Annotated in this window: 50 protein-coding genes and 1 tRNA gene (1 of these 51 cut by a window edge); 34 read left to right on the forward strand and 17 right to left on the reverse strand. The window is 70.5% G+C overall.

The features are described 5' to 3' along the window. The 3 genes from MKK70_RS28865 to lptF form a co-directional block, all read right to left on the reverse strand. Positions 1-2255 carry the 5' portion of an LPS-assembly protein LptD gene (locus tag MKK70_RS28865; protein ID WP_243951425.1) on the reverse strand. It extends 346 nt beyond the left edge of the window, so only the first 2255 of its 2601 coding nucleotides appear in the window; it begins with the start codon at positions 2253-2255; its stop codon lies beyond the left edge, outside the window. A gap of 80 nt (positions 2256-2335) precedes the next feature. Next, positions 2336-3424 carry an LPS export ABC transporter permease LptG gene (lptG, locus tag MKK70_RS28870; RefSeq protein WP_147841626.1) on the reverse strand — a complete coding sequence of 363 codons (1089 nt, stop codon included), beginning with the start codon at positions 3422-3424 and terminating at the stop codon, positions 2336-2338. A gap of 6 nt (positions 3425-3430) precedes the next feature. Continuing rightward, positions 3431-4588, reverse strand: coding sequence for an LPS export ABC transporter permease LptF (gene lptF / locus MKK70_RS28875; protein ID WP_147841627.1), 1158 nt, complete (start codon positions 4586-4588; stop codon positions 3431-3433). Between the two features lie 226 nt (positions 4589-4814). Between lptF and MKK70_RS28880 the strand changes: the two genes are divergently transcribed. The 4 genes from MKK70_RS28880 to msrP all read left to right on the forward strand — a co-directional run bounded on the left by MKK70_RS28880 (position 4815) and on the right by msrP (position 9916). Further along, positions 4815-6314 carry a leucyl aminopeptidase gene (locus MKK70_RS28880; protein WP_243951427.1) on the forward strand — a complete coding sequence of 500 codons (1500 nt, stop codon included), beginning with the start codon at positions 4815-4817 and terminating at the stop codon, positions 6312-6314. 30 nt (positions 6315-6344) lie between these two features. After that, positions 6345-7025: a hypothetical protein gene (locus tag MKK70_RS28885; RefSeq protein ID WP_243951428.1), complete on the forward strand. Its 681-nt coding sequence runs from the start codon at positions 6345-6347 to the stop codon at positions 7023-7025. 146 nt (positions 7026-7171) lie between these two features. After that, the gene (locus MKK70_RS28890) at positions 7172-8890 is read left to right on the forward strand and encodes an AMP-binding protein (RefSeq protein ID WP_243951430.1); all 1719 of its coding nucleotides are present in this window, start codon (positions 7172-7174) and stop codon (positions 8888-8890) included. An 87-nt stretch (positions 8891-8977) separates the two neighbouring features. Beyond that, positions 8978-9916, forward strand: coding sequence for a protein-methionine-sulfoxide reductase catalytic subunit MsrP (msrP, locus tag MKK70_RS28895; protein WP_243933921.1), 939 nt, complete (start codon positions 8978-8980; stop codon positions 9914-9916). Positions 9917-10108: 192 nt separating this feature from the next. Here the strand turns inward: msrP and MKK70_RS28900 are convergent, their stop codons facing one another. The 4 genes from MKK70_RS28900 to MKK70_RS28915 form a co-directional block, all read right to left on the reverse strand. Then, positions 10109-11704, reverse strand: coding sequence for an AMP-binding protein (locus MKK70_RS28900; protein WP_243951432.1), 1596 nt, complete (start codon positions 11702-11704; stop codon positions 10109-10111). Between the two features lie 6 nt (positions 11705-11710). After that, the gene (locus tag MKK70_RS28905) at positions 11711-12310 is read right to left on the reverse strand and encodes a nitroreductase family protein (protein ID WP_243933311.1); all 600 of its coding nucleotides are present in this window, start codon (positions 12308-12310) and stop codon (positions 11711-11713) included. 76 nt (positions 12311-12386) lie between these two features. Continuing rightward, complete coding sequence (locus MKK70_RS28910; protein ID WP_147729894.1) at positions 12387-12641, reverse strand: hypothetical protein; 255 nt, start codon at positions 12639-12641, stop codon at positions 12387-12389. A 103-nt stretch (positions 12642-12744) separates the two neighbouring features. Then, the gene (locus MKK70_RS28915) at positions 12745-13014 is read right to left on the reverse strand and encodes a multiprotein-bridging factor 1 family protein (protein WP_147841634.1); all 270 of its coding nucleotides are present in this window, start codon (positions 13012-13014) and stop codon (positions 12745-12747) included. 343 nt (positions 13015-13357) lie between these two features. On the opposite strand from MKK70_RS28915, the gene MKK70_RS28920 reads away from it, so the two are divergent. The 20 genes from MKK70_RS28920 (at position 13358) to MKK70_RS29015 (ending at position 36041) form a co-directional block, all read left to right on the forward strand. Beyond that, positions 13358-13864: an META domain-containing protein gene (locus tag MKK70_RS28920; protein WP_147727014.1), complete on the forward strand. Its 507-nt coding sequence runs from the start codon at positions 13358-13360 to the stop codon at positions 13862-13864. A 98-nt stretch (positions 13865-13962) separates the two neighbouring features. Continuing rightward, the gene (locus MKK70_RS28925; protein WP_243951434.1) at positions 13963-14118 is read left to right on the forward strand and encodes a hypothetical protein; all 156 of its coding nucleotides are present in this window, start codon (positions 13963-13965) and stop codon (positions 14116-14118) included. A gap of 243 nt (positions 14119-14361) precedes the next feature. Next, positions 14362-15336 (forward strand): cysteine synthase A, encoded by a 975-nt coding sequence (gene cysK, locus MKK70_RS28930; protein ID WP_147727013.1) that lies wholly within the window; start codon positions 14362-14364, stop codon positions 15334-15336. 150 nt (positions 15337-15486) lie between these two features. Then, positions 15487-15864 (forward strand): hypothetical protein, encoded by a 378-nt coding sequence (locus MKK70_RS28935; protein ID WP_147727012.1) that lies wholly within the window; start codon positions 15487-15489, stop codon positions 15862-15864. A gap of 300 nt (positions 15865-16164) precedes the next feature. Beyond that, a complete protein-coding gene (gene carB / locus MKK70_RS28940; RefSeq protein ID WP_243951436.1) occupies positions 16165-19638 on the forward strand; it encodes a carbamoyl-phosphate synthase large subunit in 3474 nt (1157 codons plus the stop codon). A 131-nt stretch (positions 19639-19769) separates the two neighbouring features. After that, complete coding sequence (gene greA / locus MKK70_RS28945) at positions 19770-20246, forward strand: transcription elongation factor GreA (protein WP_187274882.1); 477 nt, start codon at positions 19770-19772, stop codon at positions 20244-20246. Positions 20247-20255: 9 nt separating this feature from the next. Further along, on the forward strand, positions 20256-20807 hold the full coding sequence (locus tag MKK70_RS28950) for a hypothetical protein (protein ID WP_243951438.1): 552 nt from the start codon (positions 20256-20258) through the stop codon (positions 20805-20807). A 1-nt stretch (position 20808) separates the two neighbouring features. Next, positions 20809-21846 (forward strand): mitochondrial fission ELM1 family protein, encoded by a 1038-nt coding sequence (locus MKK70_RS28955; protein WP_243951440.1) that lies wholly within the window; start codon positions 20809-20811, stop codon positions 21844-21846. 21 nt (positions 21847-21867) lie between these two features. Continuing rightward, positions 21868-22845 (forward strand): thioredoxin-disulfide reductase, encoded by a 978-nt coding sequence (gene trxB, locus MKK70_RS28960; protein ID WP_147727818.1) that lies wholly within the window; start codon positions 21868-21870, stop codon positions 22843-22845. Between the two features lie 288 nt (positions 22846-23133). After that, positions 23134-24024, forward strand: coding sequence for a LysR family transcriptional regulator (locus MKK70_RS28965; protein WP_147727817.1), 891 nt, complete (start codon positions 23134-23136; stop codon positions 24022-24024). Between the two features lie 290 nt (positions 24025-24314). Continuing rightward, the gene (locus MKK70_RS28970; RefSeq protein WP_243951441.1) at positions 24315-25739 is read left to right on the forward strand and encodes a cytochrome ubiquinol oxidase subunit I; all 1425 of its coding nucleotides are present in this window, start codon (positions 24315-24317) and stop codon (positions 25737-25739) included. 5 nt (positions 25740-25744) lie between these two features. Further along, the gene (gene cydB / locus MKK70_RS28975) at positions 25745-26752 is read left to right on the forward strand and encodes a cytochrome d ubiquinol oxidase subunit II (RefSeq protein WP_243951444.1); all 1008 of its coding nucleotides are present in this window, start codon (positions 25745-25747) and stop codon (positions 26750-26752) included. 8 nt (positions 26753-26760) lie between these two features. After that, positions 26761-26868, forward strand: coding sequence for a DUF2474 domain-containing protein (locus MKK70_RS28980; RefSeq protein WP_147727815.1), 108 nt, complete (start codon positions 26761-26763; stop codon positions 26866-26868). Between the two features lie 6 nt (positions 26869-26874). Beyond that, the gene (locus tag MKK70_RS28985; protein ID WP_243951446.1) at positions 26875-27447 is read left to right on the forward strand and encodes a GbsR/MarR family transcriptional regulator; all 573 of its coding nucleotides are present in this window, start codon (positions 26875-26877) and stop codon (positions 27445-27447) included. Positions 27448-27705: 258 nt separating this feature from the next. Continuing rightward, positions 27706-28983, forward strand: coding sequence for a glycosyltransferase family 4 protein (locus tag MKK70_RS28990; RefSeq protein WP_243951448.1), 1278 nt, complete (start codon positions 27706-27708; stop codon positions 28981-28983). A gap of 100 nt (positions 28984-29083) precedes the next feature. Then, positions 29084-29404: a rhodanese-like domain-containing protein gene (locus tag MKK70_RS28995; RefSeq protein WP_147841424.1), complete on the forward strand. Its 321-nt coding sequence runs from the start codon at positions 29084-29086 to the stop codon at positions 29402-29404. A gap of 118 nt (positions 29405-29522) precedes the next feature. Continuing rightward, positions 29523-30656, forward strand: coding sequence for an efflux RND transporter periplasmic adaptor subunit (locus tag MKK70_RS29000; RefSeq protein WP_147728428.1), 1134 nt, complete (start codon positions 29523-29525; stop codon positions 30654-30656). Between the two features lie 110 nt (positions 30657-30766). Next, positions 30767-33976 (forward strand): efflux RND transporter permease subunit, encoded by a 3210-nt coding sequence (locus MKK70_RS29005; protein ID WP_243951450.1) that lies wholly within the window; start codon positions 30767-30769, stop codon positions 33974-33976. A 120-nt stretch (positions 33977-34096) separates the two neighbouring features. Beyond that, positions 34097-35107, forward strand: coding sequence for an SDR family oxidoreductase (locus MKK70_RS29010; RefSeq protein WP_243951452.1), 1011 nt, complete (start codon positions 34097-34099; stop codon positions 35105-35107). A 67-nt stretch (positions 35108-35174) separates the two neighbouring features. Further along, positions 35175-36041 carry an MBL fold metallo-hydrolase gene (locus MKK70_RS29015; RefSeq protein WP_243951454.1) on the forward strand — a complete coding sequence of 289 codons (867 nt, stop codon included), beginning with the start codon at positions 35175-35177 and terminating at the stop codon, positions 36039-36041. A 42-nt stretch (positions 36042-36083) separates the two neighbouring features. Here MKK70_RS29015 and MKK70_RS29020 read toward each other — a convergent pair whose 3' ends face one another. Further along, the gene (locus tag MKK70_RS29020; RefSeq protein ID WP_243951456.1) at positions 36084-36788 is read right to left on the reverse strand and encodes a glutathione S-transferase N-terminal domain-containing protein; all 705 of its coding nucleotides are present in this window, start codon (positions 36786-36788) and stop codon (positions 36084-36086) included. A gap of 260 nt (positions 36789-37048) precedes the next feature. On the opposite strand from MKK70_RS29020, the gene MKK70_RS29025 reads away from it, so the two are divergent. The 3 genes from MKK70_RS29025 to MKK70_RS29035 all read left to right on the forward strand — a co-directional run bounded on the left by MKK70_RS29025 (position 37049) and on the right by MKK70_RS29035 (position 37760). Next, positions 37049-37282, forward strand: a complete 234-nt coding sequence (locus tag MKK70_RS29025) for a hypothetical protein (RefSeq protein WP_243951458.1) — start codon at positions 37049-37051, stop codon at positions 37280-37282. Positions 37283-37343: 61 nt separating this feature from the next. Beyond that, a tRNA-Pro gene (locus MKK70_RS29030) sits at positions 37344-37420 on the forward strand. Positions 37421-37448: 28 nt separating this feature from the next. Beyond that, positions 37449-37760, forward strand: a complete 312-nt coding sequence (locus MKK70_RS29035; RefSeq protein ID WP_147841429.1) for an ETC complex I subunit — start codon at positions 37449-37451, stop codon at positions 37758-37760. A gap of 24 nt (positions 37761-37784) precedes the next feature. Here the strand turns inward: MKK70_RS29035 and MKK70_RS29040 are convergent, their stop codons facing one another. The 3 genes from MKK70_RS29040 to MKK70_RS29050 all read right to left on the reverse strand — a co-directional run bounded on the left by MKK70_RS29040 (position 37785) and on the right by MKK70_RS29050 (position 40187). Continuing rightward, on the reverse strand, positions 37785-38249 hold the full coding sequence (locus MKK70_RS29040) for a nucleoside deaminase (RefSeq protein ID WP_147726082.1): 465 nt from the start codon (positions 38247-38249) through the stop codon (positions 37785-37787). Positions 38250-38314: 65 nt separating this feature from the next. Then, a complete protein-coding gene (locus MKK70_RS29045; protein ID WP_243951460.1) occupies positions 38315-39382 on the reverse strand; it encodes a spore photoproduct lyase family protein in 1068 nt (355 codons plus the stop codon). Between the two features lie 52 nt (positions 39383-39434). Next, complete coding sequence (locus MKK70_RS29050; RefSeq protein WP_243951462.1) at positions 39435-40187, reverse strand: SHOCT domain-containing protein; 753 nt, start codon at positions 40185-40187, stop codon at positions 39435-39437. 307 nt (positions 40188-40494) lie between these two features. On the opposite strand from MKK70_RS29050, the gene glgX reads away from it, so the two are divergent. The 7 genes from glgX (at position 40495) to MKK70_RS29085 (ending at position 50078) form a co-directional block, all read left to right on the forward strand. After that, positions 40495-42765 carry a glycogen debranching protein GlgX gene (gene glgX, locus MKK70_RS29055; RefSeq protein WP_147844239.1) on the forward strand — a complete coding sequence of 757 codons (2271 nt, stop codon included), beginning with the start codon at positions 40495-40497 and terminating at the stop codon, positions 42763-42765. 141 nt (positions 42766-42906) lie between these two features. Continuing rightward, entirely contained in the window at positions 42907-43284 is a 378-nt protein-coding gene (locus MKK70_RS29060) for a response regulator (RefSeq protein WP_147728597.1), read from the forward strand. Positions 43285-43471: 187 nt separating this feature from the next. Continuing rightward, positions 43472-45439: an AI-2E family transporter gene (locus tag MKK70_RS29065; RefSeq protein WP_147860110.1), complete on the forward strand. Its 1968-nt coding sequence runs from the start codon at positions 43472-43474 to the stop codon at positions 45437-45439. A 307-nt stretch (positions 45440-45746) separates the two neighbouring features. Next, positions 45747-47369, forward strand: a complete 1623-nt coding sequence (locus tag MKK70_RS29070; protein ID WP_147729412.1) for a hybrid sensor histidine kinase/response regulator — start codon at positions 45747-45749, stop codon at positions 47367-47369. 50 nt (positions 47370-47419) lie between these two features. Then, the gene (locus tag MKK70_RS29075; protein ID WP_243933891.1) at positions 47420-47740 is read left to right on the forward strand and encodes a plasmid stabilization protein; all 321 of its coding nucleotides are present in this window, start codon (positions 47420-47422) and stop codon (positions 47738-47740) included. Positions 47741-47925: 185 nt separating this feature from the next. Beyond that, a complete protein-coding gene (gene adh / locus MKK70_RS29080) occupies positions 47926-49449 on the forward strand; it encodes an aldehyde dehydrogenase (RefSeq protein WP_243951464.1) in 1524 nt (507 codons plus the stop codon). Positions 49450-49655: 206 nt separating this feature from the next. Beyond that, positions 49656-50078: a DUF779 domain-containing protein gene (locus tag MKK70_RS29085; RefSeq protein ID WP_243933366.1), complete on the forward strand. Its 423-nt coding sequence runs from the start codon at positions 49656-49658 to the stop codon at positions 50076-50078. 24 nt (positions 50079-50102) lie between these two features. On the opposite strand, the gene MKK70_RS29090 is transcribed toward MKK70_RS29085, so the two are convergent. The 6 genes from MKK70_RS29090 to gap all read right to left on the reverse strand — a co-directional run bounded on the left by MKK70_RS29090 (position 50103) and on the right by gap (position 56146). Beyond that, the gene (locus MKK70_RS29090) at positions 50103-51104 is read right to left on the reverse strand and encodes an SEL1-like repeat protein (protein ID WP_243951466.1); all 1002 of its coding nucleotides are present in this window, start codon (positions 51102-51104) and stop codon (positions 50103-50105) included. Positions 51105-51136: 32 nt separating this feature from the next. Then, positions 51137-51787 (reverse strand): thiamine phosphate synthase, encoded by a 651-nt coding sequence (locus MKK70_RS29095; RefSeq protein ID WP_243951468.1) that lies wholly within the window; start codon positions 51785-51787, stop codon positions 51137-51139. 282 nt (positions 51788-52069) lie between these two features. After that, positions 52070-53140, reverse strand: a complete 1071-nt coding sequence (gene fba / locus MKK70_RS29100; RefSeq protein WP_243951469.1) for a class II fructose-bisphosphate aldolase — start codon at positions 53138-53140, stop codon at positions 52070-52072. Positions 53141-53238: 98 nt separating this feature from the next. After that, positions 53239-54441 carry a phosphoglycerate kinase gene (locus MKK70_RS29105; protein ID WP_147843504.1) on the reverse strand — a complete coding sequence of 401 codons (1203 nt, stop codon included), beginning with the start codon at positions 54439-54441 and terminating at the stop codon, positions 53239-53241. Between the two features lie 26 nt (positions 54442-54467). Beyond that, the gene (locus tag MKK70_RS29110; RefSeq protein ID WP_243951470.1) at positions 54468-54995 is read right to left on the reverse strand and encodes a hypothetical protein; all 528 of its coding nucleotides are present in this window, start codon (positions 54993-54995) and stop codon (positions 54468-54470) included. A gap of 143 nt (positions 54996-55138) precedes the next feature. After that, the gene (gene gap, locus MKK70_RS29115; RefSeq protein ID WP_147729605.1) at positions 55139-56146 is read right to left on the reverse strand and encodes a type I glyceraldehyde-3-phosphate dehydrogenase; all 1008 of its coding nucleotides are present in this window, start codon (positions 56144-56146) and stop codon (positions 55139-55141) included. Positions 56147-56509 lie beyond the last annotated feature (363 nt).

Here is a 56509-nt window from a genome sequence, read left to right on the forward strand (position 1 = left end):
AACCAGTTCGGGGTGATGTTGTAGGTCGCCGTCGCGGTGATGCCCTCGCGGCGATGGCTGAAGCCGAGCAGCGGCTGCGCCTCGTAGTATGAGTAGAACGCCGACAGCGACAGCGGCAGGAACGGCGCGAAGCGCGCGGTGACGCCGGTCTCGAAGCGGTTCACCTTGAAGTCCGCGTGGTCGAAGCGGGCGCGGGTGATCAGGCTGATGTTCTGGTTCGGCGAGACCTGGAAGCGGCCCACGAAGTCGGAGGCGGTGCTCTCCAGGCCGGAATCGAGGCCGACATTGGCGATGTCGCCGCGGCGGAACGAGTTGACGCCGGCGAGCTGGATCGACTCGCCGAACATCGCGTTCGCGTACCAGCCCGAGGCGGTGACGACCGAGTACTGCGCGCCGAGGTTGGTGCGCACGCCGCCCTCGACCCGGTCGTAGCCGGAGAACTTGTCCCACTGGAACAGCGAGGTGTCGTCGAAGACGAGGCTCTGCGCGTCCTCGTTCGGCAGGTGGCCGATCCGGGTCTCGGAGGGCCGTGCGATGACCTGGGCGATCGGCTCCAGGGTGTGGACGCCGAGCGGCCCGAAATCGCTGACGAACGGATAGCGGTAGTCGATGCCGACCGCCGGCATCACCCGGCCGGAGAAGCCGTCGTCGACGGAGGCGATCTGCGGCACCAGGGCGTTCTGGTAGCCCGACAGGCTCGGGTTCACGAAGAACGCGTCGGTGCGCAGGTACGCGAACGGGGTGATCGCCTGGCCGAGGTCGTCGATGAAGGTCCGGCGCCAGGAGAGCTGGGCCGAGGCGCGGGTGTCCGTGCCGGCCAGGCCCCGCACCAGGCAGGTGTTGCGGTTGAAGGTCGTGCAGGTCTCGTAGAGCGGGTAGCTGATGCCGTTGACGCTCGGGCTGAACAGGTAGGTGCCGGTGCGCGGCAGGCCCTGGAAGTCCGTCGCCTCGCGGGTCAGGCTGGTGATGTTGGCCTGGAAGCGGACCTCGCCGCCGAGCTCGCCCGGGCCGTTGATGCGCTTGTCGTAGTCGATCACCGGCAGGACCAGTGGCTGCTCCTTCTGCCAATCGAAGCTCGACAGGCCCTTGAAGTAGTAGCCGCGCATCTCGAAGTACGAGCGATCGCCCTGGCCGGTGAGGTACGCGGTCGATACCGCCTCGCGGAAGTAGTCCGTCGTGATCGACTGGTTGCGGATGCGGTAGTTGTCGAGGAACCACTTGTCGGTCACGCCGACGAGGTCCCAGCCGGTGCGCCAGCGGTCGTTGATGTAGAACCGGCCCTTCGATTCGATCGAGCCGCGGAAGTCGCGGTCGCCCGCGCCGATCGGCCCCGGCAGGAAGGCCGAGGGCGTCGTCTGGAAGATGCCCGAGACCCGCAGGTTGTAGCTGCCGTTGTCGAGGCGCTGGCGGAACTCGCCCTGCCCGAGCACGCCCTGGCGGCTCAGGAAGGACGGCGACAGCGTCAGGTCGTAATCCGGCGCGAGGTTGAAGAAGTACGGCACCGTCAGGCCGGTGCCGAGCGCCGTCGTGTTGATGAAGCGCGGGGTCAGGAAGCCGCTCTGGCGCTTCACCGTCGGGTCGGCGGACTCGAAATACGGCAGGTAGGCGACCGGGATCCCGGCGATCTCGACGGTCGAGTCCTCGAAGTAGATCGTGTGGGTCTCGTTGTTGTGGATGATCTTGGCGGCGCGCACCTGCCACAGCGGCGGCTTCTCCGGGTGGTCGCGGCACGGCTCGCAGGCGGTGTAGGTGCCGGAATCGAAGCTGGTCTGCTCGCCTTCCAGCCGCTCGCCGCGCGGCGACGAGAAGCGCGTGCGGATGGTCTCGCCCTTGCGCTCCACGGTCTGCTGGATGCGCAGGCTGTCGATGAAACCGCTCTTGAAGTCGTCGGTGAGCTCCATCTTCTCGCCGGTGACGACGGCGCCGTCCTGATCGGTCAGGCGGACGTTGCCCTCGGCGAAGACGCGGCTCGAGGTCCGGTCGTAGCGGACGCGGTCGGCCTGCAGCGTGCGCGGGCCGTAATGCAGCTCGGCGTTGCCGCGCGCCGTGACGGTGTTCTTGTCGTTGTCGTAGATCAGCTCGTCGGCCTCGACGAGGAGCTTGTCGCCGGGCTTGCCGGCCACGGGCTTGCCGGCGACCGGCTTGCCGCCCGGCAGGCCCTGGGCGCCCGCAGGCACGGCACCGCCGACGGACGTGCCGGCGCAGAGCAGCGCCAGCAGCCCGAGGACCTTCGCGATGTCGGCGACCTTACGCAACGCCTGTCCCAACTCCGCTGACGCCCGCCGCCACGTTTCCGTCCACGTCCGTCTCCCGTGCCCGCTCCGGAGAGCGGGCGTCAGCCGTCTTCCTGGTACAGAAGCGTGAGCGTACCGAGAAGGCTTCCTACCACGGCCGGGAACCACGCCGCCACCGGCGCCGCGACGATCCCGGAGGCTCCGAGGCCTTCCATCACCTGGCGGGCGACGTACAGGGCGAACCCCGCGGCGACCCCTCCGAGCACCAGCTTTCCCACACCACCAAAGCGGAAGAACCGTAAGGAAACGGTTGCCGCCACCAGGACCATGGCCAGGAAGAGGATCGGCCGGGCCCACAGCACATCATACTGGAGACGGTAGCGGGTCGCATCCAACCCGGCCCGCTCGGTGCGTGCGATGGTGTCGGGTAGTTGCCAGAAAGGCACGGATTCCGGGGGGGTGAAGCGCTGGCGCACCTGGCTCGGATCGAGGGTCGAGGCGATGAGGTAGGTGCCGAAGGCCTCCGGCGGGCTGCCCGGCGTCAGCACCCGGGTGTCGGTCAGCTCCCAGTAGCCGTCGTGCAGGCTCGCCCGCGCGGCGACGATCTGCGAGACGAACAGGCCGGCATCGTCGAAGGTGAAGACCTGCACGCCGGCCAGCGTCGTCGTGCCCTCGATCGCGGTCTCGGCGCGGATGATCGCGCCGCCGTCGAGGCTCTTCTGGCGGATCCACAGGTCCTTGCCGGAGGACGCCTTGGTCGACTTGGCGAAGATCTTCGCCTCGATCTCGGTCGAGCGCTGCTTCATCATCGCCGAGACCGGGTTGTAGACCCCGACCGTGAAGGCGCCGAGCGCCAGGGCGACGAAGAAGCCCGGCTGCAGGAACTGCCAGGCCGAGATCCCGGCGGCGCGCGCCACCACCAGCTCGAGCTTGCGCGAGAGCTGGAGCATGGCCGCCATCGAGCCGAACAGCACGGCGAAGGGCAGCACGCCCTCGGCCACCGCGGGCGTGCGGTAGAGCGAGAGCTGGGCCATCAAACCTGTGGACGCGCCCTCCGCGTCGCCGGCGCGGCGCAGCAGTTCCACGAAATCGAGGGTGTAGACCAGCGCGAACACCGTGATGAACACGCCGAGCACGGTGCGCGCGAAGCGGGCCGCGAAGTAGCGCCCGAGGGTGAACCCGATCAGCATGCGGTTTCAGCCGGCGGCGAGGCGGGGCGCGCGGAACCGCCCCCGCACGGCGGCCGCGAGGCGGCCGTTGAGGGCGCGCACCGCCGGGCCCTGGAAGATGATCAGCGACGACAGCGCGATCGCCAGCAGCGGCACCGCGTAGATCGCCGCCACCGCCCCGGCGCTGCGGGTCGCCGCGCTGGTCGCGGTGAAGCCGGCGATGCGCAGGGCGATGACCGCGATGACCGCGCTCGCGACCGCGCCGGCCCGGCCCTGTCGGGTGGTGCGCGGGTCGCCGAGCGCCGCGAACGCGATGAAGACCAGGGCGAGCGGGTAGAGCCAGGCCGAGAGCCGGTCGTGCAGCTCGGCGCGGAAGCGGCCCTTCTGCAGCTGGAAGTAGCCCTCGGTCTTGTCGGGGAAGAGCAGCTGCGCGGTCGAGCGCTCGCGCGGCTTGTACACCGTGTCGCCGTCGGGCGGCGCGAAGGCCGCGAGGTCGATCGTGTAGCGCTCGAAGGTCAGGATCGAGCTGTCCCGCGAATCCTTCTGCTGCTGGTGCACGCTGCCGTTCTGCAGGGCGAGGTAGCTGCCGCCGTCCACGTCGATCGCGTTGCCGCGCTCGGCAAGGTAGACCTTGGTCTTGCCGGCTTCGCGCCGGTCCTGGATGAACAGGCCGAGCAGGGCGCCGCCGGGGCCGCGCTCGCGGAAGTGGAAGGTGATGCCGTTGTCGAGCTGGGTGAACTGCCCTTCCTTGACGACGTTGGCGATGAAGTCGCCGCGCACGCGGGTGATCACGTCGCGCAGCTCCTGGAAGCTCGCCGGCATCACCACGATGGTCACGAACCCGACCAGCGCGCTCACCGCGAAGGCCAGCGTGAGGAACGGCCGCAGGATCGCGCGCGGCTTCATCCCGGCCGCCGACATCACGATCAGCTCGGAATCGCCGTTGAGGCGGTTGAGCGCGTAGACGACGGCGATGAACAGGGCCACCGGCGCGATCACAACGACTAGGGTCGGCAGCGACAGGCCGGTGATGAACAGGAAGACCAGCACGGTCTGGCCCTTGGCCGTGATCAGGTCGAGCTCGCGCAGCGCCTGCGTCACCCAGATCGTGCCGGTGAGGCCGACGAGGCAGGCGAGGAAGGCCCCGAGCGCGATGCGGAAGATGTAGCGCGCGATCTGCGTCATCGAACCCCTACTTCCGCCATGCCCGCCCGTCGCCGCGCCCGCCCGCACGGTCTGGGGCCCCGTCGCCGGATCGCCCGGCCGTCCTTTCCGATGGCGCGTGAACTGGGGCCTTTCGAGGGCGCCCGGGTCGCGTTGCGTTCTCCGCCTCACCGGCTACACAGGGCACCGATGGGCGTGCGGCTGTCGAGCACGCTCGTGACAGCGGAACAGGGCAGAAGGCAACGCCATGTCGGACGGCATCACCATCCATTTCGCCCCCCTCGGCCGGGGCGGATCCGGGGACCTCGTGGTGTTCGTCGGCGACGACCTCGTGCTCGGCGCGGGCGCGCGGGATGCGCTCGGCCAGGGCGGCATCGACCTGATCGCCCGCGCCGCCGGCAGCGAGAAGTTCAAGGCGCGGGCCTCGAGCGCGCTGGTGCTGCCGGCGCCGGCCGGCGTCGACGCCGATCGGCTGGTGGTGGTCGGCCTCGGCACCGACAAGGACCGCGCCAAGATCGACTGGCCGGTTCTCGGCGGCTTCACCGCGGGCAAGGTCTCGGGCCGCGAGGCCCGCGTGGTGCTCGACTGGCCGGGCGCCGCGATCGCGGCGGCGAACGCCGCCGACTTCGCCCTCGGCGCGCGCCTGCGCAGCTACGGCTTCGACCGCTACAAGACCAAGAAGAAGCCCGACGCCGAGGACACCAAGGCCGCGACCACGTTGACCTTGATGCTCGCCGGCCACGCCGAGGCCGAGGCCGCGGCGCAGGCGAGCACCGCCGTCGCCGAGGGCGTGACGCTGGCCCGCGACCTGATCAACGAGCCGCCGAACGTCCTGACGCCGGAAGAGTTCGCCCGTCGCGCCTCCGAGCTGACCAGGCTCGGCGTCGAGGTCGAGGTGCTGGAGCCGGCCCGGATGCGCGAGCTCGGCATGGGCGCGCTTCTGGCCGTGGCGCAGGGCTCGGTGCGCGAGCCGCGGGTCGTGGTGATGCGCTGGAACGGCGGCCCGGCCGGCGAGGCGCCGGTGGCCTTCATCGGCAAGGGCGTGGTGTTCGATTCCGGCGGCATCTCGATCAAGTCGGCCGGCGGCATGGAGGACATGAAGGGCGACATGGGCGGCGCGGCCGCCGTCGTCGGCACCCTGCACGCGCTCGCCGCCCGCAAGGCGCGGGTCAACGTGGTCGGCGCCATCGGCATCGTCGAGAACATGCCCGACGGCGCCTCCTACCGGCCGTCCGACATCGTCACCTCGATGTCGGGCCAGACCATCGAGGTGATCAACACCGACGCGGAAGGCCGCCTCGTCCTCGCCGACGTGATCTGGCACGTGCAGGGTGCCTACAAGCCGAAGTTCATGATCGACCTCGCCACGCTCACCGGCGCGATCATCGTGGCGCTGGGCCAGGACATCGCCGGCCTGTTCTCGAACGACGACGACCTGGCGGCGAAGATCCACGCCACCGGCGAGGCGGTCGGCGAGAAGGTCTGGCGGATGCCGCTCATCCCCGCCTACGACAAGGCGATCGACTCGAAGTTCGCCGACATGAAGAACACCGGCGGCCGCCACGGCGGCGCCGCGACGGCGGCGGCCTTCATCAAGCGCTACGTCAACGACGTGCCGTGGGCGCATCTCGACATCGCGGGCGTCGGCATGTCCTCGACCGCGAGCGAGATCAACAAGAGCTGGGGCGCCGGCTGGGGCGTGCGCCTGCTGGACCGGCTGGTGCGCGACCACTACGAGGCGAAGTAGCGGCCCGGCCGCGTCACGGCGGAGCGCCCGATGCGCAGGACAACCCTCGCGGCCGCACCCGTGGCGGCGGCGTTGCTCTGCCTCGGTCTCGTCGCCGCGACCGGGATCAGCCAGCGTTCCGACCTGCCGGACTGGCTGGCGCCGCGCGCCTACGGGTTCTTCCTCGACAGCTATCCCCTGTTCGCCTTCGCCCTGGTCTACGGCGTCGCCCGCCTCGTCGCGACGGCCGCGGCGCCGGGGCCGGCCGGGTTGCCGCGCCGCGTCGCCTGGTGCGCCGTCGGGATCGCGGCGCTGCTGGCGGCCGGGTCGTACCCGACCTTCGGCGGCGTGATCCTGCGCGGCGCCTACGGCAGCGGCAGCATGGCGTTCCTGACCGGCCAGCCGCTCTGGCTCGCCTACGCCCTCGGGGCCGCGGTCGGGGCGATCGCCTTCGGCGCGATCCTCGGCCTGTTCGGCTGGCTCGCCAGCGGGCGCCTCCGCCCGCGCGACGGCTGGCGCGCCCGCATCGGGCTGGCCTTCTGCAGCGTCCTTTCCCTGTGGTTCGCAGCCGCCCTGCTCGGGCTCGCGAGGAGCGAGGGCGCGGGGCCGTGGCCGCACCGGGCGTTCACCGCGCGGGAGGCCGGCATCGCCGCGCTCCTGGTCCTGGCGGCCGCCCTGCCGCACGCCGTCGTCTCGGCCTCCCGCCTGCGCACCCGCATCGCCGCACCATAACGGCCGCGCTGTCAGCCGCGGCGGACCCTCGGCGCCGGCGCTTGCTTGCCGCGGGCGGAGCGATCCCCCACAGTCCGGGCGAAGGGGAGCGAACGCACAAAGCCGATAAGCGTGGCCGCGAATGCCGCGCGCGATGGAGAAACGCCGTGATCCAGGACAGCCGGGCACCGCGCCCATGGCTCGCCGCCTACCCGCCGGGCATGCCGGCGGAGATCGACGCCGACAGCCTCGGCACCCTCGTCGACCTGTTCGAGACCAGCACGGCGCGCTTCGCCGACCGGCCGGCGCTGACGTGCTTCGGCTCCTCAATGACCTATGCCGCGCTCGGGAGCGCCAGTCGTGCCGTCGCCGCGTGGCTCGCCGCCCAGGGCCTCGCCAGGGGCGACCGCGTCGCGATCATGATGCCGAACGTGCCGGCCTACGCGGTGGCGATCTTCGGGGTGCTGGTCGCCGGCGGCACGGTGGTGAACATCAACCCGCTCTACACGCCGCGCGAGCTGTCGGCGCAGCTTAACGATTCCGGCGCCCGCATCCTGTTCGTGCTCGAGAACTTCGCCCACACCGTCGCCGAGGCGCTACCCGGGATCGCCCTCGACCACGTGGTGCTCGCCGGTCCGGGCGACGGCCTCGGGCTCAAGGGCCGGGTGATCGACCTCGCCTCCCGCCACCTGAAGAAGGCGGTGCCGCCCTTCGTCCTGCCGGCGGGCAAGGCGGTGCGGCTCGACGCGGTGATGCGCCAGGGCAGGGGGCTGACGGCGCTGAAGGCCGCCGTGACGCAGGACGACCTCGCCTTCCTGCAATACACCGGCGGCACCACCGGCGTCGCCAAGGCGGCGATGCTGACCCACCGCAACATCATGGTGAACGTCGTCCAGAGCGAGGTCTGGTTCGAGGGCCTCGACGAGCCCGGCCGGGTGATGGTCACGGCACTGCCGCTGTATCACATCTTCGCGCTGACCTGCTGCTTCTTCTTCTTCATGCGCACCGGTGGGAGCTGCCTCCTGATCCCGAACCCGCGCGACGGCGACGGCTTCGTGAGGACGCTGTCGAGGACCCGGTTCACCCACTTCTCCGGCGTCAACACGCTGTTCAACCTGCTGAACAACCACCCGAAGATCGGCACGGTCGACTTCTCGCAGCTCGACTACGTGGTGGCCGGCGGCATGGCGGTGCAGAGCGCGGTCGCCGCGCGCTGGAAGGCGATCACCGGCAAGACCATCATCGAGGGCTACGGCCTGTCGGAGACCTCGCCGGTGGTCTGCGTCAACCCGTATCGCCTCGCGACGTGGTCCGGCACGATCGGCTATCCGCTGCCTTCGACCGACGTGTCGATCCGCGGCTCGGACGGGATGCCGGTGCCCGCCGGCACCCCCGGCGAGATCTGCGTGCACGGGCCGCAGGTGATGAAGGGCTACTGGAAGCGCCCCGACGAGACCGCCGCGGCGACCACCGCGGACGGGTTCTTCCGCACCGGCGACATCGCCGTGATGGAGGCGGACGGGCAGGTGCGGATCGTCGACCGGATGAAGGACATGATCCTCGTCTCCGGCTTCAACGTCTACCCGAACGAGGTCGAGGACGTGCTGTCGGCCCATCCCGGCGTGCTCGAATGCGCCGTGGTCGGCGCGCCCCACGCCGAGACCGGCGAGATGGTGGTGGCCCACGTCGTCCTGCGCGACCCCGCGCTCACCGCCGAGGCGATCCGCGCGCATGCCCGGACCCAGCTCACCGGCTACAAGGTGCCGCGCAGGGTCGTGCTGCACCAGAGCCTGCCGAAGACCAACGTCGGCAAGGTCCTGCGCCGGATGCTCCGCGACGAAGCGCCGCCGACCGTGTCCGAAACGGAGGTAACCCCTCCGCCGTAGACGGCGAACAAGACGCGCGCAGCGGTCCACCGGCCCCTCGAGGGGGCGGTCGCGACACGTGGCGGGCAGGACAGTGCGGAGACGACGATGCTGATCAAGCGGTTGCGCGGCTGGGAGATTCCCGAGCACCTCGTTACCCCGGAATCCGTGTTCCTCGACCGGCGGGCGCTGCTCGGCGGCTCCGCCGGGCTCGCCGCGGCGGCGATGCTGGGCGGGCGGGCCTTCGCCGACACGGGGCCCTATCCGGCCAAGCGCAACGACGCCTACGCCCTCGACCGCCCGCTGACGCCGGAGGCCTTCAGCGGCGACTACAACAACTTCTACGAGTTCGGCACCTCGAAGACCGTGCTGCCGGCCGCCGACGCGCTCAAGACCAGCCCGTGGACGATCAAGATCGACGGCCTCGTCGAGAAGCCGTTCGAGCTCGGCGTCGAGGACTTGATCCGCAAGATCGGGCTGGAGGAGCGGCTCTATCGCCACCGTTGCGTCGAGGCGTGGTCGATGGCGGTGCCGTGGACCGGTTTCCCGCTGTCCAAGCTCGTGGCGCTGGCCAAGCCCGCCTCGGGGGCGAAGTACGTCCAACTGACGACCTTCCTCGACCGCAAGATGGCGCCGGGCCAGCGCACCTTTTACCCGTGGCCCTACGTCGAGGGGCTGACGATGGCGGAGGCCGGCAACGACCTCGCCTTCGTCGCCACCGGCATCTACGGCAAGGCGCTGCCGAACCAGTTCGGCGCGCCGATCCGCCTCGCGCTGCCGTGGAAGTACGGGTTCAAGTCGATCAAGTCGATCGTGAAGGTCTCGTTCGTGGCCGAGCGGCCGAAGACCTTCTGGGAGGCGCTCGGCCCGTCCGAGTACGGCTTCTGGGCCAACGTCAACCCGGCGGTGCCGCACCCGCGCTGGAGCCAGGCGAGCGAGCGCGTGCTCGGCACCGACACCCGCGTCCCGACGCTGATCTACAACGGCTACGGCGAGCAGGTGGCGGGGCTGTACAAGGACCTGCAGGGCGAGCGGCTGTTCGTGTGAGGCGAAACCCCGTCCGGGGAAGCCGCTGAAGTCTCGACAGGGCTCTTCCCTCCCCCCTCTGCGGGGGAGGGTGGCCCGCGAAGCGGGTCGGGAGAGGGGAGCGCGCTGTCCGGAGAGGTCGCTCCCCTCTCCCGACCCTCGCTGACGCGAGGCCCACCCTCCCCCGCAGAGGGGGGAGGGAGGCCATCCGCCTCACTCCGCGTCGCGCAGCGCCCGGCGGATGATCTTGCCGGTGGTGGTCATCGGCAGGGCGTCGCGAAAGGCGATCTCGCGCGGGTACTCGTGGGCCGAGAGCCGCGTGCGCACGAAGGCCTGGATCTCGTCGGCGAGCGCCGGAGAGGCGGCGTAGCCCGGGCGCAGGACGAGGAAGGCCTTCACGATCTCCGTGCGCAGCGGATCGGGCTTGCCGACCGCGGCGGCGAGCGCCACGGCCGGGTGGGCGCACAGGCAGGCCTCGATCTCGGCGGGGCCGATCCGGTAGGCCGCCGAGGTGATCAGGTCGTCGTCGCGGCCGACGAAGTGGACGTAGCCGTCCGCGTCGCGCCGGGCTTGGTCGCCGGTGAGCATCCAGTCGCCGGAAAACTTCCGCGCGGTCGCCTCGGGCTGGTTCCAGTAGCGCAGGAACATCACCGGATCGGGGCGGGCGACGGCGATCTCGCCCGGCTCGTCCGTGCCGGCCTCGCTGCCGTCGGGCCGCAGGATCGCGACGCGGTGGCCCGGCACCGGCTTGCCGGCCGAGCCCGCCCGGCCGATCCCTTCCGCCGGCGCGGCCGCGAGCACGAGGTTGCATTCGGTCTGCCCGTAGGCCTCGCCGACGGCGAGCCCGAGCGCGTCCTCCGCCCAGCGATAGGTGTCGGCGCCGAGCGCCTCGCCGGCCGAGGCGACGTTGCGCAGCGACGAGAGGTCGTAGCGCGTACGCGGCGCCTCGACCGCGCGCAGCATCCGCAGGGCGGTCGGCGCGAGGAAGGCGTTGGTGATCCGTAAGCGCTCGATCAGCCGGAAGGCGGCGTCGGCCTCGAACCGGGCGGCGCGGGCCACCACCGGCACGCCGTGGCGCAGCGCCGGCATCAGCACGTTGAGCAGGCCGCCGGCCCAGGCCCAGTCCGAGGGCGTCCACATCAGGTCGCCGGGGCGCGGCGGAAAGGCATGCATCCGGTCAAAGCCGGGCAGGTGGCCGAGCAGCACCCGGTGCCCGTGCAGGGCGCCCTTCGCCTGTCCCGTGGTGCCGGAGGTGTAGATCATCAGCGCCGGGTCGTCGGGGCCGGTGTCGTGGGCCGAGAAGTCGGGTGCGGCGGCCGCGAGCAGGTCGGCGAGGCCGAGCGCGTCGCCCGAGGCGCCGTCGACCGAGACCAGCAGGGACAGCTCCGGCAGCTGCCCGCGGATCGGCTCGAGCTTGGCCAGCCCGGCCGCGTCGGTGATGCAGGCGCGCGCGCCGGAGTCGGCGAGGCGGTAGGCCAGCGCCTCCGGGCCGAACAGGCCGGCGAGCGGCAGCGCGATGGCGCCGAGCTTGTAGGCGGCGGCGTGCGCCACCATCACGGCGGTCGATTGCGGCAGCAGCACCGCGACGCGGTCGCCCGGGCCGATCCCGCGGCCGGCGAGCGCTCCGGCGAGCCGATCCGAGTCCGTGCGAAGCCGCCCGAACGTCGTGGTCGCGACGGTGCCGTCGGCGGCGACCTCCAGGATCGCCGGGCGTTTCGGCTCGGCGGTGCCCCAGCGGTCGCAGACGTCGACGCCGATGTTGTACCGGGCCGGGATGTCCCAGCGGAAGCCGGCCTCGGGCGCGTCCACCCGCGTCTAGCCGCCGGTCGCGGGGAAGCCGCCGGAGAAGACGAAGTCGGTGATCGGGCGCCGGCCGTTATGGGCCTCCTTGGCACGCTGCTCGTCGTCGAGGTGTTCCGGCGCCACCGCGCGACCCACGCCGTAGGCGGCCTGGATGGTGTGGTGCTCCGGCACGTTGAGCACCCCCGGCGCCCGCGCGCGGTCGAAGCCGCCCATGCCGTGGACGTGCCAGCCCTGGCGGTTGGCCTGGAGCTGGAAGGCGAGCGAGGCGGCGCCGGCATCGAGCGCATGGCTCCCCGCCGGCTTGAGCTCGTCGCCGACCTTCATGCGCTCGCTGGAGACGAGGAACACCAGCGCGCCGGTGCCAATTGCCCATTTCTGGTTGCCCGGCAGGATCAGGCCGTAGAACGTCTCCCAGTTCGCGTCGTCGCGCAGAGCGTAGAGGAAGCGCCAGGGCTGGGAATTGTAGGAGGAGGGCGACCAGCGCGCCGCCTCGAACATCCGCATCAGCTCCGCCTCGGGCACCGCCTCGCCGGTGAACAGGCGGGGGGAGCGGCGATCGACGAAGATCGGATCGACCGCGTGGTCGGGCCGGCGCGGGTTGTCTGCGGTCACGGGCGTTGTCTCCGGATGGTGCGGCGCACTCGTGGCATCCCTTTGCACGAGCGGCGGCCCTGTCCGCAAGATCGGCCTAGCGGCGGCCGGACAGGCCGCCCATCCGGGCGAGCCGCCCCTGCTCGACGTGCCAGCGCGCCTCCTCGACGGCATCGGCGAGGCGGCGGATGCGCCAGCGTCGCCACGGGCGGATCAGCGGATGACCGGGAAGCCGGGTCTCGTGGTGGCGCAGCCGCGCCACGAGGCGCGGAAGGCAGGCCGCGGCCGCCTCGCCGGTCGCGACCTCCATCTTGCGCAGGGTCTCGCGGAGCTCGGCCTTGTGGTCCGCCATCGCCCGCACCCCGCGCTATCGGATCGGGCGATCCTGAGCCGACGCGGTGTCGCCGCATAGGCGGCACGGGAGCGCGGGCGCCGACGGCATCCCCGCGTCCGGGTCAGCGGTCGTTCTCGGTGGTCAAGGCGTCGAGGCGGGTGCCCTCGCCGCCTGTCTGCGTGAGCCGGACGCCGGAGCTGCCGTCCTCGCTGAAGGCGACGCCGGCCGTCATCAGCGCGCTGCGCAGGACCTCGACCTGGCCCGAGGGCGGATCGCCGGTGCCGGCCTCGAAGTCGCGCACGAAGCCCGCATCGAGCCCGGCCTTGGCGGCCAGGTCGGCCTCGGACCAGCCGAGCAGCCCCCGCGCGGCCCGCGACTGGACCGGGCTCAACGGCCTCGGGGCAGCGCCGCTCTGCCCACCTTCGTCAGATCCCGCCAAGCCGAACTCTCCTCGATTCGCCGATCTGGCCGACCGCCATCCGGTGCGTGACAACGGAGCGGAACGCGGATCGTTTCAGAATTCCGGCGAACGGCCCCGAATCCTGCGGACGGGCCGGCGAACTTCGCGCGGGACGCCGACAAAAGCCCGCCTGCGGCCGCCTTGACCACAATTGTGCTGAAATCCTATCGCATTGGCGCTTCCGCGCGCCGCCACGGGCCCAGGCACGGGCTCCCGAATGCCTCCAAGGCATCCCGAGGGTGGCGCACCGGAAACGAGGGACAAGGGGCGTACCATGAAACCGATGCTGATCGCCGCTCTGGCCTGCGCCGCCGGTGCGCTGGTTCTCACCACGGCGACCGAGACGAGGGCGCAGAACTCGATCAGCGGCTTCGGCAAGGGCAACCGCCGGCCCGGCGGCGAGGACAAGAAAGAGCAGTACATCCCCGGCGCTAAGCAGACCGAGAAGGTGTTTCCGCTGGACTCGACCTGGACCGCGGTGAGCATCAACGGCAAGCCGTTCGGCGGCACCGACCGGCCGAGCTTCATCATCGACAAGCAGTACCGCGCCCGCGGCTACGGCGGCTGCAACACCTTCGCGGCGACAGCCTTCCCGCTCAAGGAGCAGCACCTCGCGGTCGGCCCGCTCGCCCTCACCAAGAAGTCCTGCGACAAGAGCCTCCAGGCGACCGAGCAGGCTTACTTCGTGGCGCTCCGCACGGCGGCGCAGTGGGACATGGTCGGCTCGCAGCTCGTGCTGAAGAGCCCCAACGGCGAGCTGAAGTTCGACCGCGCGCTTTAAGGCGCCGTTGACCACGCTTCCACGCGGCCGGGCCCGATTCACCAGGCCTTGAGACGCCCCCGCGCCTTCTTCGATCCGGTTCACGGTCGGAGGGGTGCATGGCGGCAAAGATCGGTCTCGGGCGAGCGACCCTCCGCGCGGGCGTGCACGACGCCTCCCGCTACGTCGCGCCGCCGAGCTTCCACCCCGGCGCGGCCTGGATCGCAGCCGCCGTGCCGCTCCTCGGCCTCTTTCTCGCGCTCGGCGCCCGCTGACGCAGCCGCCGCGACCCGGCCGGCGAAGAACGATCTTCCCCGTATCGCCGGCCGCGCAGAAGCGATCTTCCACGCTTCGGCGAGGCTCGCCACCGCGGGAGAAAATGATCGCCGTATCCGGCACTTGGCCCGATTGCCCCCGCCCGCCGCACGCGATATCCCGGCTCCGGAAACGCCCGGTCCCGCCCCCGCGCGGGCGGCCCGGCGCGCCGTCACCTGAGCGTCCTTCGGAGATTCGCGACCATGGCATCTGTCGAGACCCCAGCCCGCAAGCCCGGCCATGGCCGCGTCTACGGCTCGATCACCGAGACGATCGGCAACACGCCGCTCGTCCGCCTGAACCGCCTGCCGCAGGCGCGCGGCATCGACGCCGAGATCCTGCTGAAGCTCGAGTTCTTCAACCCGATCGCCAGCGTGAAGGACCGCATCGGCGTCAACATGATCGACGCGCTGGAGGCCTCGGGCAAGCTGAAGCCCGGCGGCACCCTGGTCGAGCCGACCTCCGGCAACACCGGCATCGCGCTGGCCTTCGTGGCCGCCGCCCGCGGCTACCGCCTGATCCTGGTGATGCCCGAGACGATGTCGCTCGAGCGCCGCAAGATGCTGGCCTTCCTCGGCGCCGAGCTGGCGCTGACGCCCGGCCCGCAGGGCATGAAGGGCGCCATCGCCAAGGCCGAGGAGCTGCTCGGCGAGATCCCCGGCTCGGTGATGCCGCAGCAATTCTCGAACCCCGCCAACCCGGAGATCCACCGCAGGACGACGGCGGAAGAGATCTGGAACGACACCGACGGCCAGCTCGACGCGTTCGTGGCCGGCGTCGGCACCGGCGGGACGATCACCGGCGTCGGCTCGGTGCTGAAGCCGCGCCTGCCGAACCTGAAGGTGTTCGCGGTCGAGCCGACGGATTCGCCGGTCATCTCCGGCGGGCAGCCGGGGCCGCACAAGATCCAGGGCATCGGCGCGGGCTTCATCCCGGACAACCTCGACCGCGCGATCGTCGACGGCGTGATCACCGTCTCGAACCAGCAGGCGTTCGAGACCGCCCGCGAGCTCGCCCGCCTCGAGGGCATCCCCGGCGGCATCTCCACCGGCGGCAACGTCGCGGCGGCACTGGAGCTGGCGGGCCGGCCGGAGTTCAAGGGCAAGCGCATCGTCACGGTCGCGTGCTCGTTCGCCGAGCGCTACATCTCCTCGGCGCTGTTCGAGGGCGTCGGCTAGACCGGGACTGCCACGATTTGGGCGCCGGGCCTGGGGCCCGGCGTCACACAAAACACAGGATCGTCCCCCATCCCGTCGTCAACCGCCCGTTAACGACGACGCCGCAACGATCGTCGCCGGGCCGATCTCGACGATGAACGGGGCTGACGAATGACCTTCGACGACGCGCGCGACGACTTCTCCCGTCTGCACCGCATCTTCAGCTTCCATCTCGGGGTCGCCGTCGGCCTGTCGTGGCTGACCACGCTCTACGCCGCCTGCTACGCGCCGTGGGTGCGCAACATCCGCGCGATCCTCGACCCGGCCAACGGCCTCGACCACATCGAGAGCACGGTCTCCTACCTGTTCGTGATGCCGGCGCTGCTGACGCTGGCCTGGGTCTCGCTGGTCTTCGGCCGCGAGGTGATCCGCCGCTCGCAGACGCTTCCGAGCGTCGCCATGGAGTTCGCGGTCGCGGCGCTGGTCGCCTTCGGCGTGTTCTACCTCTCGATCGACCGCGCCGTCGCCGCGCTCTACGCCGGCCTCTGACGCGAGCAAGGCGGTTTCTCCGCTCCTGCTTCGACAGCCAAGCGATCCCTCTTCCCGCGTGCGGGAGGGGGGACGCATCATACGGTCGAGCGTTGAGAGGGCTTGAACCCATCCCGGCCGGGTCGGAAACGCGTCCCCGGTTTCGGGACGGCCCAACCATGCGTGCACACGCCCTTTCAAACGCCTCCGGCTGCGTGTAGACGCGGGTCTCAACGACAATCCCGCCGCCTGCGCCCATCCGCGCCGCCCCGAGAGCCGGGCTGCGCGGTCGGGCACGCGTGAGCGCATCCAAGGCGTCCGATGCCGAAGCGCACCGATATCTCCTCGATCCTCATCGTCGGTGCGGGGCCGATCATCATCGGGCAGGCCTGCGAGTTCGACTATTCCGGCACCCAGGCCTGCAAGGCGCTCCGCGAGGAGGGCTACCGGATCGTGCTGGTCAACTCGAACCCGGCCACCATCATGACCGACCCGGACATGGCGGATGCGACCTACGTCGAGCCGATCACCCCGGAGATCGTCGCCAAGATCATCGAGAAGGAGCGGCCGGACGCGATCCTGCCGACCATGGGCGGCCAGACCGCGCTGAACTGCGCGCTCTCGCTCCAGCGCATGGGCGTGCTGGAGAAGTACGGCGTGCAGATGATCGGCGCGACGGCCGAGGCCATCGACAAGGCCGAGGACCGCCATCTCTTCCGCGACGCGATGACCAAGATCGGCCTCGAGACGCCGAAATCGGAGCTCGCCAACGCCTCGGTGCCGAAGAAGGCCGACCGCGACAGGCGCCTCGCCGAGATCGCCCGCATCGAGGCGCAGTGGCCTGCGGGTGCCGACCGGGACGCGGCGGTCGCCGCCTTCGAGAAGACTTGGCATGCGGGCGAGGGCGACCGGCGCAAGCGCTACATCGAGCACGCGCTGGGCCAGGCCCTGATCGCGCTCGCCGAGGTCGGCCTGCCGGCGATCATCCGGCCGTCCTTCACCATGGGCGGCACCGGCGGCGGCATCGCCTACAACCGCGAGGAATTCCTCGACATCGTCGAGCGCGGCATCGACGCGTCGCCGACCAACGAGGTGCTGATCGAGGAATCGGTGCTCGGCTGGAAGGAGTACGAGATGGAGGTCGTCCGCGACAAGGCGGACAACTGCATCATCGTCTGCTCGATCGAGAACATCGACCCGATGGGCGTCCACACCGGCGATTCCATCACCGTCGCGCCGGCGCTGACGCTGACCGACAAGGAATACCAGGTGATGCGCGACGCATCCCTCGCGGTGCTGCGCGAGATCGGCGTCGAGACCGGCGGCTCGAACGTGCAGTTCGCCATCGACCCGGCCACCGGCCGGATGATCGTCATCGAGATGAACCCGCGCGTGTCGCGCTCCTCGGCGCTGGCGTCGAAGGCCACCGGCTTCCCGATCGCCAAGGTCGCGGCCAAGCTGGCCGTCGGCTACACCCTCGACGAGATCGCCAACGACATCACCGGCGGCGCGACCCCGGCCTCGTTCGAGCCGACGATCGACTACGTCGTCACCAAGATCCCCCGCTTCGCGTTCGAGAAGTTCCCCGGCGCCGAGCCGACGCTGACCACCGCGATGAAGTCGGTCGGCGAGGCGATGGCGATCGGCCGGTGCTTCGCCGAATCGCTGCAGAAGGCCCTGCGCTCCCTCGAGACCGGGCTCACCGGCCTCGACGAGATCGAGATCGAGGGGCTCGGCAAGGGCGACGACCACAACGCGATCAAGGCGGCGATCGGCACGCCGACGCCGGACCGGCTGCTCAACGTCGCGCAGGCGTTGCGCCTCGGGGTGAGCCATGCCGAGGTCCACGCCTCGTGCAAGATCGACCCGTGGTTCCTGGAGCAGCTGCAGGGCATCATCGACCTGGAGAACCGGGTCAAGGCGCACGGCCTGCCGGCGACGCCGGGCGCGTTCCGCCAGCTCAAGGCCGCGGGCTTCTCCGACGCGCGCCTGGCCGTCCTCGCCGGGACCGACGAGCCGTCGGTGCGCGAGGCGCGCCGCGCGCTGAAGGTGCGGCCGGTGTTCAAGCGGATCGACACCTGCGCCGCCGAGTTCAAGGCGCCGACCGCCTACATGTACTCGACCTACGTCGCCCCCTTCGCCGGCACGGTCGCCGACGAGGCCCAGCCGACCGCGGCCAGGAAGGTCATCATCCTCGGCGGCGGCCCGAACCGGATCGGCCAGGGCATCGAGTTCGACTATTGCTGCTGCCACGCCTGCTACGCGCTGTCGGAGGCGGGCTACGAGACCATCATGGTCAACTGCAACCCGGAGACGGTCTCGACCGATTACGACACCTCCGACCGGCTCTACTTCGAGCCGCTGACGCAGGAGGACGTGCTCGAGATCATCGAGACCGAGCGGCAGAACGGTACCCTGCACGGGGTCATCGTCCAGTTCGGCGGCCAGACGCCGCTGAAGCTCGCCCGCGCGCTCGAAGCCGCCGGCGTGCCGATCCTCGGCACCTCGCCGGACGCGATCGATCTCGCCGAGGACCGCGACCAGTTCAAGCGGCTCCTCGACAAGCTCGGGATGAAGCAGCCCAAGAACGGCATCGCCTACTCGGTCGAGCAGGGCCGGATGGTCGCGGCCGACCTCGGCCTGCCCTTCGTGGTGCGCCCGAGCTACGTGCTCGGCGGCCGCGCCATGGCGATCATCCGCGACGAGACCCAGTTCGCCGACTACCTGCTCGACACCCTGCCGAGCCTGATCCCGTCCGAGGTCAAGTCGCGCTACCCCAACGACAAGACCGGCCAGATCAACACGGTGCTCGGCAAGAACCCGCTGCTGTTCGACCGCTACCTGTCGGATGCGGTCGAGATCGACGTCGACGCGGTCTGCGACGGCACCGACGTGTTCATCGCCGGGATCATGGAGCACATCGAGGAGGCCGGCATCCATTCCGGCGACTCGGCCTGCTCGCTGCCCTCGCGCTCGCTCTCGCCCGAGATCATCGCCGAGCTGGAGCGCCAGACCAAGGCGATGGCGCTGGCGCTGAAGGTCGGCGGCCTGATGAACGTGCAGTACGCGATCAAGGACGGCACGATCTACGTGCTGGAGGTGAACCCGCGCGCGTCCCGCACGGTGCCGTTCGTCGCCAAGGTGATCGGCGAGCCGATCGCCAAGATCGCCGCCCGGGTCATGGCTGGCGAGGCCCTGGCCGCGTTCGGGCTGAAGAAGAAGGTCCTCAACCACATCGCGGTGAAGGAGGCGGTGTTCCCGTTCGCGCGCTTCCCCGGCGTTGACGTGCTGCTCGGGCCTGAGATGCGCTCCACCGGCGAGGTCATCGGGCTCGATGCCGGCTTCGGCGTCGCCTTCGCCAAGAGCCAGCTCGGCTCGGGCACCAAGGTGCCGCGCTCGGGGACGGTGTTCGTCTCGGTGCGCGACGGCGACAAGGCGCGCATCCTGCCCTCGATCCGGCTGCTGGCCGGGCTCGGCTTCGCGATCGTGGCGACCGGCGGCACCCAGCGCTACCTCGTCGAGAACGGCGTCGCCTGCGACCGGGTGAACAAGGTGCTCGAAGGCCGGCCGCACGTGGTCGACTCGATCAAGAACGGTGACATCCAGCTCGTCCTGAACACCACCGAGGGGGCCGGCGCGCTGTCGGACTCGCGCTCGCTCCGCCGGGCGGCCCTCTTGCATAAGGTGCCGTACTACACCACTCTGGCCGGAGCGATGGCGGCGGCCGAGGGCATTCAGGCCTATCTCGAAGGTGACCTTCGGGTCCGCGCCCTGCAGGAATACTTCGCAGCCTGAAGCCGGGCGGCGACACGACGTTTCTGACCGATCGCGGACCCTGCGCTCGGACAGGTTTTGGAATCTGGCCCGGAGGGCGCGGCATCCCCGCGTCCGGCCGGGCCTCTTCATTGTGGCGCGAGACGATGGCGATAGACAAGGTTCCGATCACGGTGCGTGGCTTCGCAGCCATGGAGGAGGAGCTGAAGCACCGCCAGCAGGTGGAGCGCCCGCGCATCGTCGCGGCGATCTCCGAGGCGCGCGCGCACGGCGACCTCTCCGAGAACGCCGAGTATCACGCCGCCAAGGAGGCGCAGTCCCACAACGAGGGCCGCGTGCTCGAGCTGGAGAGCCTGATCGCGCGCGCCGAGATCATCGACGTCACCAAGCTCTCGGGCGACAAGATCAAGTTCGGCGCGACCGTGAAGCTCGTCGACGACGATACCGAGGAAGAGAAGACCTACCAGATCGTCGGCGAGCCCGAGGCCGACGTGCATTCGGGCCGGGTCTCGATCACCTCGCCGATCGCGCGGGCGCTGATCGGCAAGGGCGTCGGCGATTCCGTCGAGGTGACGACGCCCGGCGGCGGCAAGTCCTACGAGGTCGTCGGCATCCGGTACGGGGGCTGACCGGTGCGGATGGCGCGACGCTGGATCGCCGGGCTGCTGGCCCTCCCGGCTCTGGCCGCACCGGCCGTGACCGCCCTGGCCGTGACCGCTTCGGCCGTCGCCGCCCCGGCCTCGGCCGGCGATTTTCCGAGCCTGCGGGGCGGCCGCTTCTCCGACGTCCGCGTCGACGTGCGCCCGCTCGTGGCGCTCGGCGCCGGGGCAGAGGCCGAGGCGCTGCGCGCCGACCTGACCGCGGCCCTGCGCAGCCGCTTCGCGGCCCGCCTCGGCGGCCGCGGCCCGAGCCTCGTGGTCCTGGTCCGCGGCTTCTCGCTGCGGCCCTACGCCGGCGGCAACAACAGCGGCCGCTCCGGCTTCGGGGGCGGCTCGCAGAACGACTACCTCGACGGCGAGGCGCTGCTGGTCGCCCGCGACGGCGCGATCCTCGGGCGCCACCCGCAGCTCACCGCCACCCCGTCGAGCTTCGGCGGGGCGTGGTACGATCCGCAATCCGAGCGCCGCCGCGTGACCGCCATCGCCGACATCTACGCCGACTGGCTCGTCCGCAACCTGCCCGTCGACTGACGTGATCCCCCCCTCCGAGACGCACGCCGCCCCGGCGCTTTCCGGCGCCCGCGCCTGGATCGTCACCGACGGCAAGGCCGGCGACGAGAACCAGTGCGTCGGCATCGCCGAGACCCTTCGCCTGTCCTACGAGATCCGCCGGGTGCCGTCGCACGGCCCGTTCGGCTGGACGGCGCCGTGGGGGCCGATCGACCCGCGCCAGGGCCCGTATCGCAGCCGCGGCGCGCTGGCCGGGCCCTATCCCGACATCCTGATCGCCTCCGGGCGGCGCGCGGTGCCTTATCTCCGCGCGATGCGCCGGGCCGCGCCGGGACGCACCTTCACCGCCTTCCTGAAGGACCCGCGCACCGGGCACGACAGCGCCGACTTCATCTGGGTGCCCGACTACGACGACCTGCGCGGCCCCAACGTCTTCACCACGCTGACCGCGCCGCACCTCGTCACCGCCGAGCGGATCGCGGCTGCCCGCGCGCGGCCGGACCCCCGGCTGACGGCGCTCGACGGGCCGCGGGTCGCGGTGCTGATCGGCGGGGACAGCCGACACCTGAGCTATCGCGCCCTCGACATGCAGCGCCTGGTCGACGACCTGCGCAAGCTCGCCGGGTCGGGCTGCCGGCTGATGGTCACCGTCTCGCGCCGCACGCCGGACCCCCTGCGCGACGCGATCCGCACCCTCGTCTCGGAGACCGGCGGCTTCCTCTGGGACGGCGGCGGCGACAACCCCTACGTGGCGATGCTGGCGCTGGCCGACGCGGTGGTGGTCACCTCCGATTCGGCGAACATGGTCAGCGAGGCGGTGTCCACCGGCGCGCCGGTGCTGCTGTTCGACCTGCCGCGTACCTATATCCGCCACCGGCGGATGTTCGCGGGGCTGGCGATGGCCGGCGCCTTGCGGCCGTTTACCGGGCGGTTGGAGCCGCTGGCCTACAAGCCGATCAACGCCACGCCGGTGATCGCTCAGGCGCTCGCCGACGACTACGCCGCCTTCCGGGCGGCACAGGGCGGTCTGCCGGCCGGCCGGCACGCCGCCGAGGCTTAGAGCGAGGGATTCGAGGACGTCATGGCCCACACCCATTCCAGGCTGATCATCGTCGGTTCGGGGCCGGCCGGTTACACGGCCGCGATCTACGCGGCCCGTGCCATGGTGCAGCCGCTGCTGATCTCGGGCTTCCAGCCCGGCGGCCAGCTGATGATCACCACCGACGTCGAGAATTATCCGGGCTTCGCCGAGGCGATCCAGGGGCCGTGGCTGATGGAGCAGATGCGGCTCCAGGCCGAGCATGTCGGCACCACGATCCTGTCGGAGTACATCACCAAGGTCGACCTCAAGGTGCGCCCGTTCCGGCTCGAGGCCGATTCCGGCGAGACCTATTCCTGCGACGCGCTGATCATCGCCACCGGCGCCCAGGCGAAGTGGCTCGGCCTGCCGTCGGAGGCCAAGTTCCAGGGCGGGGGCGTCTCGGCCTGCGCCACCTGCGACGGCTTCTTCTTCCGCGGCAAGCCGGTGGCGGTGGTCGGCGGCGGCAACACGGCCGTCGAGGAGGCCCTGTACCTCGCCAACCTCGCCTCGAAGGTCACGGTGATCCACCGCCGGGACAGCTTCCGCGCCGAGCGCATCCTGCAGGAGCGCCTGTTCAAGCATCCGAACGTCGAGGTGCTGTGGAACCGCGAGATCGACGAGATCTGCGGCACCACCACGCCCGCGCCGTCGGTGACGCACCTGCGCCTCAAGGACACCCGCACCGGCGAGGCCAGCGCGGTGCCGGTCGACGGCGTGTTCGTCGCGATCGGCCACAAGCCGGCGACCGAGGTGTTCGAGGGCCAGCTCGCGATGCGCCACGGCGGCTACCTCAGCGTCCGCCCCGGCACCGCCGAGACCGAGATTCCCGGCGTGTTCGCGGCCGGCGACGTCACCGACGACGTCTACCGCCAGGCGATCACCGCGGCCGGCATGGGCTGCATGGCTGCGCTGGAAGCGGAGAAGTACCTCGCCAACCTCGACATCGGCGAGAGCCCGCGACAGGCCGCCGCCGAGTAGGCGCGAGCTCGTCCACCGGCCCGAATCCCCGTTCGGGCGGGTGAGGACTGCGCGGTTCGGCCCCGCGCCGAGGATCTGTCAACATTTTCTTTTTGCGGCGCCTTGCGCGCGACCATGCTCAGGACGCATGAGTGACGGGCGTCGCGACGAGGCCGGACCCGTTCGACCGCAGCCGGATCCGATGCGTCGCAGCGGGTCCGGGAAACGCCCGCGTCGTTCGACGGCGCGGGTGGCCGGAATGGGGCGCGCGTGCCTCGGCGTCGTCTGGGTGCGTGAGGGAGTCTCGCCGTGGATTGGGACAAGATCCGGATCTTCCTCAACGTCGCGGAAGCCGGCAGCTTCACCCGTGCCGGCGACGACATCGGCCTGAGCCAATCCGCGGTGAGCCGCCAGATCAGCGCCCTGGAGCGCGAGCTGAAGGCGCCCCTGTTCCACCGCCACGCCCGCGGCCTGATCCTGACCGAGCAGGGCGACCTTCTGTTCCGCGCCGCGCGCGACATGAAGCTCCGGCTGGAGAACACCCGCGCCCGCCTCGTCGAGACCAGCGAGCGGCCGTCGGGCGACCTCAAGGTGACCACCACCGTGGGGCTGGGCACCGCGTGGCTCGCCCAGCGCGTCGCCGAATTCCTCGACCTCTACCCGGACGTGCGGATCGAGCTGATCCTGACCAACGAGGAGCTCGACCTCGCCATGCGCGAGGCCGACGTCGCGATCCGCATGCGCCGGCCGGCCCAGCCCGACCTGATCCAGCGCCGGCTGTTCACGGTGCACTACCACGCCTTCGCCAGCCAAGATTACGTCAAGCGGTTCGGCGAGCCCAAGACCGTCGAGGACCTCGACGAGCACCGCCTCGTCTCCTTCGGCGGCAACGAGCCGTCCTACCTGCTGGCGGCGCACTGGCTCGCCAATGTCGGCCGTGAGGGCCGCGAGCGCCGCCCGGTCGCCTTCACCGTCAACAACATCGGCGCGCTGCAGCGGGCGATGGAGACTGGCGCCGGCATCGGCATCCTGCCGGACTACGCGGTCGACGGCGACGACCACCTCGTCCAAGTGCTGCGCGACAGCGAGATGCCGACGCTGGAGAGCTATCTCGTCTACGCCGAAGAGATGCGCACGGTCGCCCGCGTCCAGGCGTTCCGCGACTTCCTCGTCTCGAAGGCGCAGCGCTGGACGTACTGAGGCGCTGGCCGCCACCGCCCTTCCGACGCGGCTCGGCGGCGCCCGTCGTCGAACGGGCTCCGAAGCGACCCTCGAAGCCGCCCGGATCGGCCGAGGCCGGCGGGTCGGGGCTTCGTCATCGGATCGCGGGGTCGGCGATGGCGCGTACCTTCGGCGACCGCCCGCAGGCCCGTGGTCCCGGCGGCATCCGCCGATGCGACATCCGACCTATCCTTGTGCGTCGTCTAGGCTTGCATTCTCATCGTCATTTCGGTAATTTCTGAAATGACGAGATCGACGAGGCCGCGGGCATGTCTCTCCTATCCGAGATCGACGCGCTGACGCTTGCGCGGGCGCAGTTCGGGTTCACCGTCGCCTTCCACATCGTCTTCCCGGCCTTCTCGATCGGGCTGGCGAGCTACCTCGCGGTGCTCGAAGGTCTGTGGCTGGCGACCGGCCGCGAGGTGTTCATCAATCTCTTCCACTACTGGCTCAAGATCTTCGCCATCGCTTTCGCGATGGGCGTCGTCTCCGGCCTGGTGATGAGCTATCAGTTCGGCACCAACTGGTCGGTCTATTCCGACAGGACCGGCCCGGTGCTCGGGCCGTTGATGGCCTACGAGGTCATGTCGGCCTTCTTCCTGGAGGCCGGCTTTCTCGGCGTGATGCTGTTCGGCATGAAGAAGGTCGGCCGCGGCCTGCACATGCTGGCGACCCTGATGGTGGCGGTCGGCACCGGCTTCTCGGCGTTCTGGATCGTATCCGTCAATTCCTGGATGCAGACGCCGGCCGGGTACGGCACGAATGCGCAAGGTCAGTTCGTGCCCCTCGATTGGTGGGCGATCGTCTTCAACCCGTCGTTCCCGTATCGGCTCGTGCACATGGTGCTGGCCGCCTACCTGACGACGGCGCTCGTGGTCGGCGGCGTGGGTGCCTGGCACCTGCTGCGGGACCGCGCCAATGCGGGCGCCCGCACCATGTTCTCCATGGCGATGTGGATGCTGGCCTGCGTCGCGCCGCTCCAGATCCTCGCGGGCGATGCCCACGGCCTGAACACGCTCGCGCATCAACCGGCCAAGGTCATGGCGATGGAGGGCCACTTCCGGGGTCATCCGGACGGGGCTCCGCTCATCCTGTTCGGCCTGCCGGACCAGGACGCGGCGACCGTCCGCTACGCGCTGGAGGTGCCCAAGCTCTCGTCGCTGATCCTGAAGCATTCGCTCGACGCAGCCCTCGATGGGCTCGACAGCGTCCCGCGCGCGAATTGGCCGCCGGTGCCGATCGTGTTCTGGTCGTTCCGCATCATGGTCGGGCTCGGCGTCGCGATGCTGGGCGTCGGCCTGTGGAGCCTGTGGGCGCGGTGGCGCGGGCGCCTCTACGAGACGACCTGGCTGCACCGCGTCGCGGTGACGATGGGGCCCGCGGGCTTCGTGGCGGTGCTGGCCGGCTGGATCACGACGGAGGTGGGCCGCCAGCCCTTCACGGTCTACGGCCTGCTGCGCACCGCGCAATCCGCGTCTCCGCTGCAGGTGCCGGCCGTCGCGAGCTCGCTGCTCGCCTTCGTCGTGATCTACCTTTCGGTCTTCGGCATGGGGATCCTCTACATCCTGCGGCTGATGGCGCATGCGCCCCATCGCGGCGAGGAAGGCCCCGAGGTCGGCCTGCCGATCCGCGCCGCCGGCCTCACGCCCGCGCCCGCCGTCGATCCCGATCGCCATCTGCAGCCGGCGGAGTAGGAGCCATGGACGCCGCCTTCGATCTCTCGACGGTCTGGGCCTTCGTGATCGCGTTCGCGGTCTTCGCCTACGTGGTGATGGACGGCTTCGATCTCGGCGTCGGGCTGCTGTTTCCCAGCCTCCGGGCCGGGGAGGAACGCAACGTCGCCATGAACTCGATCGCGCCCGTCTGGGATGGCAACGAGACGTGGCTGGTGCTCGGCGGCGGCGGCCTCTTCGCCGCGTTCCCGCTCGCCTACGCGATCATCCTGCCCGCCCTCTACGCACCGATCGTCGCCATGCTGCTGGGCCTGGTCTTCCGAGGCGTGGCCTTCGAATTCCGCTGGCGCGATCCCCGCCATCGCGCCCTCTGGGACGTCGCCTTCGCGGGCGGCTCGCTGGTCGCCGCCCTGGCGCAGGGCATCGCCCTGGGCGCTCTCCTCCAGGGCATCGCCGTCACCGGGCGCGGCTACGGCGGCGGGCGGTGGGACTGGCTGACGCCGTTCAGCCTGTTCACCGGGATCAGCCTCGTGCTGGGCTACGCGCTCTTGGGCGCCACGTGGCTCGTGATGCGGACCGAGGGAACGACGCGCGAACTCGGCCGACGCATGGCGTTCCGGTTCGGGATCGCCACCATCGCCTGCATCGCGGCCGTGAGCGCGGCGACCCCGCTGCTCGACGCCGCCTTCGCCGCCCGCTGGTTCGCCTGGCCGAACGTGTTGCTGACGGCTCAGGTGCCGTTGCTGGTCGTGCTCGGCAGCGTCCTGTTCTTCCGGACGCTCTTGCGCGGGGCCGAGCGGGCGCCGTTCCTGCTGGCGCTCGGGCTGTTCGGCCTGTCGTATGTCGGTCTGGGAATCAGCATCTATCCCGACATCGTCCCCGGCCGGGTGACGATCTGGGAGGCGGCCTCGCCGAGATCCTCGCAGATCTTCATGCTGGTCGGCGCGGGCGTCCTCATCCCGGTCATCCTGGCCTACACCGCCTACGCGTACTTGGTCTTCCGGGGCAAGGTCGGCGCGGACGGCTACCATTGAGCGGGCTGATGCCGCGTTGGGCCGGCCGGCTCGGCTGGTTCGTGGCCCTCTGGATCGGCGGGGTCGTCGTCGTCGGCGGGATCGCCTTCGTGCTGCGCCTCTGGCTCAAGGCATAGCGGGCGATGCAGCTTCCTCCCCTCGTGCAAGCCTTCGTGCTGCATTTCGGCGAGATGGGCTCCCGCTGGGGCATCAATCGCACGGTCGGCCAGATCTACGCGCTGCTGTTCGTGTCGCCGCAGGGGCTCAATGCCGAGGAGATCGTGGACAAGCTCGGCCTGTCCCGCTCGAACGTGAGCATGGGGCTCAAGGAGCTCCAGGCCTGGAGCCTCGTCCGCCTTCAGCACAGGCCCGGCGACCGCCGCGACTACTTCTCGACGCCGGAGGACATCTGGCAGATCGTCCGGACCCTGGTGGAGGAGCGCAAGAAGCGCGAGATCGACCCGACGCTGACGCTGCTGCGCGAGCTGCTGATGGAGGCGGCGAGCGATGACGACGAACGCTACGCCCAGCAACGCCTGACCGAGATGCGCGATCTCTTCGAGTTGTTCGCCGGCTGGTACGGCGACGTGCGCCGCCTCGACACGCAACGCCTCGTGCAGCTTCTGACGCTCGGGGCCCAGGTGCAGAAGGTGCTGGAGATGAAGGATCGTTTCCTGCCGGGACGGGCGGCACGAGGAAAGGCGTCGATCGGCTGACGGCTGCCCGGAGCCGGGCGCGCAACCCGGCGGTCGGGCCGTCGCGTGCCGCGAGAGCCTTCATCCGTCGCCGGCGGCGGGCGGCGGCCGCCCCCGGCGCAGGCTCCCGTTCCTCGTCGTCCGGCTTTCGATATGCCGACCGCGACCGGTTCCCGATCGGCCAACGGTTCGAACCGGAGGCATCGCACCGGCTGGCCCTCCGCGCCTCGGCCCGGTAACACCCGGCCGGCCCGCATGGGGGCCGCAATCCGGAGCATCATGTCGACACGGCCGATCGCCTTCGACCTCACCCGCCTCGTCACCCGCCTGCGCCATCCGAGCCCGTCCGGGATCGACCGGGTCGACCTCGCCTATGCCCGCCACGTGCTCGACGGCGCCGGCGCGCGCTTCGGGCTGGTCTCGACCGGCCTCGGGCCGCGCATCCTTGAGCGGGACCACGCGTCCCGCATCGTCGACGCGGTCGCGGACGGCTGGACCGAGGACGTGGTGGCCGAATCCGATCCGGTCTACCGCCGCCTCGAGGCACGGCTCACCGGCCGCCCGGCGGAGGCCGTCGCCGGGCGCGACCAGCGGTCCGGCACGATCCGCCGACGGCGCATCCAGGCCGAGACCGTGCTCGGGATCCTGCGCGCCGCACCGATCTCGGCCCTGCCGGAGGCCAGCCTCTACCTGCACACCTCGCACCTGCGCCTCGACAAGCCGGAGCGCTTCGACTGGCTCTACACCCGCACCGACGTGCGGCCGGCGTTCTTCGTCCACGACCTGATCCCGATCACCCATCCCGAATACGGCCGGCCCGGCGAGGCCGAGCGCCACCGCCAGCGCCTGCGGACCATCGGCCGGCACGCGGCCGCCATCGTCGTGAATTCCGCAGATACCGGCGAGCGGACGCTGGCGCACCTCGCCGCCGACGGGTTCGGGCGTCCGCCGCTCGCGGTCGGGCATCTCGGCGTCGAGCCGGCCTTCGGGCGCGACGGCCCGCGCCTCGTGCCCGACCGGCCGACCTTCCTCGTCTGCGGCACGATCGAGCCGCGCAAGAACCATCTGCTGCTGCTCCATCTCTGGCGGGAGCTCGCCGAGCGCCACGGCCCGGCCACGCCCCGGCTCGTGCTGGTCGGGCGCCGCGGCTGGGAGGCCGAGAACGTCGTCGACCTGCTGGAGCGCTGCGAGGCGATCCGCCCGCACGTCGTCGAGGTCTCCGGGCTCTCGACCCACGGCCTCGCCGCGCTCACGCGGAGCTGCACGGCGCTGCTGATGCCGTCCTTCACCGAAGGCTACGGCATCCCGATCGTGGAGGCGGCGGCGTCCGGCGTGCCGGTGGTCGCCTCCGGAATTCCGGTCCACCGCGAGATCGCCGAGGGCTTCGCCGCCTTCCTCGACCCCCTCGACGGCCTCGGCTGGGGGCAGGCGGTCGAGGATCTGAGCCGGCCGGGCTCCGGGCTTCGCGAGACGCTGGCCCAGCGCCTCGACGGCTACGCCGCGCCGACCTGGGCGGCGCATTTCGAGCAGGCAGACGCGCTGCTCGATGCGCTCTGATCCGCGGCGCGCCTTCGGCGGCGTGTTGCACCGCGGACGGCTGACGAATAAGGAAAAGCGTCAGCCCGCGCGGCCGGCCTCTCTCCCAGGGAATCGTTCGATGCGTGTTGTCGACCTCGACCGCGATGCGATCAAGCAGGGTCTCGCCGACGGGTCGATGCTGGTGATCGACGTGCGCGAGCCGCACGAATACGAGAACGGCCACATCCCCGGAGCGGTGATGCACCCGCTTTCGAGCTTCGATCCGGCGGCGGTGGCCGCTCTGATCGAGGCGGACGGGCGCCGCGCGGTCTTCTCCTGCGGCTCCGGCGTGCGCTCGGTCCACGCGCTCAACGCGATGCAGCAGACCGGGCTCGGCCTCACGGAACACTACAAGGGCGGCTATCGCGACTGGTCGTCGGCCGGTGAAGCGATTGAGTAGATCCGTCGAAGCACGGCCGCATGCGCGTCGCCCGGTCGGTCGCGGCGAAGCCATGTGCGGTGTCGCACAACCTGTGCGCGCTGCGGGGAATAGGTGGCGGGCTGCTGGGGAACCATCCATGTACAAGCGTCGGCTCGCAAGCCTCATCGTGATCGCCGCGGCGCTCGCCGCGCCGCAGGCCCGCGCCCAGGCGCCGGGCGGCCCGCCGCCGAAGGTGACGGTCGCCAAGCCCGTGGTCCGCGAGATCATCGAGCAGGACCAGTATACCGGCCGCTTCGACCCGATCGAGTTCGTCGAGGTCCGCGCGCGGGTGACCGGCTACCTCGAGAAGATCAACTTCACGGACGGCGCCACGGTGAAGAAGGGTGACGTGCTCTTCGTCATCGACCGGCGGCCCTACAAGGCGGCCCTGGAGCAGGCGCAGGCCTCGCTGACCTCGGCCAAGGCCCGCCTCTCGTTCTCGCAGACCGACCTGGAGCGCGCGCAGACCCTGTCGAAGGGCGGCAACATCTCCGAGCAGGTCACCGACCAGCGCCGCCAGGCCTCGCAGACCGCGCAGGCCGACGTCGACAGCGCCGAGGCGGCGCTCCGCAACGCCCAGTTGAACTTCGACTTCTCGGAAGTGAAGTCGCCGATCAACGGGCGGATCAGCCAGCGCCTCGTGACCGAGGGCAACATCGTCATCACCGACCAGACGATGCTGACCACCATCGTCTCGCTCGATCCGATCTACTTCTCCTTCACCGTCGACGAGAAGTCGTTCCTGAAGTACCAGGGCTCGCTCGGCATCGGCATGGGCCAGACCCAGCGCGGCAAGGGCGTCCCGATCCTGATCGCCCTGTCGGGCGAGGCCAAGCCGACCCGCAAGGGCACCCTCGACTTCGTCGACAACCGCGTCGACAACTCCACCGGCACGATCCTCCTGCGCGCGACGGTCGAGAACGCCGACGGCTTCATCAAGCCGGGCCTGTTCGGCATCGTCTCGATGCCCGCGACGAAGCCGTTCCAGGGCGTCATGATTCCGGACGAGGCGGTCGCTGCCAACCAGGACAAGCGCATCGTCTACCTCGTCGGCGAGGACGGGACGGTGACGGCCAAGGACGTGAAGCTCGGCCCCAAGGTCGACGGCTACCGCGTGATCCGCGACGGCCTGAAGGGCGACGAGACTATCGTGGTCAACGGCACCTCCCGCGTGCGCCCCGGCGCCAAGGTCTCGCCGGAATCGATCACGCTGCCGCCGAGCAAGACCTGAGGCCGTCCGCGGTCTCGAGCGTACGAGCGGCACCGGTCCCGACCGGTGCGGCGCCATCGACGACGCCGGTCGCCGGCTCCGCGAGGGGCGGCGACCCAGAGGTTTGACCGATGCGTTTTGCCCACTTCTTCGTCGATCGGCCGATCTTCGCGTCGGTCACGTCGATCATCTTCCTGCTCCTCGGCTTCGTCGCCTACGAGAGCTTGCCGGTCTCGCAATACCCCGAGATCGTCCCGCCCACGGTCACCGTGCGCGCGAGCTTCCCCGGCGCCAACGCCGAGACGGTGGCCGCGACGATCGCGACGCCGATCGAGCAGGAGGTGAACGGCGTCGACAACATGCTCTACATGACGTCGCTGTCGACCAACGACGGCAACATGCTGCTGACCGTCACCTTCAAGGTCGGCACCAACCTCGATATCGCCAACGTGCTGGTGCAGAACCGGCTCTCGGTGGCGCAGCCGCGCCTGCCGCCGGACGTGCGGAACCTCGGCGTCACCGTGCGCAAGGCCTCGCCCGACCTGATGCTGGTCGTGCACCTGCTCTCGCCGAACAAGACCTACGACCAGAACTACCTGGCCAACTACATCTACCTGAACATCCGTGACGAGATGCTGCGCCTGGACGGCGTCGGCGACATCACGATCTTCGGCGGCAACGAGTACGCCGAGCGCATCTGGCTCGACCCGAACAAGCTCGCCGCCTACGGGCTCTCCACCACCGACGTGACCACGGCGCTGCAGGAGCAGAACGTGCAGGTCGCCGCCGGCGCGCTCAACGCGCCGCCCGCCCAGACCGGCGAGGCGTTCCAGCTCGTGGTGCAGTCGCAGGGACGATTCCAGACGCCGGAGGAGTTCGCCGACGTCATCGTGAAGGCGACCAACGGCCGCCTGGTGCGGGTGAAGGACGTCGCCCGCACCGAGATGGGCCAGAAGGACTACACCACTAACTCCTTCCTGAACGCGACGCCGGCGGTGGGCATCGGCGCGTTCCAGCGCCCGGGCACCAACGCGCTCGACGCCGCGGCCTCCGTCAAGAAGGTGATGGAGAACCTGAAGAAGAACTTCCCGCCCGACGTCGAGTACCGCATCGCCTACAACCCGACCGAGTTCATCGAGGAGTCGATCCAGGAGGTCTACAAGACCCTGTTCGAGGCCGTCGGCCTCGTGGTGATCGTGATCCTGGTCTTCCTCCAAAGCTGGCGCACGGCGCTGATCCCGGTGATCGCGATCCCCGTCTCGCTCGTCGGCACCTTCGCGGCGATGTCGGCCTTCGGGTTCTCGCTGAACAACCTCACCCTGTTCGGGCTGGTGCTCGCCATCGGCATCGTCGTCGACGACGCGATCGTCGTGGTCGAGAACGTCGAGCGCAACATGGAGGAGGGGCTGTCGCCGGGCGAGGCCGCGCACAAGACCATGGACGAGGTCGGCTCGGCCGTCGTCGCCATCGCGCTGGTGCTGGCCGCGGTGTTCATCCCGACCGCCTTCATCCCCGGCATCTCGGGCCAGTTCTACAAGCAGTTCGCGCTGACGATCGCCGCCTCGACGATCATCTCCGCCTTCAACTCGCTGACCCTGTCGCCGGCGCTCTGCAAGCTGCTCCTGGTGCCCCACCACGCGCGCAAGCAGCCGAAGTTCTTCCTGACGCGGTTCATCGCCTGGCTCGCGGACCTGTTCAACCGCGGCTTCGAGGCGCTCTCGAACGGCTACGCCCGGGTCGTCGGCCTGCTCACCGGCTACAGCGTCGGCATCGTCGCCGTGATGGTGTTCTACGGCTTCGTCATCTTCGGCACGATCCACCTCGTGCAGACGACGCCGACGGGCTTCATCCCCGACCAGGACCAGGGCTACCTCATCGGCGTGGTCCAGCTGCCGGCCGGCGCCTCGCTCGACCGCACCACCGAGACGGTGAACCGGGCGGCGGCGGAAGCGCGCAAGATCGACGGCGTGACCAACACCGTCATCATCGCCGGCTTCGACGGCGCGACCTTCACCAACACCACCAACTCCGGCGTGATGTTCATCACGCTGGCCGGCGCCAAGGAGCGCGCCACCCACGGGCGCAGCGCGGCGGTGATTACAGGCGAGGTGCTGAAGGCCACCGCCAACATCCAGGAGGCGCGGGTCATCGTCATCCCGCCGCCGCCGGTGCGCGGCCTCGGCAACGGCGGCGGCTTCAAGATGCAGGTCGAGAGCCGGCAATCCTCGGAGACCGGGCCGCTGCTGGCCGCCGCCGGCGAGCTGATCGGCCAGGCCAACCAGAGCAGCGACGTGCAGCGGGTGTTCACCACCTTCGGCAACGACACGCCGCAGCTCTACCTCGACATCGACCGCACGATCGCGCGGATGCTGAACGTGCCGCTGGCCAACGTCTTCGCCTCGGTGCAGGCGGACCTGGGCGGTGCCTACGTCAACGACTTCAACACGCTCGGCCGCATCTACCAGGTGCGCCTGCAATCCGATGCCGCCTACCGGACCTCGCAGCAGGACATCTCGCAGATCAAGGTCCGCTCCTCCACCGGCGCGCTGGTGCCGCTGGGGACCCTGGCCTCGCTGCGCACCGTCGCCGGCCCGCAGATCGTGCAGCGGTTCAACCTGTACTACTCGGTACCGGTGCAGGGCGTGGCCAAGCCCGGCGTCTCGACCGGACAGGCGCTCACCGCCATGGAGGAGATCGCCGCCAAGGCGCTGCCCGAGGGCTACGCCTACGACTGGACCGAGATCGCCTACCAGCAGAAGGCCACCGGCAACACGGCGGTCTACGTGTTCGCGCTGGGCATCCTGCTGGTGTTCCTGGTGCTCGCCGCGCAGTACGAGAGCTGGGCGCTGCCGATCTCGATCCTGATGGTGGTGCCGACCGGGGTGCTGGCCGCCTTGTTCGGCGTGCAGCTGCGCGGGCAGGACAACAACATCCTGACCCAGATCGGCCTGATCGTGCTGATCGGTCTCGCGGCGAAGAACGCCATCCTGATCGTCGAGTTCGCCCACGACATCGAGGAGGCGGAGCACAAGGGCCCCGTCGCCGCCGCGATCCAGGCCTGCCGCCTGCGCCTGCGCCCGATCCTGATGACCGCCTTCGCCTTCATCCTCGGCGTGCTGCCGCTGGTGATCGCCACCGGCCCCGGCGCCGAGATGCGCCAGGCGCTGGGCACCGCGGTGTTCTTCGGGATGATCGGCGCGACCTTCTTCGGCCTGTTCCTGACGCCGGTCTTCTACGTGATGATCCGGAACATCGTGATCTGGGTGGGCAAGAAGCGCGGCAAGACCACCGACGACGGCCACGGCGGCGCCCCGGCGCACGCGGCGCCCGCGCATTCCTGATCCGGCCCGGCGCCGGCGACCTTCGCGGCCCGCAGGGCGTGTCCATTGGGCACGGCCTGCGGGCCGCAACCGTTTGCGCCGCAACCGCTTGTCGCTGCGGTACGTCGGGGGAAGTCGCGCATGGCACGGGTCGCAGTCGTCACAGGGGGCACCGCCGGGATCGGCCTGGCCACTGCCCACCTGTTCGCGTCCCGCGGCTGGTCGGTGGCGGTGATCGCCCGCGATGAAGGCCGGCTGCGCGCGACCGCCGCCGCCCTCGCGGCTTACGGCCGCCCGGTGCTGACGATCTCGGCCGACGTGTCGGATGCCGAGGCGGTCGACGCCGCCGCCGCCCGGATCGAAGCCGAGCTCGGGCCGGTCCGCGCCTGGGTCAACAATGCGATGTCGACGGTGGTGAGCCGGGCCGACCGGATCACGCCGGCCGAGTACCGCCGCGTCACCGAGACGACCTATCTCAGCCAGGTCTACGGCACGCTCGCCGCCCTGCGCTTCATGAAGCCGCGCGACCGCGGGGCGATCATCCAGGTCTCGTCCGGGCTGGGCTACCGCGCCGCGGCGCTGCAGGCGCCGTACTGCGCGGCGAAGTTCGCCGTCTCGGGCTTCACCGACTCGCTGCGCTGCGAGCTGCTCCACGACAAGTCCGCGGTCTCGCTCAGCGTGATCTACCTGCCGGCGGTGAACACCCCGCAGTACCGCTGGACCCGCAACCGGACCGGCCGCGACCAGAATGCGCCGGACCCGGTCTACGATTCGCGCCTTTGCGCCGAGGCGATCGTCTACGCCGCCGAGCATCCGCGCCGCGAGGTCTGGGTCGGCCGCAGCACGGTGATGATGGCGGCGGCCCAGGCCCTGGTCCCGGGCTATGCCGACCGGAAGGCCGCCGAGATGTGGCCCAAGCAGATGGCCGACGAGGACCTGCCGTACCGGGCCGGCAACCTCGACGCCCCGGTGCCGGGCGACGTCGGCATCGACGGGCGCTTCGGCGCCCGGACCAAGCGCACCCGTTCCGCGTTCTGGACCAGCCGGGAGCGCGACCTGCTGATGGCGGGCCTGGCCGGAATCGCCCTGGCGGGGCTCGCGAGCGCCGCGGCGGTGGCGCGTTCCCCGCGGCGGCTGCTGCCGCGGCCCTGACGGGCTCCCGTTCCGGCGGGGCGCCTGATAGGAACCCCGCACCATCCCCACTGCCACGAGGCGACGCGTGCCCGGATACCTGCCCTTTGCCGGCGCCCTCGATCTGCCGGCCTACGTTTGCGACAATTGCGGCTTCTGGCAGCGCCACTTCGAGACCCCGCCGGCCTGCCCGATGTGCCTCGACGCCCGCCACGTCGTGCCGCAGGACGGCTGGCGCTTCTGGACGAAGCGCGAGGCGCAGGCGCGCTTTCCCTGCCATTGGCAGGAGCTTGAGCCGGGCGTCTGGCGGTTCTGGAACGAGCCGGTCTCGGGCATCGGCCCGTCGAGCTACCTGATCTGCACGGAGGCCGGCAACATGGGCTTCGAGGGCTGCCCGGTCTTCAGCGAGGCGGCGCTCGATCACATCGCCGCTTTGGGCGGCATGCAGGTGCTCTCGGCCTCGCACCCGCACGCCTACGGGGCGCTGGTGCAGCTGCAGGACCGGTTCGACCCGGAGCTGTGCCTGCCCGCCGCCGACTTCGCCTGGAGCGCCGCGCTGCAGGTCTCGTGGCCCTACGACGACTTCCTCGAGCCGCTGCCGGGCCTCGAGCTCCACCGCACCGCCGGCCACTTCGACGGCCACGCCGTGCTGTTCGATCGCCGGCGGAAGATCTGCTTCTGCGGCGACGCTTTGAAGTTCGAGCTGGACCCGGAGGATTTCCGCCGCGCCGTGACGATCTCGGCGCACAAGGCCTTCGTGCGCGGCGTGCCGCTGACGACGAACGAGCTTCGGCATTACCGCGACGTGTTCGCCCGCCTCGACTTCACCCAGACCTGGACCCCGTTCGAGCCCGCCGCCAATTGCGGGCGTGCCGAGGTCCTGGCGCTGATCGACGAGATGCTGGCGACGCGGCCGCACGCGGCGCCGGTGCGGTTGGACGGCCTGCGGCGGTAACGCCGCCTCCCTCCCCCCGCAAAGGGGGGAGGGAGGTGCGCGTCAGCGCTTGGTGTTCCCCGCCGTCTGCCCGAACATCACCTTCTTGGCGTCCTCGCTCATGGTCTTGCCGTGGTCGGGGTTGACCTCCGGAGCGCGGGCGTAGGCGGCCTTGGTGGCCGGGCGCTCGGCGATGGCGTGGAACCAGCGCTTCAGGTTCGGGTGATCGTCGAGGGTCTGGCCCTGCTTCTCCCACGGGACGATCCAGGGATAGGCCGCCATGTCGGCGATGCCGTAATCGCCGGCGACGAAGTCGCGGTCGGCGAGCCGTCGGTCGAGGACGCCGTAGAGCCGGTTGGTCTCGTTGACGTAGCGGTTGATCGCGTAGGGGATCTTCTCGGGGGCGTATTGCGAGAAGTGGTGGTTCTGGCCGAGCATCGGGCCGAGGCCCCCCATCTGCCAGAACAGCCATTGCAGCGCCTCCTGCCGGCTGCGGAGGTCCGTGGCCAGGAACCGTCCGGTCTTCTCGGCGAGGTAGAGCAGGATCGCGCCCGACTCGAACAGCGTGATCGGCGCGCCGCCGTCGGCCGGCGCGTGGTCGACGATCGCCGGCATGCGGTTGTTCGGCGCGATCTTCAGGAAGCTGGGATCGAACTGCTCGCCCTTGCCGATGTTGACCGGCTTGATCGTGTAGGGGAGGCCGACCTCCTCGAGGAACATCGTCACCTTGTGGCCGTTCGGGGTTGGCCAGTAGTAGAGATCGATCATCGAAACATCCTCAGGTGACGTGGACCGTCGCGCCCTCGATGCCGCAGGTGGGTCGGATGCGCCGCGGATCAAGCGGCGTTCGGCACGGGGCGCCTCTGGGACCGCCTGCGCATCGGTCATACCGCAGGGACCACGTTGGCCGTCGGCCTTTCGCAATCGTATCTTCGTCTTCACGCCGCCATCGATCAAATGCGCGGCAATCCTTGGCCGTTTCCTTCAGGCCCGCCATGGTTTGAGTCGCGTCATCGGGGAGGCGGGTCATGATCAGCGCGACGTCGATCAGCAGTGCCGGCCTTGCTGCCGCGTTGCAGAGGTTCGAGTCGACCGCCACGCGCGTGGCCGAGATCGGGACGAGCCTTCCGAGCGCGGCCCAGGTCGACCTGTCGAGCACGGCCGTCCAGCTGATCGAGGACAAGGCCGCCTTCGCGGCCAACGCGGCGGTCCTGCGCGCGTCCGACGCGATGGAGCGGACGGTCCTCGACATCCGCGTCTAGGGCCGCGACACCGATCGAACCTTGCCCGCGCCCCGGCGACCCCGTAAGACCGATGGCATGTCGGGGTGTAGCGCAGTCTGGTAGCGCACCTGGTTTGGGACCAGGGGGTCGTAGGTTCGAATCCTATCGCCCCGACCATCGATTTCCGGAGCGGTGTCTGAAGGCCATGTCGAGCGCCCGCATCTTCCAGCCGTCGAAGGACGCGTCCCAGTCGGGGACGGCCCGGACCAAGGTCTGGCACCTCGAGTTCGACCAGACCGCGCCGCGCGAGACCGACCCGCTGATGGGCTGGACCGGCTCGGGCGACATGCTGCAGCAGGTCCACCTCAAGTTCGAGTCCCTCGAGGATGCGGTCGCCTACGCCAAGAAGGCCGGCATCGCCTACCGCGTCGAGGAGCCGAAGACGGCCCCCCCGCGCAAGGGGCTGTCCTACTCCGACAATTTCAAGTTCAACCGCACGGCGCCCTGGACGCACTGACCGGGACGCGCCGAGCCGATCGGCTCAGGCCTCGTCCTTGCGCGCCTTCCAGGCCGCGTAGGGCGCGGTCGCGTCCGGCACGTCGAGGTGCTTCAGCCGCATCGGCTGCGCGTCGAGCGGGCGGCACAGCTCGGCGTAGATCTCGGCGCCGAGCAGCCCGAACTCGCCGGCCGTGGCGGCGGCGTTGGCGAAGTAGCCCTCGCGGATGCCCGACAGCCGCATCGCGGCGTGGCACATCGGGCAGGGCTGGCCGCTGGCGTACATCACGCTGCCGGACAGGTCGCGGCTGTTGAGGCGCCGGCTCGCCTCGCGCAGCGCCACCATCTCGGCATGCCCGGTCGGGTCGTTGGTGGTGTGGACGTTGTTGGCGACCCGGGCCAGGACCTCGTCGCCGCGCACCAGGACGGCGCCGTAGGGCGTGCCGCCGTCGCAGACGTTGTCGGCGGCCAACTGCACCGCCTCGCTCAGGTACCGTGCGTGATCGCTCATGATGGTCGGTCCTCCCGGATGCGGTCGGGAACGCCCAGGGGCGGAGAACGGTTCGATCCGGCCGCTCAGAACGCGTAGCGCACGGTGCAGTACGGCATCGTCTCCGCGAGCACCGCCTTGAAGCGCGTGAGCCAGCGGCCCTTCCAGCCGGCGCGGTAGCGGACGTTGGCGCCGCCGCCTTCGGAGACCTTGGCCTCCTGGATGTCGGGCCGCCACAGCAGCTCCTCGGCGCGCGGATGCCAGCCGAGATTGACCGCGTGCAGGCCGGCATTGTGGGTCAGCAGGATGATCTCGCACTTGAGCTGGGCCTTGGCGGCGTCCGACAGCGTGCCGTCGATCTCGGTGAACAAGGCCCGCCAATCCGCCTCCCAGCCCTCGTAGAGGATGACCGGCGAGAAGTTGACGTGGACCTCGTAGCCCGCGGCCACGAAGTCGTCGATCGCCGCGATCCGCTCCGCGATCGGCGTCGTGCGCACGTCGACCACCTTGGCGATCCGTGCCGGCATCAGCGAGAATCGGATGCGGGTGCGCCCCTGCGGGTCGTAGGCGAGCAGGTCGCGGTTCACCGCCTTGGTCGCGAACGAGCCCTTGGCGTTGGGCAGGGTGCGGAACAGCGCGACGAGGTCGCGGACGTTGTCGCAGATCGCCGCGTCGACCGAGAGGTCGCCGTTCTCGCCGATGTCGTAGACCCAGGCGGCGGGATCGATGGTGTCGGGCTCCGGCAGCGCGCCCTGCTTCCGGGCATGCCGCGCGATCGCCGCGCAGGCGGCCTCGACGTTCACGAACAGCGAGATCGGGTTGGAAAACCCCTTGCGCCGCGGCACGTAGCAGTAGGCGCAGGCCATGGCGCAGCCGTTCGAGGTCGAGGGCGCGATGAAGTGGGCGCTGCGGCCGTTGGGCCGCATCGTCAGCCCCTTCTTCACCCCGAGCACCAGCGTCGAGCGCTTGATCCGGACCCAGTCCTCGACCGAGCCCTCGTTACCGTGGAGCGCCGGGATGTTCCAGTGCGAGGGCACCGGGATGCGCGTCGCGTCCGGGTAGCGCGCCAGGATCTCGCGCCCGCGCGGAAACGTCTCCACCGCGGGCTCGTGATAGATCGTGGAGATGTCGAGGAGGTCGCCGATCGAGGCCATGCGGGGTCCGGCGGCCCGGAACGCGGCCGCCCCTGCGATATGGGGCGCCGGCTCAGAGCCGCGAGAGCAGGTCGGCCTTCTTCTCGGCGAACTCGGCCTCGGTCAGCACCCCGCGGCCGTGAAGCTCGGCGAGCCGCTCAATCTTCGTGAACACGTCCCCGTCGCCCGACGAGTCCGGCGCCGTAGCAGGAGCGGAAGCGGGGGCGGGGGCCGAAGCGGGAGAAGCGTCGCGCGCGGGCGTCGGCGCGTCCGGCGCGAGGCGGCGCAGCGTATCGAGGGCGATGCTGCCCTGCGGCCCGATGAAGCGCAGGGCGCCGTCGGACTGGGAGACCCCCGAGATCTGGTGCTCGCCGGTGTCGTAGAGCGCGACCCCGGCGTCGGACTCGATCGCCAGGCGCCGCGTCTCCGGGAAGTAGGCATAGCGCAGGCCGTTCTGGGCGCCCGCGCTCGACGGCCGGCCGAGGCCCGCCGGCCACCACTCGCCGCCGCCGCGGCCGCCCGCGGCCCGGCCGCTCCCGCTCCAGCCGCCCGGGGGCAGGGCGTCGGCCAGCTCGGCGCAGAGGCCGGCGACGCGGGCTTTCAGCTCCGCGTCGAACATCCGCCCGACCATGACCATGCCGCCGGAGAACCACTGGCCCATGCCGCCGAGCTCCGGGTGGTCGAACTGCGCCATCGTGCCGTTGCCGGCCTCCAGCGCCCGCATCAGATGGCGCACCGCTTCGAGGCTGACGCCGTGGCGATCCGCCACGATCTGCAGCCCGGAGGCGTGGTCGGGGCCCTCGTCGTTGTGTGCCTCAAGGGTCATGCGGGCTGCTCCGGGGGACGCGATGCGCCGAGGCGCTGCTGGGGGCCGCGTGTGCCGGGCCTCGTGCCCGGGGCGAGCCCGCACTATGCCGCGGTCGGCGGAGCGGTGGAAGAACCCGGGCTGCGCAAAAATGCCAGGCCCGCGAACGGTTTCCGCCCGAACCTTCGGCACCCCTCGCTGCGCTGCAAAAATTTCGCGCACGGCGGAGCTTCGCCCACGGACGCACGTTCACAAAATGGCCCGGGGGCCCCGCTGCCGAGCGTCAGGCAGCGGTCGTCGTGATGCGGCCCCGGCCGCCGGAGTGAACATGGCCGACCATAACCGCTACGCAGCCTCGACCCGTCCCGTTCGTTCGCGCATCCAGGAAGGCAAGCCCTATCCCCGCGGCGCGACCTGGGACGGCCTCGGCGTGAACTTCGCCGTCTTCTCCGCCCATGCGACCAAGGTCGAGCTCTGCCTGTTCGACGAGTCCGGCGAGAAGGAGATCGAGCGGATCGCGCTGCCCGAATACACCGACGAGGTCTGGCACGGGTACCTGCCCGACGCGCGCCCCGGCACGATCTACGGCTACCGCGTCCACGGCCCCTACGAGCCCAAAGCCGGGCACCGCTTCAACCACAACAAGCTGCTGATCGACCCCTACGCCAAGGGGCTCGTCGGCTCGATCACCTGGAACCCGGCCCTGTTCGGCTACCAGATGGAGACCGGCGACGACCTGACCTTCGACGAGCGCGACAGCGCGCCGTTCACCCGTCGCAGCCAGGTCATCGACCCGGCCTTCACCTGGGGCGCCTACCGCAAGCCGAACATCCCCTGGGAGAAGACCATCATCTACGAGGCCCACGTGAAGGGCCTGACCAAGAACCATCCGCGGGTGTCCGAGCGCCTGCGCGGCACCTATGCGGGCCTCGGCAACCCCGACGTGCTCGACTACATCAAGAGCCTCGGCGTCACCGCGGTGGAGCTGCTGCCGGTCCATGCCTTCGTGCAGGACGACTACCTGCAGGAAAAGAACCTGGTCAATTACTGGGGCTACAACACGATCTCGTTCTTCACCCCCGCGCGGCGCTACGCGGCGGTGCCGGACTTCGCCTTCTCCGAGTTCAAGGAGATGGTCGCGCGCCTGCACGGCGCCGGCCTCGAGGTGATCCTCGACGTAGTCTACAACCACACCGCTGAGGGCAACGAGAAGGGCCCGACCCTGTCGTTCAAGGGGATCGACAACGCCTCCTACTACCGGCTGCTGCCGGGGCAGGAGCGCTACTACATCAACGACACCGGCACCGGGAACACCTTCAACCTCTCGCATCCGCGCGTGCTGCAGCTCGTCATGGACAGCCTGCGCTACTGGGCGACCGAGATGCGCGTCGACGGCTTCCGCTTCGACCTCGCCACCATCCTGGGCCGCGAGCCGCACGGCTTCGACGAGGGCGGCGGCTTCCTCGACGCCTGCCGCCAGGACCCGGTGCTGAACGACGTGAAGCTCATCGCCGAGCCGTGGGATTGCGGCCCGGGCGGCTACCAGGTCGGCGGCTTCCCGCCGGGCTGGGCCGAGTGGAACGACCGCTTCCGCGACGACGTCCGCGGCTACTGGAAGGGCGACGAGGGTCTGCTGCCCGATCTCGCCAACCGCATCACCGGCTCGGCCGACAAGTTCAACAAGCGCGGGCGCAAGCCCTGGGCCTCGGTGAACTTCCTCACCGCGCATGACGGCTTCACCCTGCACGACACGGTCGCCTACAACGACAAGCACAACGAGGCCAACGGCGAGAACAACCGCGACGGCCATTCTCACAACCTCTCGTACAATTACGGCGTCGAGGGACCGACCGACGACCCAGCGATCCGCGCCGTGCGCCTGCGCCAGATGCGCAACATGCTGGCGACCCTGTTCCTGTCGCACGGCACGCCGATGCTGCTGGCCGGCGACGAGTTCGCGCGAACGCAGAAGGGCAACAACAACGCCTACTGCCAGGACAACGAGGTGTCGTGGATCGACTGGGGGGCGATCGGCGCCGAGGAGCGCGATCTCGCCGAGTTCACCCAACGCCTGATCCTGCTGCGCAACGCGCTGCCGATCCTGAGCCGCGGCCGCTTCCTCACGGGCCGGTACGACGAGGAGTTCGGCGTCAAGGACGTGACCTGGCTGCGCCCAGACGGGGCCGAGATGGGGTCCGAGAACTGGACCGACGGTGGCGCGCGTTCGCTCGCGGTGCTGCTCGACGGGCGGGCCCAGGCGACCGGCGTTCACCGCCGCGGCGGCGATGCCACCCTGCTCATCATGTACAACGCCTACCACGACCTCGTGCAGTTCACCCTGCCGGAGTCGGTTGGCGGATCGGCCTGGACGCGCCTGCTCGACACCAACCTGCCCGACAGCCAGGAGATCGCGAGCTTCGCCTCGGGCGAGCGCTACGACGTCACCGGCCGCTCGATGCTGATGTTCGTGCTGAAGCCGGACGACACGCCCGGCGACGCGGTGACGGAGATGGAGCGGTCCTACCAGCACGTGATGCAGGCCTTCGAGCGGGCCAACATCCACGAGGTCCACTTCCACCTCGACGAATCCGATCGCTGATTTCGGCGTCTTCCCCTCGGGCTGACGATCTGCCACGAGGGGCTGAATACAAAAATCGGACGATCGCGGGCCGCCGTGCGTTGGGTATCGACGCGCGGCGGTGACGCGTCTGACGGTCATGCGTCGAGGGATCCATCATCCATGCCCAAGATACTGCTGGTCGAAGATCACGAGGAGATCTGGGATTTCCTGTCCCGCCGGCTCAAGCGTCGCGGGTACGAGGTGATCCTGGCCCATGACGGCGAGGCCGGGGTGCAGCAGGCGCGCTCGGGGCGCCCCGACGTGATCCTGCTCGACATGAACCTGCCGATCCTCGACGGCTGGTCGGCGGCGCGCGCGCTGAAGTCCGGCAGCGACACCCGCGGCATCCCGATCATCGCGCTCACCGCCCACGCCATGTCGGGCGACCGCGACAAGGCGATCCAGGCCGGCTGCGACGACTACCACCCGAAGCCCGTCGATTTCTCGAAGCTGCTCAGCCAGATCAGCGCGGCTTTGGGCGAGACGGCGTCGGCCTGAGGCGGGCCATTCTTCCCTCCCCCTGGAGCGGGGGAGGGTGGGCCTCGCGTCGGCGAGGGTCGGGAGAGGGGAGCGACCTCTCCGGACAACGCGCTCCCTTCTCCCGACCCGCTTCGCGGGCCACCCTCTCCCGCAGGGGGGAGGGAAGAGGCGGCGGCGGACTTCAGCGTAACCGGAGCGTAATCCCATGAGCGACGATCCCGTCACCGCGCAGCGCCTCAAGAACGGCCTGCCGGTCTTCGTCGCGCTGGCCTCGTTCCTCCTCGTCGTCGCGGTGATGGCGGCGCTGTATTTCGGGCGCGACATCCTCGTGCCGGTGACGCTCGCGATCCTGCTGAGCTTCGTCCTGGTGCCGGCGGTGCGCCTGCTCGGGCATATCCGCGTGCCGCGGGTGCCGGCGGTGCTGCTCGTCGTCGTGGTGGTGTTCGGCGCGCTGTTCGGGATCGGAACCCTGATCGCGCGCGAGGGCGGCCAGCTCGTGTCCGACCTGCCGCGCTATTCCCTGGTGATGCAGGACAAGATCAAGTCTCTGCGCGGGGCGACCGCCGACACCGGCACGCTGTCGCGAATCGTCGACGTGTTCCAAGACCTGAGCGCGACCCTGTCGCCGCCGCCGCCGCCCGAGCTGAAGGGCGATCCGGGCACCGCCGGGCATCCGCTCACCGTCGAGATCCGCGCGGCGCGGGCCGGCTTCGTCGAGAACCTCCAGACCTTCGCCGGGCCGATCCTGCACCCGCTGGCCACCACCGGCCTGATCCTGATCTTCACGATCTTCATCCTGCTCCAGCGCGAGGATCTGCGGAACCGGATGATCCGGCTGGCCGGCGGCTCGGGCGACCTGCGCCGCACCACCGCGGCGATCGACGACGCGGCGCGCCGCCTCAGCCGGTTCTTCCTGGCGCAGCTCGCCCTCAACGTCGCCTTCGGCGTGGTGATCGGCGTCGGGCTGTGGCTGATCGGCGTGCCGAGCCCGACCTTGTTCGGGGTGCTCGCGGCGATCCTGCGCTTCGTGCCCTATATCGGCGCCGCGATCAGCGCCCTGCTGCCGCTGGTGCTGGCGGCCTCGGTCGATCCGGGCTGGACCATGGTGATCGCCACCGCGGCCCTGTTCCTGGTGGTTGAGCCGATCGCCGGCCACGTGATCGAGCCGCTGCTCTACGGGCACTCCACCGGGCTCTCGCCGATCGCGGTCATCCTCTCGGCGACCATCTGGACCTTCCTGTGGGGGCCGATCGGCCTCGTGCTCGCCACCCCGCTCACCGTCTGCCTCGTCGTGCTCGGCCGCCACGTCGACCGGCTCTGGTATCTCGACGTGCTGCTCGGCGACCAGCCGGCGCTCGATCCGCCGGAGATCTTCTACCAGCGCATGCTCGCCAACGATCCGGCCGAGGCGATCGACCAGGGCCGGCAGTTCCTCAAGGAGCGGGCGCTCGTCACCTACTACGACGAGGTCGTGCTCGCCGGCCTCAGGCTGGCGCAGGAGGACCTGTCGCGCGGGACGCTCGACCGGGAGCGCCAGGGCGAGGTCGGCGCCGCGATCCGCACCGTGGTCGCGCGGCTCGGCACCACGCCGGTGGCCCGGCGCCCCGGCAGGGGCAAGGCCCGCACCGGGAGCTCCGAGGCCGCCGCCGCCGTCGCCGCGGCAGGGCCGGACCGCAAGGTCGCCGCCGTCGTGCTCAAGCCGTCGGACCTTGCGCCGGCCTGGCGCGGCGCGGTGCCGGTGCTCTGCGTCTCGAGCCGCGGCCCGTTCGACGAGGCGGCGACGCTGATGCTGAGCCAGACCCTCGACCGCCACGGCCTGCGCTCCGAGGTGATCGCGATGTCCGCGATCCGCGCCGGCGCGCGGCCGAAGGATGTCGGCAGTCTGGCGATGATCTGCTTCTCCTATCTCGAGCCGGTGAGCCTGTCGCAGATCCGCTTCACCGTGCGGCAGGCGCGCGCCGCGGTGCCGGGCGTCAGCGTCCTCGTCGGGTTCTGGGGCGAGCGCGATCCCGCCACCCTCGATCGCCTGCGCCGGGCGACCTCGGCCGACTTCCTGGTCACGACGCTCAACGATGCGATCGAGAACGCCATCGCGGTCTCGCGCATGCCGGCGGCGGCGCCGGCGCATCCGGCCGCGCGATCCGAGCCCCGCTTGCCGCAGGCCGCCGAGTAGCGGCGGCGGTCGACGATGTGGGCGACGTCGTGCACCGGCCGGCGCGACGGCTCGCCCGCGAGGACCGCGGATCACGCCTTCGCCGATGCGCGAGACCGGCTCGACGGGCGGCATCCGCGCTTTCGGCTTCGGCGCGGGCCTGACCTTCGCCAGAATGCCGGGATCGCCCGGGTGCCCCCTGGCGTTATCGCGGTGGCGTCGATCCGGATCGTGCGCCAGAACGCGTTTGCGCAGGGGCAGCGGCTCGCCGGCGTCGAACGAAGCGATGGAGCGGCCGACCGATGCCGAAGGATGAGACCCCGTCGACATGACCCAGACGCCCGAGACACCGCCGACCGGCCGCACCACCCGTGTCGGCACCGGGTCCGTCTCCGCCATGTCGGACCCGCGCAACGAGATCTTCTTCGCGGCCGTCGAGACGACCCGCATGCCGATGACGGTGACGGACCCGCGCCAGTCTGACAACCCGATCATCTTCGCCAACAACGCCTTCATCGCGATGTCCGGCTACAGCCGCGAGGAGATCGTCGGCCGCAACTGCCGCTTCCTGCAGGGACCGGAGACCGACCGCGAGGCGGTCGCGCAGGTGCGCGCGGCGATCGACGAGCGGCGCGAATACAGCACCGAGATCCTGAACTACCGCAAGGACGGCTCGACTTTCTGGAACGCGCTGTTCGTCTCGCCGCTCTACGACACCGCGGGGGAGCTGCTGTACTTCTTCGCCTCGCAGCTCGACGTGTCGCGCCGCCGCGACGCCGAGGAGGCCCTGGGCCAGGCCCAGAAGATGGAGGCGCTCGGCCAGCTCACCGGCGGCATCGCGCACGATTTCAACAACTTGCTCCAGGTCATCGTCGGCTACGTCGACATCCTAAGCGCCGGGCTCGAGAAGCCGGATGCCGACAAGGGTCGCCTCGGGCGTGCCGCCGACAACATCCGCCAGGCCGCGCAGCGCGCCACGACGCTGACGCAGCAGCTCCTCGCCTTCTCGCGCAAGCAGCGGCTGGAAGGCCGCGCGGTCAACCTCAACGCCCTGATCGAGGGCATGCGCGACATGGTCGCCCGCTCCGTCGGCGAAGCGATCACCGTCGACTACGACCCGGCGCCGGACCTGTGGAACTGCCGGGTCGACCCGACCCAGGCCGAGGTCGCGCTGCTCAACGTGATGATCAACGCCCGCGACGCGATGCCGGAGGGCGGCCGCATCCGCATCGTCACCGAGAACCTCGACGTGTCCGAGCGCGACATCACCGGGACCGGCCCCTTGCGCGCCGGCCGCTACGTCCGGGTCTCGATCACCGACACCGGCACCGGCATGCCGCCCTCGGTGCTGGCGCGGGTGATGGACCCGTTCTTCACCACCAAGGAGGAGGGCAAGGGTACCGGGCTCGGCCTCTCGATGGTCTACGGCTTCGCCAAGCAGTCGGGCGGCGCGGCCCAGATCGAATCGGTCCAGGGGGAGGGCACCACCGTGCGCCTGTCGTTCCCGGTGACCGAGACCGGGGTGAAGGAGGCGCCGAAGCCGGCGGCCCGCGCCATCGAGCGCCAGGGCACCGAGACCATCCTGATCGTCGACGACCGCGAGGACGTGGCCGAGCTCGCCCGGACGATCCTGCGCGACTTCGGCTACGTCACGCTGATGGCCGGGAACGGGCGCGAAGCCCTGGAGATCCTCGACGGCAACGACCGCATCGACATGATCTTCACCGACCTGATCATGCCCGGCGGCATGAACGGGGTGATGCTCGCCCGCGAGGCGCGGCGCCGGCAGCCGCGGCTCAAGGTGCTGCTCACCACCGGCTACGCCGAGGCGAGCCTGGAGCGAACCGACGCGGGGGGATCCGAGTTCGACGTGTTGAACAAGCCCTACCGCCGCACGGACCTGATCCGTCGCGTGCGCGCCGTCCTAGACGGGCCGACCGGGACCGGCTGAGGACGCTGCGCCGGCGGACGGGTGAATCGGGCGGAGACGCGAGGTCGATCATGCCGCAGGGCGACAAGGGCAAGTACACCGACAAGCAGGTGCGGAAGGCCGAGCACATCGCCGACTCGTACGAGAAGCGCGGCGTGCCCGAGGAGGAGGCCGAGGCCCGCGCCTGGGCGACGGTCAACAAGGACGACGGCGGCGGCAAGAAGCCCGGCGGCTCCGGCCGGGGCAAGGCCACCGGCCACCCGGCGGCGCATGCGGGCGGGGAGAAGGGCGGCAAGGCGGGCGGCAAGGCCTCGGCCGCGCGCACGCCGGAAGAGCGCTCCGCCTCCGCCAGGAAGGCGGCCGCCACCCGCAAGGCGAATCGCGGCGGCTGACCCCTGCTGCCGGCGGCGGTCGCCAAACGGCGGCGATCCGGCTACCCTCCGCCGAGCGCTCGCGGACCTGGTTGGCCAAAAGTCCAACTTGCCAAGGCCTCCCATCTGGCTTTGGCTGCGATCGGCCAGCGAGAAGCCGAAAAAGGCCGGCACGCCATGCCGGAACCGCACGGAGGAACAGCACCATGAACAAGCCGGAATTCTTGGCCGACGCCAAGACCAAGTCGCCGTTCTCGGCCCGCTACGACAACTTCATCGGCGGGCAGTGGGTCGCGCCGGCGAACGGCCGCTACTTCGAGAACACCTCGCCGATCACCGGCCGGGTCATCTGCGAGGTCGCCCGCTCGGACGCGCAGGACGTGGAGAAGGCGCTCGACGCCGCCCACGCCGCCAAGGAGGCCTGGGGCCGCACCTCGGCCGGCGAGCGCGCCCGCATCCTCAACAAGATCGCCGACCGGATGGAGGAGAACCTCGACCTGATCGCGCTGGCCGAGACCTGGGACAACGGCAAGCCGATCCGCGAGACGGTGAACGCCGACATCCCGCTCGCCATCGACCACTTCCGCTACTTCGCCGGCTGCATCCGCGCCCAGGAAGGCGGCATCTCCGAGATCGACCACGACACGGTCGCCTACCACTTCCACGAGCCGCTGGGCGTCGTCGGCCAGATCATCCCGTGGAACTTCCCGATCCTGATGGCGGTGTGGAAGGTCGCCCCGGCGCTCGCCGCCGGCAACTGCATCGTGCTGAAGCCGGCCGAGCAGACCCCGGCCTCGATCCTCGTGGTGCTGGAGCTGATCGCCGACCTGCTGCCGCCGGGCACGCTCAACGTCATCAACGGCTTCGGCCTGGAATGCGGCAAGCCGCTCGCCTCCTCGCCCCGCATCGCCAAGATCGCCTTCACCGGCGAGACGACGACGGGCCGGCTGATCATGCAGTACGCCTCGCAGAACCTGATCCCGGTGACGCTGGAGCTCGGCGGCAAGTCGCCGAACATCTTCTTCGCGGACGTGGCCAACGAGGACGACGATTTCTTCGACAAGGCGCTCGAAGGCTTCACCATGTTCGCCCTCAACCAGGGCGAGGTCTGCACCTGCCCGAGCCGCGCGCTCGTGCACGAGTCGATCTACGACCGGTTCATGGAGCGCGCGGTCAAGCGCGTCGAGGCGATCACCCAGGGCTCGCCCCTCGATCCCACGACGATGATCGGCGCGCAGGCCTCGTCCGAGCAGATGGAGAAGATCCTCTCGTACATCGACATCGGCCGGCAGGAGGGCGCGCAGGTGCTCACCGGCGGCGCGCGCAACGTGAAGGACGGCGACCTGGCCGACGGCTTCTACGTGCAGCCGACGGTGCTCCAGGGCCACAACAAGATGCGGATCTTCCAGGAGGAGATCTTCGGGCCGGTGCTCTCGGTGACGACCTTCAAGGACGACGCCGACGCGCTCGCCATCGCCAACGACACGCTCTACGGCCTCGGCGCCGGCGTGTGGACCCGCGACGGCACCCGCGCCTACCGCTTCGGCCGCTCGATCCAGGCCGGCCGCGTCTGGACCAACTGCTACCACGCCTACCCGGCCCACGCGGCCTTCGGCGGCTACAAGCAGTCCGGCATCGGCCGCGAGAACCATCGCATGATGCTCGATCACTACCAGCAGACCAAGAACATGCTGGTGAGCTACTCGGCCAAGAAGCTCGGCTTCTTCTAGGCCTGCGAGAAACCGCCCCGGCCGCCAAGGCCGGGGCTTCGGTCTCGACCGCAAGACGACGTCGCCCGAGACGACCTTGCCCCGGCCCGCAACGGCCGGGGCTTTTTGCCGGTGCCGATCGCCGCCCGGCGCGGGCCCCCTGCATTTCGGCGCGGCGCGATCCACATAGGATCGAGCCGGGCGATCACGGCGAACGGGAGCGACGCATGACGGAGACCGCGACGACCGAGACCACCGCCGAGCAGGCCGGCGTCGACGGCACCCCGTTGCGGGTCACCGCGACGCCCGCCGCCCTCGAGCTGATCGCGGAGCTGCGGGCCGAGCACGGCCCAGTGATGTTCCACCAGTCGGGCGGATGCTGCGACGGCTCCTCGCCGATGTGCTACGGCGTCGGCGACTTCATCACCGGCGACGGCGACGTCCATCTCGGCCAGGTCGGCGGCGCGGACTTCTACATCAGCCGCCCGCAATTCGCGGTCTGGAAGCACACCCACATCATGCTCGACGTGGTGCCCGGGCGCGGCGGCATGTTCTCCCTCGAGAACGGCCGCGAGAAGCGCTTCCACATCCGCTCGCGCCTGTTCACCGCAGCCGAGAACGCGGCCCTCGACGGCGCCTGCAAGCTCTGAGCGCCGCCGCCGGTCCGCGCGGGCTCAGCGCGCCTCGGACCGGTCGCCGGCCAGCCTTTCGGCGCGGGTGCGCTCGTCGGCGGTGAGCCCGGCGAGCGCCTGGTCGAGCCAGGCATCCGACAGCCCCTGGCCGGCCGCCGTGAGGTTCCAGGCCGCGGCCTCGACCGGGTTCTTCGGCACGCCGCGCCCGGTGGCGTAGAGCCGTGCGACGCGGTTCTGGGCGATGGCGTTGCCGCGGGCGGCCGCGTGCAGGAAGTAGCGGGCGGCGCGTCCCTCGTCCTTTGGAAGGCCCTTGCCGTTGAACAGCAGGATCGCGAACTCGACCTCCCCGGCGAGGTCGCCGTTGTCGGCCGCCCGCCGGAACAGCTCGGCCGCCTTGGTCGCGTCCTGCGGCACGCCGCGGCCCTGCAGGTAGAGCACCCCGAGATCGTGCTGGGCCGGGCCGATCTCGCCGTCGGCGGCCTTGCGGAACATCGTCGCCGCCCGCGCCAGGTCGGCCTCGCTGCCGCTGCCGAGCAGCAGCAGCGCGAAGTTGTAGGCCGCGGTCGGCGAGCCGTGCTCGGCCGCCTGCTCCAGCCAGCGCCGGCCGGCCTTCGGGTCCTTGGGCACGCCGCGCCCGTCGAGGGACATCAGCCCGAGCGAGGACATCGCCCCGGGCTCGCCCTGCGCCGCGGCGAGGCGGTACCAGTCGGCGGCCTTCACCGGATCCGGCTTGATGCCGAGGCCCTGGTTGTACAACTCGCCGAGCAGCGTCATCGCCGCCGCGTCCTTGCGGTCGGCCTCGATCCGCTTCGTCGCCTCCCGGAACGCGGTCACGTACTGCCCGCGCTGATAGGCGCCGTAGGCGAAGTCCGGCGTGCGGTCGGTCGGCGGCGGTCGGGCGCCGCCGGAATAGCCGATGGTGTAGGGGGTCGGCAGCTCGCGCATCGGCGGCTTCACCGGATCGGTGCCCGGCGTCTTGGCCGGCTCGACCGTGCCGGGGGACGCGACGGCGGGGCCGCCGGCGGAGACGGCCCCCCCGGCCATGAGCAGTGCGAATCCGAGGGCGCGGAATCGCCTCACGAGGCGACCTCCGACAGCGACGTCTGCAGCGTCGCGATGCGTGCGGGATCGTCCATCCACAGGCCGCTCTCCAGCCCGACGAACTCGGCGCCGGTGGCCGCGAGCCCGGCGATCTCGGTCTCGGCGCAGGCGACGCCGATGCAGGGGGTCTCGAAGATCTCGGCCCACCACGCGGTGCGCTCACGCACCGCCTCGGGTTCGGCGGCGACGCCGTCCGGGTAGAGGCCGCCGAACATCAAGTAGTCGATGCCCGCCTCGCCCGCATCCATCGCCGCGTGCCGGGTCTCGATCCCGCCGACGCCGAGGATCCGGCCGTCGCGCAGGCGCCCGCGCAGCTCCTGCAGCGTGCCGTCCTCGGGCTTGTCGACGTGGATGCCGTCGGCGCCGCCGCGGGCCGAGACGCTGACGAGGTCGCCCGGGAAGCCCGCCGCGGCGACGACCAGGGCCGCCCCAGCCGCCTGCACGGCGGGGGCGACGCGCTTGACCAGGGCGATCAGGCTGCGCTCGTCGGCCGGCGCCAGCCGCAGGATCACCGCGGCCACGTCGCCGGCGCCGCAGGCGCGCTCGAGCGCGGGCAGCAGCGCGTCGACATGCTCGGGCCCGACGCGATGCGGCGTCAGCAGGGTGAGGCGGGGTGCGTCGGTCATGCGCCCTGATACCGCCGCGCAGCGCGTCGGGGAAGCGGAGAGGGACGTTTCAGGGGCTGCGAAGGCGATCGATCCCGACGTCCTGCGCAGACCTTGGCAGGCCCGCTCGTCATTCCGGGGCTGCGCGAAAGAGCTTGGAATCCGGAACCACAGGGCGCGATCGGTTCGGCTCCGTCGGCGGATCCGGATTCCGGGTTCGCCCTTCGGCGCCCCGGAATGACGGGTATGGGGCGATCGGGTGGAGGTGAACCCTCCGATCGCCTGGAACGAAGACGGGTCGCCTCAGTTCGCGGTGATCTTCGGGGCGAGCGAGCCGTTGGCGTAGCGCTTGGCCATGGCCGAGACCGAGATCGGGCGGATCTTCGAGCCCTGGCCGGCGGTGCCGAACTCCTCGAAGCGCTGCTTGCACAGCTTGGTCATCGCCTCCATGGCGGGCTTGAGGTACTTGCGCGGATCGAACTCGGACGGATTCTCGGCCAGCACCTTCCGGATCTGGCCGGTCAGCGCCATGCGGTTGTCGGTGTCGATGTTGATCTTGCGCACGCCGTGCTTGATCCCGCGCTGGATCTCGGCGACCGGCACGCCCCAGGTCGGCTTCATCTGGCCGCCGTACCGGTTGATGATGTCCTGCAGCTCCTGCGGCACCGAGGACGAGCCGTGCATCACGAGGTGGGTCGTCGGCAGGCGCCGGTGGATCTCCTCGATGACGTTCATCGCGAGCACGTCGCCGTCGGGCTGGCGGGTGAACTTGTAGGCGCCGTGGCTGGTGCCCATCGCGACCGCGAGCGCGTCGACCTTCGTGGCGGCGACGAACTTCACCGCCTCGTCCGGGTCGGTGAGGAGCTGGTCGTGGCTGAGCACCCCTTCCGCGCCGTGGCCGTCCTCGGCCTCGCCCTCGCCGCTCTCGAGGGAGCCGAGCACGCCGAGCTCGCCCTCCACCGAGACGCCGGCCCAGTGCGCCATCTCCGACACCTTGTGGGTGATGCCGACGTTGTAGGCGTAGTCGGCCGGGGTCTTGCCGTCGGCCTTGAGCGACCCGTCCATCATCACCGAGGTGAAGCCGTACTGGATCGCGGTGGCGCAGGTGGCCTCGTCGCTGCCGTGGTCGAGATGCATGCAGACGGGAATGTGCGGGTAGATCTCGACGAGCCCGTCGATGAGCTTGGCCAGGACGATGTCGTTGGCGTAGGCGCGGGCGCCCTTGCTCGCCTGCAGGATCACCGGGGAATCGGTGGCGTCGGCGGCCGCCATGATGGCGAGCCCCTGCTCCATGTTGTTCATGTTGAAGGCCGGCACGCCGTAGCCGTACTCGGCGGCGTGATCGAGAAGCTGCCTCAACGTGATCCGCGCCATCGTCCGTGCTCCGTCTAAGCTCTGTTCGGGTCTGTGGGGGAAGAACGCCGCCACGGCACGCCTGGATCGCGTGGGGCGGCGCGAAATCGTTTCGCGGCTCAGTCCTTGGCGCGCAGCGCCTCGACGCCGGGCAGGGTCTTGCCCTCCAGCCATTCGAGGAAGGCGCCGCCGGCGGTCGAGATGTAGGAGAACCGCTCCGACACGCCGGCATGGTTCAGGGCGGCCACGGTATCGCCGCCGCCGGCGACCGAGACCAGCTTGCCGGCCGTGGTGCGCTCGGCCGCGTGCCGCGCCGCGGCGACCGTGGCGGCATCGAACGGCGTCATCTCGAAGGCGCCGAGCGGGCCGTTCCAGACCAGGGTCGCGGCTTCGTCGATCGCCGCGTCGATCTCGGCGACCGATCTCGGGCCGGCGTCGAGGATCATGCCGCCCTCGGGCACCGCGTCGACGGGCACAGTCTCGTTGGCGGCATTCGCCTTGAACTCGGAGGCGACGACCGCGTCGACCGGCAGGATGATCCGGCATTTCGCGGACTCGGCCGCGGCCAGGATGCGCAGGGCGGTCTCGGCGAGGTCCTTCTCGCACAGCGACTTGCCGACCGCCTTGCCCTGCGCGTGCAGGAAGGTGTTGGCCATGCCGCCGCCGATCACCAGCATGTCGACCTTGGTGACGAGGTTCTCCAGCAGGTCGATCTTCGACGAGACCTTGGCGCCCCCGACGAGCGCGATCACCGGGCGCTTGGGCGCCTCGAGCCCCTTGGTCAGGGCATCGAGCTCGGCCTGCATCAGGCGTCCGGCATAGGCCGGCAGGCGGTGGGCGAGGCCTTCCGTCGAGGCGTGCGCCCGGTGGGCGGCCGAGAACGCCTCGTTGACGTAGACGTCGCCGTTCGTCGCGAGCGCGTCGGCGAAGGCCGCGTCGTTCTTCTCCTCGCCGGCGTGGTAGCGGGTGTTCTCCAGCAGCAGCACGTCGCCGTCCCGCATCGCGGCGACGGCGGTCGCGGCGGCCTCGCCGACGCAATCCTCGGCGAAGGCCACCGGGCTTCCGAGCTTGTCCGACAGGGTGGCGACGACGGGCCGGAGCGAGTCCTTGGCCTCGCGCTTGCCCTTCGGCCGGCCGAAATGGGCGAGCAGCACGACCTTGCCGCCCTGGCCCGCGATCTCGCGGATCGTCGGCACCACGCGCTCGATCCGGGTCGCATCGGTGACGCGGCCGGCCTCCATCGGGACGTTGAGGTCGACGCGAAGCAGGACGCGCTTGCCGGCGAGCGGGCCGGCATCGTCGAGGGTGCGGAAGGCGGTCATGCGATCGGGCTCCGGTCGGCTTTCGGTCAGCGCGCGGGCGAAGGGGCGGGGGCGGGGGCCGGCGCCGCGGCGGTCGCGTTCGCGCGCGGCGGCAGCAGGCTGTCGAGGTTGAGCCGCTGCACGGCGATCATCAGCACGACGGTCAGCACGGCGGTGATGATCGCGGTGAGCACGAGGGCGCCGGTGCCGGGCAGGCGCCGCAGGCGCTCGGTCAGGCCGCGCATCTCCGAGCGGAGCGCCGCGAGGTCGGACTGGCGGGCCGCCTCGTTCATGCGGTTCGAGGCGCCCTCGACCTTGTCCTCGACCCGGGTCAGCAGCGACTCCGAGCGGGCGTACTTGTCCTCGATCCGCGAGGTCTTGTCCTCGATCCGCGCGAGCTGGTCGAACAGCTGGTTGGCGGCGATCGGCGTCGCGCCGGCCGGACCGGCGGCCGCGGGCTTGGCCTCGACGGGCTTGGCCTCGACAGGCCGGGTGTCGACGGGCCGGGTGTCGACGGGCGAAGTCGTCGTCGGGATGAAGTCCTGCCCGGTCGCGGTCTTGGGGGCGTCGGTCATTCGTCACGGACCCTTTCTCGTCTGCGGTTCGGAGGGCGGCCCGGCGGGGCGCGGCTTTTCGCGGATGGTCGGGCCGGGTCGCGAAACCGCCGGCCCGCGGGGTGTCCGCGAGCCGGCCGGGGGAGACGGATCAGATCGGCTCGTCAGATCAGCTTGGCCATCGCCACGGCCGTGTCGGCCATGCGGTTCGAGAAGCCCCACTCGTTGTCGTACCAGGCGAGGATGCGCACGAAGGTGCCGTCCATGACCTTGGTCTGGTCGAGGTGGAAGGTCGACGAGTGCGGGTCGTGGTTGAAGTCGATCGAGACGTTGGGCTGGTCGGTGTAGGCCAGCACGCCCTTGAGCGGGCCGTCGGCCGCCGCCACGATCGCCGCGTTGATCTCCTCGACGGAGGTGGCGCGCTTGGCGGTGAACACGAGGTCGACCGCCGAGACGTTCGGGGTCGGCACGCGGATCGAGGTGCCGTCGAGCTTGCCCTTGAGCTCCGGCAGCACGAGGCCGACGGCCTTGGCGGCGCCGGTCGAGGTCGGGATCATCGAGAGCGCGGCGGCGCGGGCCCGGTACAGATCCTTGTGCATCTGGTCGAGCGAGGGCTGGTCGTTGGTGTAGGAGTGGATCGTGGTCATGAAGCCGCGCTCGATCCCGACGAGGTCGTTGAGGACCTTCGCCACCGGCACGAGGCAGTTGGTGGTGCACGAGGCGTTCGAGATCACGTGGTGATCGGCCGTCAGCTTGTCGTGGTTGACGCCGTAGACCACCGTCAGGTCGGCGCCGTCGGCGGGCGCCGAGACGATGACGCGCTTGGCGCCGGCATCCAGGTGGGCCTTGGCCTTGTCCTTCGAGGTGAAGATGCCGGTGCACTCGAGCGCGATGTCGACGCCGAGCTCGCGGTGCGGCAGCTCGGCCGGGTTGCGCACGGCGGTGACGCGGATGCGGTTGCCGTCGACGATGATGGACTCGCCGTCGACCACCACCTTGGCGTTGAACCGGCCGTGGATCGAGTCGAAGCGCAGCAGGTGCGCGTTGGTCTCGACCGGCCCGAGGTCGTTGATCGCCACGACCTCGATGTCCTTGCGGCCGGCCTCGTGGATCGCGCGCAGAACGTTGCGGCCGATGCGCCCGAACCCGTTGATGGCAACCTTCACCGTCACGGCGTGACTCCTTCGCGAGATGAGGCGCCGACCTGCGGGCGCCGTTCGATGGTACCGGAACGGCGCGTCGGCCGTCCGGTGCTGCGGCCGGCTCTATGAACCGCCGAATTGAACCAGGGATGAACCGACGCGAGGCCTGGGCACAGGTCGCCGGGGACCATCCGTGAGACGGACGATGCGGGCGAGGGCCTCTTGACTGGCACGGGTCGGGTATCCGGACAAAGCGCGCGCGAGAACCGGCCAGGCGCGTGCGGCGGGTCTCTAACATGGTGCCCCGGGCTGTCAAAGCGAAGGACGGGGACCGCCTGTGCGAAGTCCTGACAATCCGGGCGGCCTGACCGGACTGGATTTGGCTGGGCGTCG

This window comes from Methylobacterium sp. E-041, assembly GCF_022829665.1.
Classification (GTDB): domain Bacteria; phylum Pseudomonadota; class Alphaproteobacteria; order Rhizobiales; family Beijerinckiaceae; genus Methylobacterium.

What these genes read in the sequence shown, in the direction of transcription:
- lptG (WP_147841626.1), bottom strand. Translation starts at nt 3,424, where the DNA reads ATGCTGATCGGGTTCACCCTCGGGCGCTACTTCGCGGCCCGCTTCGCG.
- lptF (WP_147841627.1), bottom strand. Translation starts at nt 4,588, where the DNA reads ATGACGCAGATCGCGCGCTACATCTTCCGCATCGCGCTCGGGGCCTTC.
- MKK70_RS28880 (WP_243951427.1), top strand. Translation starts at nt 4,815, where the DNA reads ATGTCGGACGGCATCACCATCCATTTCGCCCCCCTCGGCCGGGGCGGA.
- MKK70_RS28885 (WP_243951428.1), top strand. Translation starts at nt 6,345, where the DNA reads ATGCGCAGGACAACCCTCGCGGCCGCACCCGTGGCGGCGGCGTTGCTC.
- msrP (WP_243933921.1), top strand. Translation starts at nt 8,978, where the DNA reads ATGCTGATCAAGCGGTTGCGCGGCTGGGAGATTCCCGAGCACCTCGTT.
- MKK70_RS28910 (WP_147729894.1), bottom strand. Translation starts at nt 12,641, where the DNA reads ATGGCGGACCACAAGGCCGAGCTCCGCGAGACCCTGCGCAAGATGGAG.
- MKK70_RS28920 (WP_147727014.1), top strand. Translation starts at nt 13,358, where the DNA reads ATGAAACCGATGCTGATCGCCGCTCTGGCCTGCGCCGCCGGTGCGCTG.
- MKK70_RS28925 (WP_243951434.1), top strand. Translation starts at nt 13,963, where the DNA reads ATGGCGGCAAAGATCGGTCTCGGGCGAGCGACCCTCCGCGCGGGCGTG.
- cysK (WP_147727013.1), top strand. Translation starts at nt 14,362, where the DNA reads ATGGCATCTGTCGAGACCCCAGCCCGCAAGCCCGGCCATGGCCGCGTC.
- MKK70_RS28935 (WP_147727012.1), top strand. Translation starts at nt 15,487, where the DNA reads ATGACCTTCGACGACGCGCGCGACGACTTCTCCCGTCTGCACCGCATC.
- carB (WP_243951436.1), top strand. Translation starts at nt 16,165, where the DNA reads ATGCCGAAGCGCACCGATATCTCCTCGATCCTCATCGTCGGTGCGGGG.
- MKK70_RS28950 (WP_243951438.1), top strand. Translation starts at nt 20,256, where the DNA reads ATGGCGCGACGCTGGATCGCCGGGCTGCTGGCCCTCCCGGCTCTGGCC.
- trxB (WP_147727818.1), top strand. Translation starts at nt 21,868, where the DNA reads ATGGCCCACACCCATTCCAGGCTGATCATCGTCGGTTCGGGGCCGGCC.
- MKK70_RS28970 (WP_243951441.1), top strand. Translation starts at nt 24,315, where the DNA reads ATGTCTCTCCTATCCGAGATCGACGCGCTGACGCTTGCGCGGGCGCAG.
- cydB (WP_243951444.1), top strand. Translation starts at nt 25,745, where the DNA reads ATGGACGCCGCCTTCGATCTCTCGACGGTCTGGGCCTTCGTGATCGCG.
- MKK70_RS28980 (WP_147727815.1), top strand. Translation starts at nt 26,761, where the DNA reads ATGCCGCGTTGGGCCGGCCGGCTCGGCTGGTTCGTGGCCCTCTGGATC.
- MKK70_RS28985 (WP_243951446.1), top strand. Translation starts at nt 26,875, where the DNA reads ATGCAGCTTCCTCCCCTCGTGCAAGCCTTCGTGCTGCATTTCGGCGAG.
- MKK70_RS28990 (WP_243951448.1), top strand. Translation starts at nt 27,706, where the DNA reads ATGTCGACACGGCCGATCGCCTTCGACCTCACCCGCCTCGTCACCCGC.
- MKK70_RS28995 (WP_147841424.1), top strand. Translation starts at nt 29,084, where the DNA reads ATGCGTGTTGTCGACCTCGACCGCGATGCGATCAAGCAGGGTCTCGCC.
- MKK70_RS29000 (WP_147728428.1), top strand. Translation starts at nt 29,523, where the DNA reads ATGTACAAGCGTCGGCTCGCAAGCCTCATCGTGATCGCCGCGGCGCTC.
- MKK70_RS29005 (WP_243951450.1), top strand. Translation starts at nt 30,767, where the DNA reads ATGCGTTTTGCCCACTTCTTCGTCGATCGGCCGATCTTCGCGTCGGTC.
- MKK70_RS29010 (WP_243951452.1), top strand. Translation starts at nt 34,097, where the DNA reads ATGGCACGGGTCGCAGTCGTCACAGGGGGCACCGCCGGGATCGGCCTG.
- MKK70_RS29020 (WP_243951456.1), bottom strand. Translation starts at nt 36,788, where the DNA reads ATGATCGATCTCTACTACTGGCCAACCCCGAACGGCCACAAGGTGACG.
- MKK70_RS29025 (WP_243951458.1), top strand. Translation starts at nt 37,049, where the DNA reads ATGATCAGCGCGACGTCGATCAGCAGTGCCGGCCTTGCTGCCGCGTTG.
- MKK70_RS29035 (WP_147841429.1), top strand. Translation starts at nt 37,449, where the DNA reads ATGTCGAGCGCCCGCATCTTCCAGCCGTCGAAGGACGCGTCCCAGTCG.
- MKK70_RS29040 (WP_147726082.1), bottom strand. Translation starts at nt 38,249, where the DNA reads ATGAGCGATCACGCACGGTACCTGAGCGAGGCGGTGCAGTTGGCCGCC.
- MKK70_RS29045 (WP_243951460.1), bottom strand. Translation starts at nt 39,382, where the DNA reads ATGGCCTCGATCGGCGACCTCCTCGACATCTCCACGATCTATCACGAG.
- MKK70_RS29050 (WP_243951462.1), bottom strand. Translation starts at nt 40,187, where the DNA reads ATGACCCTTGAGGCACACAACGACGAGGGCCCCGACCACGCCTCCGGG.
- glgX (WP_147844239.1), top strand. Translation starts at nt 40,495, where the DNA reads ATGGCCGACCATAACCGCTACGCAGCCTCGACCCGTCCCGTTCGTTCG.
- MKK70_RS29060 (WP_147728597.1), top strand. Translation starts at nt 42,907, where the DNA reads ATGCCCAAGATACTGCTGGTCGAAGATCACGAGGAGATCTGGGATTTC.
- MKK70_RS29065 (WP_147860110.1), top strand. Translation starts at nt 43,472, where the DNA reads ATGAGCGACGATCCCGTCACCGCGCAGCGCCTCAAGAACGGCCTGCCG.
- MKK70_RS29070 (WP_147729412.1), top strand. Translation starts at nt 45,747, where the DNA reads ATGACCCAGACGCCCGAGACACCGCCGACCGGCCGCACCACCCGTGTC.
- MKK70_RS29075 (WP_243933891.1), top strand. Translation starts at nt 47,420, where the DNA reads ATGCCGCAGGGCGACAAGGGCAAGTACACCGACAAGCAGGTGCGGAAG.
- adh (WP_243951464.1), top strand. Translation starts at nt 47,926, where the DNA reads ATGAACAAGCCGGAATTCTTGGCCGACGCCAAGACCAAGTCGCCGTTC.
- MKK70_RS29085 (WP_243933366.1), top strand. Translation starts at nt 49,656, where the DNA reads ATGACGGAGACCGCGACGACCGAGACCACCGCCGAGCAGGCCGGCGTC.
- MKK70_RS29090 (WP_243951466.1), bottom strand. Translation starts at nt 51,104, where the DNA reads ATGGCCGGGGGGGCCGTCTCCGCCGGCGGCCCCGCCGTCGCGTCCCCC.
- MKK70_RS29095 (WP_243951468.1), bottom strand. Translation starts at nt 51,787, where the DNA reads ATGACCGACGCACCCCGCCTCACCCTGCTGACGCCGCATCGCGTCGGG.
- fba (WP_243951469.1), bottom strand. Translation starts at nt 53,140, where the DNA reads ATGGCGCGGATCACGTTGAGGCAGCTTCTCGATCACGCCGCCGAGTAC.
- MKK70_RS29105 (WP_147843504.1), bottom strand. Translation starts at nt 54,441, where the DNA reads ATGACCGCCTTCCGCACCCTCGACGATGCCGGCCCGCTCGCCGGCAAG.
- MKK70_RS29110 (WP_243951470.1), bottom strand. Translation starts at nt 54,995, where the DNA reads ATGACCGACGCCCCCAAGACCGCGACCGGGCAGGACTTCATCCCGACG.